A 57,671-nucleotide genomic window follows, 5' to 3' on the forward strand; every position below is an offset into this window, starting at 1 on the left:
TGTTGAGGATTTGGCTGAGGTGGTGGAGGGTTTGGGGGAGTTGGTCGCGCCAAGTTTCCTCGTGACTTGGCTCTGCCAAGTCATGACTATGGGGAGGCTCTGCCTCCTGGTTATGGGCGGCGGAGCCGCCTGTTGTCCATCCCACGGCGGAGCCATGGGACGAGGGGGTTTTTTTGCGGTGTTGTTGGTATTGTTCCTTGTAGTTTTTGAGCCATTCGGTGAAGTTGGTTTGGGTTTTGGTGGCGGGGGTGTGGGGGGGATCGGTGGGGGTGGTGAAGGTTTGGGGGTCTTGGTGGGGGCGCAGGAGGAAGGTGGTGATTTGGGCGGGGCTAAGATGCCAGTAGAGGATGGCGGTGTGGGGGTTGGGGCAAAGGTGTTGGATGCGGGTTTGGAGGGTTTCGCGGCTGAGGGGTTGGGGGTCGGCGTTGGGGTTTTGGAGCCAGGTGAGGGCGAGGCTTTTCCATTTTTCGGCTTCGATCAGGGCTTCCCAGGGGTTGTTTTGGCTGACGAGGCGATCGACGTTTAAGCGGTAAAAGTCTTGGAATTCAGCCCGGAGGAGGCGGCGAGATTGGGGATCGGCGTTTTGGAGGGCGCGTTCTAGGCGTTGGATGGCGTTGATGGTGAGTTTATCGGCAGATTCGGATTGTTCGAGGGCGCGATCGGCTTGAATCCAATCCCGGAGGATTTTGAGGGTTTCGGGGGTGTAGAGGGGGTTGGCTTCGATGAAATTGTAGGCGGTGCTGTAGCTCTGGGTAGCATCCCAGTAGCGCATATATTCGCTGTGGTTTTTAGCTTGTTGGTAGTGGGCGCGGCCTGTGAACCGGTGTAAGGTTGCACAGCCCAAGGGTTCACTGTCGGGATCGATGTGTTTGAGACCTTCGGTGTAGTTGTCGAGGGCGGCTTGATAGCCGGAGTAATCAAAGAGAGCTAGACCCCGATTTGCCCAAGCTCGCCAGTCTTCAGGTTGAAGGGTGATGGCTCTGGTGTAGTCCCGAATAGCCTCTTCGTATCGCTTCAGTTCACGGTAGGCAGAGCCGCGATTGATGTAGGCATAGGTACAGTTGAGGTCAAGTTCAATGGCTCTGGTGCAGTCTGCGATCCCCTCCTCATACCGTTTCAGTTCACGGTAGGTATTGCCGCGACCGCCGTAGGCATAAGTGTAGCGGGGATCGATGTCGATAGCTTGGTTGTAGTCTTTGATCGCCTCCTCATACCGCTTCAGTTCATTGTAGGTATTGCCGCGACCGTAGTAGGCATAGGTGAAGCGGGGGTCGATGTCGATAGCTTGGTTGTAGTCTTCGATCGCCTCTTCGTATCGCTTCAGTTCATGGTAGGTATTGCCGCGACCGCCGTAGGCATAAGTGAAGCGGGGGTCGATGTCGATAGCTTTGGTGTAGTCTGTGATCGCCTCCTCATACCGCTTCAGGTTTTGGTAGGCAATGCCGCGCTCTTTGTAGGCGTATGCTAAACCACGATCCCGATCAATAGCATCATTACAACATTCAAGGGATTTTTGAGGATTGTTTTCATATTTATAAACTGTACCTAACCAAGCATAAGCATAGGAATATTGAGAATCTGCCTCAATTGCTTGAATCCAGTAATTTTTTGCACCCAATAAATCCAACGCTAAAAATGCTTCCCCCCCCTCTTCAAATAATTTCTTTGCCCTAGCAGAAATATTGACAGGCTTCTGTGCATCTGCAAAATATCCCTGCACTCTTCGCTCAAAATCTGGATCTCTCAGATGTTCTTGAAGCCCTTTTTTCGCCCCCGAATCATCAGACGGATAATCATCAGACGGATCAAGAGGCAGTGTCCCACTTTTTCCCTTATTCTCTACCCTCACCAGCAACTCCTCAACCGGCGGCAATTTCTCACTCCCCACCACATCCCTCGCCAACTCACTCAACTCCCCCAACTCCGCCGCCGCCAAACCCCGCCACCGATCCAAACTCAACACCTCCCGCCCATTCCCCTCCCGCACCCAAGCCACCAACCCCTCCTCCGTCACCCCAAAACGCGGCAAATCCCGCCACACCGTAAAATCCCGCTGCTCCAAGATCACCCAATTCGACACCGACCCCAACGCCCCCACAAAATCCGGCCCCCGCTGCTTCTTCCCAAACGGCCAAACCATAGCCCCTTCCCCAAAAACCTCCCCCCATCCTACCCCAAAACCCAAGGGCGCAAACATTGCGCCCCTACGATGTACTTGTAGGGGCGCAACGCTTGCGCCCTCCCTTGCACCCCCTACCACCTCTCCCCTTCAACAAACCCAATGGATACAATAGAGACACCCACTCACAGCCAGCCGATGCAAGTCCTGATCAACCCCCCTAACCTCATCGAAACCGGGATCACCGTCGAAACCCAAGACAATCTCCGGTTTTTCAAATTCACCGAACCCTTACAAAACCGCCTCGAAGAACTCCTCGACAAAAACGCCACCGCAACATTAACCGAAGACGAACAAACCGAACTAGATGCCATTGGCGAACTCGATCGCTTATTCACCTATCTCAACTCCCTGCTCATCGCCAACCATGACCCTCAATGATCTTGTTCGCCAACGAGTAAGAAAACGGGCAAACTATTACTGTGAATATTGTCACTCACCCGAACAAATCAGCGCATCTCGTTTCACCATCGATCACATTCAGCCGCGATCGCTCGGTGGTTCTGATCAGCTAGATAACCTAGCATTAGCTTGCCGTCGTTGTAACCAGAGACGCTATAACTTTACCGTCGGTAGCGATCAAAAAACCAACTTGATCACCCCAATTTTTAACCCACGTACACAACAATGGTCAGACCATTTTATCTGGTCAAAAGATACGCTCCGAATTATCGGAACAACACCCACAGGACGCGCAACCTGCCAACGACTCGATCTCAATGATGAACGTTATCAGGGCGATCGCAATATTCGCGAAACCAGACAAATTTGGCAGCAAGCGGGCTGGCATCCCCCACAGCATGATCCAATCCAAAACGATTAAGACGTGAATTCTTCTTCCCAAACGGCCAAACCATCGCCCCTTCCCCAAAAAACCTCCCCCCATCCTCACCCAAAACCCCAAGGGCGCAAGCGTTGCGCCCCCCACCCGATCGCCCCCCAACAATCCAACCACCCCAGAGCAATTTATTGGCTCAACGCCTTGAGCATTTGCCCTAAATTCCCCAAGAGACCTTTCTTTTTCGGCGTTGGGACGACATCGGGGTTACTTTCGGCACTGCCCATTAAGATCCGTTCCAATCGATCCCCCGCTGGCCGTTCCGGCTCCTCGGCAATGAGGGTATAACCCACCACCGGAGCCGGGGCATCCGTCCACACCTGCCACAATTCCGGATAGGTGCGATAGACCACGCCCCCTTCAAAGGGTTTGAGATAGTAGGCAGTTTCTAAGGTGCTGAGGAAACGCTCCCGTAACTGTCGCGCTGTTGAGCCGATCCCTACCGTTGCCACACTTTCCAACTGGGGAATGAGCAGGATCACGGGGCGATCGCCCGCTAAATTACACAACTTTTCCACCGCTTCCACTTCCACAGAGGAGGGACAAACGACCAGGAATAACTGATCACTCTCACTCACCTTCGTTTCTACCGGCGTAAACCGACTGCCCAAATCATTGACCAAAAAAGGTACATCCCCCCAATCCCGCCGCGCCAGAGCCGCCGCCCCCGTATCGGCAAAGAGGACTTTTAACCCTGAACTGTAATCAAGGAAGAGTTCGGTAAATTGGCGGGCAATGTTTTGGGCTTCGAGGGCAATTTCAGGAAAAACCAATTCCACTTGGATACGGTGGCAACCCCCCTCAAGGGCGGTGAGCGTGGCGGTTTTGGCTTGTTGGATGGCGGCTTCGAGGGAATCGGGGATCGTCATAAAAAATTTGATCAAATTTGGCTTGCAATGGCTCCCATTATCTCTGAATTTTGGGCGGATTTATCGATATTTGAGGAGTGAGAAGTGAGGAGTGAGTTGAATTTCTCTATCCTCTCTGCTCTCTCCTCTTTCCTCAAACCGCCAAGCGTTGCCATTGCAGTGGTTGCCCCTCACCCCCAGACCAGCGCAAAAAGCTAGCCCGTTGCCCGACGGTTAAACCGGGTTGACCGATGGCCCGGCGCGGGGCCTCGGTGGCAAGGGCGATCGCCTCCCCCACTCCAGACAATCCCCAATCCACCAAATTTTCTACCCCCTTCAATAGGGGCAATGTGGTTCCGGCTAAGGTTTGGGCATCAAGGCGGGCTGTGCCTTGGGCGATCGTGATTTGCCGCTCATCCCAGGGATAAACCCCATCCGGTAGCCCCAAGGGGGCCAGGGCATCACTGACTAAAAATAATCCCCCCCCATTCATCCGTAGTAATAACTGCAACATCATCGGGCTAATATGCTCCCCATCGGCAATGAAGCCAGAATAGACCCCCGGCCGGGTAAGGGCGGCCCCCAATAACCCCGGATCGCGGTGATGGAGGGGGGGCATGGCGTTGAAGGCATGGGTGATCATCGTTGCCCCTTGGTCAAAGGCGGCTTGGGCTTGGGGGGCGGTCGCGAGGGAATGGCCAAGGCTGACGGTGATGCCTTGGTTGACGAGGTAGGCGATAGGTGCGCTATCGCGGATCGCCTCTCCCCCCGGCTCCAATTCCGGCGCAAGGGTGACAATCTTCACCACAGGCGCAAAATCCCCCAACACCCGCTGCACCCGCTCAAGGGTTAAGGGTTGTAGATGGGCTTCGGGATGCGCCCCCCGTTTGGCGGGATTGAGGAACGGCCCCTCTAGATGTACGCCTAAAATTTGGGCATGGCCGGCGGGAGGGTTGAGCAGGCCAGAATCGGCAATCACAGCCATGGCTTGGTGAATCTTATCCATGGCCGTGGTGACAATCGTCGGGCAAAAGCCATCGACCCCCTGCTCCCACAGATAGCGAGCAATGGCTTGTAGTTGGGGCTGATCCTCCGGTGTTAAATCAGGAAACGCCAAGCCTAAGCCGCCGTTAATCTGCAAATCCATGCCACCGAGGGAGAGCCAATCCCCCCCTAAATCGAGAGTTGGCCCCGTTGGAGGGTCTGGGGTTTGGGGGGAGCAGGCGGTAATGATGCCGTTGTGAATTTGGAGGGTGTAGAGTTGCCCATCTTCAACGAGACGGGCTTGAGTAATGAGGCGATCGCCAACCATAGAGATTTGATCATTTAGAGATTATTGTACAATTTAAGACATCTCGAAAAATAGAGGTGCTTATGGGGAATAGTGCAGCAGATCAAGGCTGATTTTCGCCATGAGGCAACTCATCGAGGTATCCTGTAAAATTCAAAAATGAGTGACATTATTTTTGAGTGGGATGAGCGTAAAGCCCACCAGAACGAGCAAAAACACCGCATATCGCTTGAAGAGGCTCAAACTGCCTTTGATGATGAAAACGCCCGCCTGTCTCATGATCCTGATCATTCCCAGGATGAAGATCGGTATATCCTGCTGGGCATGAGTGCTGTCCTGCGGATTTTGGTCGTGTGTCATGTGTATCGACAAAATGATGAGGTGATGCGTATCATTTCAGCTCGGCGGGCTACTAAACAAGAACAAAAACAATATCACAGGTTTTTGCGATGAGAGAAGAATACGATTTTTCACAATCTGTGCCTAATCCCTATAGTACAAAACTCAACAAGCAGGTAACGGTTCATCTAGAAGAAGATGTTGTGGACTATTTCCAAGCACTGTCTGAAGAAACTGACATTCCTTACCAGACCTTGATCAACCTCTACTTGAAAGACTGTGTAAGGTCAAAACGAAAATTGTCCCTGGAGTGGATCAATTAATCGGAATTGCATGAAGGAAAAAAGTCCATAGAACCTAGTGGAGGCAGAGCCTCCAGAATTGCAGGACTGGGTAGAGCCAAGTATGATCTCTCGTCATCCTGAAGCGGGTAACGCTGGGTGCATAAAGGCTCCGGCTTGGCGGAGGGCATCGAGGAACGCATAGACTGCCGGGGGATGGAGAGCACTTTTTAACAGGGCTGCGCCAATGGTGCGGTAGAGGGGACAGGGTAATTGACCCACCTTGATGCCAGGGGGGATGGGTTCGGCGGCGAGGCGGGGCAAAATTGTCACCCCTAGGCCCTGCTTCACCATACTGATCATGGTGGAGTCTTCGCGGATTTCGTAGGCGATGGGAAGATGCGTTGTGACGGCATGGAGACAGTCATGGATGCGATGGGAACAGGCTCCAACGGAGGAAACAATCAGGGGATATCCTGCCAATTGTTCCCAGGTGAGTTGGGTGGGGCCGCTGTAGCTGGGGGGTAAAAGAACGAGGTAATCATCTCGTAAAATTTCCCAGGTTTGGAATTCTTCGCCTTTGGGGAGTTCCGCGACGCTGATATCCACCTGGCCTGTGAGCAGCGCCCTTTCGACATCGTAGAATTCATCATATTCGGTGATTTTGATTTTGATGGTGGGGTAGAGGTCATGAAGACGGGCGATCGCATTGGGCAATAAATGGGTGGCCATACTGCGAAAAGCCGCAATCCGTACTGTTCCCCCTTCTAGTCCCCGCTCTCGGTTTGCCTCCTGGGCCATCACTTCCAAGTGATTGAGGATGGCCCGGGCTTGGGGCAGAATCCGCTCCCCCACGGCGGTGAGTTGCGCCCCTTGACGGCTGCGTTGGATCAGTTGCACACCGAGTTCATTTTCGAGGGCGGCGATCGCATGGCTCACCGTCGATTGGGATAAATCCAACGCCAAGGCCGCCGCGCTAAAGGTTCCCTCATCGGCCACTGTTGCTAAAGCCAACAGTTGGGAAATTTTAATGCGGTAGGGGTTAAAGCGACCCAACAGCCCAGGCGTATTTTTCATAAACTTTCCACAGATAAAGAACCCACCCCGCCCTGATCATTACACAAGGCTAGGGGTGGGTTGGGCAGGCACAATCTAAGAATACTGTTCGGTTGAATCCAGATTAAACAGTAAATGGAGGGATTGCACCGCTTTGCGCCGCGCTTCAATATCCTGCTGCGCCCGCAATTGCACCATGGGTTCATGCAAAATTTTATTGACAATCCCACGGGTGAGGGCCTCAATCACCTCCTGGTGTTTATCGGCAAATTCCACCCCCAAACGGGAAAGGGCTTTTTCGAGTTCTTGCTCACGAATACTTTCGATTTTTTGCCGCAGGGAGTTGATCGTGGGGACGGTTTCCAGCGATCGCCGCCATACTTCATAGGCTTCCACCTCTTCCTCTAACAACACCTCCGCTTCTTGGGCCATCTGGCGGCGTTGGGCGGTATTTTGGGCCACCACGGCCTTGAGGTCATCGACATTAAACACCCGCACCTGGGGCATTTCCTTGACATCGTGGTGAACGTTGAGGGGAACGGAGATATCCACCAACATCAGGGGATGATCCGGGGTTAATGCCGTGGTGAGTTTGGCCCGATCCACAATCGGCTCCATGGCCCCGGTACTGGTGAACGTCAGATCAGAGGCGGCGATCGCCTCTAGCATTTCCTCCAAGGGGCGCAAAATTAACGATACTTCCGGGAATTGTTTGGCCAACTCCTGCGATCGCTTCTGGGAACGGTTCACCACCGTAATCTCCCGCACCCCCTTCGAGGCCAAATGCTTCACCAATAACTGGGACATTTTCCCCGCCCCAATAATCGCAATCCGGCATTGGGCCAGATCCGGCTGTTGCATTTGGGCCAGTTCCACCGCAGCGGAGGAAATGGAAACTGCCCCCGTGCCGATGTTGGTTTCCGTGCGGACTCGTTTCCCGGCAGTGATGGCCTGTTTAAAGAGGCGATCGAGCAGGCGGCCCACCCCTTGGAATTTTTGGGCCTGTTTATGGGTGGTTTTCACCTGAGCGAGAATCTGCCCTTCCCCTAACACGAGGCTATCTAAACCCGCCGCCACCCGCATCAGATGGCGCAGGGCATCCTGGTGAAGGAGCGTGAACAGATGGCGGCGCAACTGGTGGAGGGGGAGGCCGCTTTTTTCCGAGAGAAATTGGGTCACTTCCACCACCCCCGGCTCGCTCTCCGTGGCAACGAAGTAGATTTCCAGGCGGTTACAGGTGCTGAGAATAGCCACCTCTTCAATGTGGGGATAGGTTTTGAGGTGGGCGATCGCCCCTTCAAGGTCGGACTCTGGAATACTGAGTTTTTCGCGCACCGTTACAGGCGCGGTCTTATGGCTCAAGCCAACCACGGCGATGTTCATAAAATTATTGTATTAAGGGGTTTGTTACATTAACTGCCTATTTTTGGGCATTTCCTTGGGGGATTTTGCCCCTTAGTAATAAGATTTAACAAAAATTTCCGATTCCTGTTGGGGAATTATGACGATGGCAGAACAGAAGAACTATCTGGGTTTTAGATTTAAAAGTATGGGTTAGGCGATGCTCCAAGGGAGCAGTTGCGCCAACACCCCCAATTCCCATCCATTGGCCGTTGACCTAGAAAATGGAACGGTTAGAATAGAAAAATTCTCCCCTCAGATTTAATTTGCGTCTTACTGATCAGAGGTTACATCTGGCGTAACCCGTCGCGTTTCTACGCCCACAGCACATCCCCCCTGGAAATCCACCATACATCCTCCCAGCAGTTTAGGGGATGCAAGGGTGTGGGTTTTAACGTGGGGCTACATATTCAACGATTCACAGCTAACAATTGATCATGAGTGGGAAGGGAAGTCGATATCAGCGGGGTAGCTGGCTCGGGCTAGCAGTCCTGGCCTTGGCGATCGCCTTGCTTTGGGGCATGGCCAGCGGAACAGCGATGGAAATTCGCAACACGGCAACGGCTCAGGGGGATAACCTCCCGGCGGTGGTGATCTCTAATCCGACGAGTTTCACCGCAGCCCCCGCGCAATTGGAGTTAATCAAAACCGCTGACCGGGCCGCCGCCGAGCCGGGGGATACTGCCGTTTATCGACTCATATTGCGCAATACAGGTTCCTCAACGGCGCAAAATATTGCGATTACCGATCAATTGCCCCTCGGGGTAAACTTCCTAGCCGCTTCGGTACAGGGCATCCTTACCCAAGGGGGCCAGAGCAATGCGATCGCCCTTGAAGTGACGAGTGAGCAGCGGTTGATCACGTTTCGCTATGGGCAACTTCCCCCCAGAGCAACGCTCACCATTGTTTACGCAGCCCTGATTACCCCCGATGCGGTGCGGGGCAATGGCCGTAATATCGCCCAAGAAAGCCGGAGCAATATGGCCAGCTATGTGATGGCGATCCGGCCGGGGATTTTGGCGGATTGTGGTACGTTGATCGGTCGGGTGTTTGAAGATCGCAATTTTGATGGGGAACAGCAACGGGGCGAGCCGGGGATACCAGGGGCGATCGTTTTTCTGAATAACGGTAATCGGATCACCACAGACCCAGAGGGTTTGTTTTCCATGGCCAATGTGTTGGCCGGCCAACATCTGGGGACATTGGATCTCAGCAGTGTTCCCGGCTATACCCTGGCCCCGAATCATTACGTTTTAGAGCGCAATAGTCTGGCTCGTTGGGTACGTTTGGAGCCGGGTGGTTTGGCCCGCATGAATTTTGCTGTGATGCCCCTCACTGAACCCGCTGCAACCCCCGAACTATGAACGATAACCTTCCTCCTCTAGAACCTGTAGGGGCGAAAAGTTTAAACCTTTCGTCCTCCTCCCCTGCTCTACCTTGGCTGTGTTTAACCCAGACGCTCCCGATTTTGTTGTTAGGAGGGGCGTTGCCGCTCGTGGCGATCCCTGCATGGGCAGAAGAGGGGGCTGATCCGGCCGCAAGTCCAGAAGTGGCCCCACCGCCCCCCGTGGCAGCCGTTGCACCGCCTCCGGTTCAAGCTCCACCCCCTGCTCCGCCCCCGGTGAAAGCGGAACCGAAAGCAATTCCCACCCCCCCCATTCAATCTGTAGGGGCGAAAAATGTTTCGCCGCCACCGCCGCCGGTTAAAGCAACACCCAAGGCCATACCAACTCCGCCCCCGGCTCCTGTGGCGAAAACGCCGCCGCCTCCCCCTCCAGTTAAACCGGAACCCAAGACGATCCAGGCCCCGCCCCCCCCACCTGTGGTCAAAACGCCGCCACCTCCCCCGATGCCAGCGGTTCAACCTGTTGCGCCTCCTCCGGCGGCTTTGCCGCCTGTGGTGGAACAATCCCCCGGCCTGCCCTTAGAGGAGTTAGTGGGGCGTGAGGAAATCAGCCCTGAGGCAGGGGTGATCCCCATCGTTCCCGTTAATCCGCCAAAACTTTTACCGCCCGCCGCTGAACCTCAACAAGAGCAGATCCCTGCTAACGAATCCATCACGCCTACCATTGAGGCTGATTTAGAATCAGCAGAGCTTCCCCCAGAAATTGCCCCTAGCTTAGGATCTGAGGCGATTGGCGATATTGCACCGATCGCCCCTACCATTGAGGCCGAACGACAAACCCTTGAGGACACTGCACCCATTGCCGCAGAAATCCCGACCTATGGGGAAGAGGTGCAAGGTTTAGCGGTGGATGAATGGAGCGATGTGCTGATCTCAGATCGCCCCTCTACCCTCACCCCTGAACAAAAAAAGGAACTGAAACAACTTCAGGCCGAAGTGGGGGACTTTTTCAGTGATTCTGAACCGCCACCGCCCCAGGAATTACAACCCCTGTTTGATCTCAACGCATCGCCCTTAGATGGGGAGCAGGAAAGTAGGGGCGCAACGCTTGCGCCCTCCACAACGCCTGCGCCCGCTTCCCCTGAGGAAATCGAGATCCCAGTGATTCCCCCCGCTGATTCCCCCGAAACTCCTGTATTGCTAGAAAATACCCCCACAGACTTACAGGAAAAACTGCAACTGGAAATTTTCCCCGTGGATAGTCCCCTCGTCGCCGCCGATGGCCGCTCGACGCTGGCCCTAGAGGGAAGGATTCGCAATGCCCAAGGGGAACTAATCAGTGAACCGCGCACCGTCACCCTCACCAGTAGTGCGGGGGAATTTGTCGGGGATGATGGCGAGCCGGATCACCCCGGTTTTCAAGTGGAGGCGATCGCCGGTCGTTTTCAGGCTTGGTTACGGTCTAGCTTAGAGGCCCAACGGGTACAGATTCGCGCTGCCCTCAATACCCTAACCGAACCCGCCCCGGGCCGCGCCCCCGTTCCCGTTGCTGAACCCGTAGAAGCCTTCACCACCGTTCAATTCACCACGGATTTACGCCCCTCCATTGTGTCGGGCTTAGTCAGTTTTCGCGTCGGCCCCCAGGGGACAAACTTTTGGGGGAGTCGGCGGGATTTTCTCGCGCCGGAGAGCATTGGCCGGGTGACGACGGATTTAGAGGGGTCGGTGTTTGCCATGGGAGCCAGTAAAGATTGGTTGTTAACCTTGGCCTACGATAGCGATCGCCCCCTCAATGAAACCTGCGACGGCATTTCGCGCCTGTTTCGCAGTCCTCAACATTGCGAACAAAGTTACCCTGTCTATGGGGATAGTTCCACCGTCGATTACCTCACCCCTTCTACAGATCATTTCTATGTGCGAATGGAACGCACCCTCCCCGTTCCTGGTGCAGAGCCGGATTATTTAATGTGGGGGGATTACCACACCACAGAATTCGCCCGCCCTTCCCAAACTTTCACGGCCAATGTGCGTCAACTCCACGGTTTTAAGGGCAATTACAATCTGGGCAATTTGCAAATCTCAGCCCTCTATAGTGCCGATATTGAAGGATTTCAACGGGATGCGATCGCCCCCGATGGTACGAGCGGCTATTACTTCCTCTCCCGGCGGCGGATCATCCCCGGTAGCGAAAACGTCTTTTTAGAACAGGCTTCCCTAGAAGAGCCGGGATTAGTGACGGAGCGCCAAGCCATGCAACGGGGCCCCGATTATGAAATTGATTATGATCGCGGCACATTATTATTTCGTCGTCCCGTGGAGCGATTGCAAAACGATCTATTCAATGCCGCACTTTTACAGCAAATTCTTGTCACCTACCAATACGAAGGAGAAACCACCCCCGACACGAATATTTTTGCCGGTCGCACTCAATATAACCTCTCACGGGATTTCCAAAACCCCAGTTGGTTAGGGTTCACCTATTGGCAGGAAAACCGAGGAGCCTATCAGTTTGAACAGTATGGGGGCGATGTGCAACTCCCCTTTAAAAACGGTCTCTTTACCGCTGAATACGCCCGCAGCGAAACCAATCGTCCTGAATTCCCCGGCACAGGAACCGCGCTGCGATTCAAGCTCACCAAACAACTCACCCGCGCCCTCCGCTTCAATGCTGACTACACCAGCGTCAGCCCCGGCTTTAGCAACGATGCCACCACCTCCTTTCAACCGGGCCAAACCCGCTACGGCATAGATTTCACCGCTCAACTGGATGCAATCACCGGAGCAAGGGCAAGCTATACCTACGAAGCCAATACCGGCCTTGCGCCCTTGGCCAGCACCGACCCCCTCGATCTCTTCGATACCAACCTGATCCCCTCCTGGCAACGCCTCAGTTTTGCGCCCCTTAATAATGAAACCCGCACATTGCGCATCGGCTTGAATCGCAAAATCGGCACAGTGCAAACCCAGTGGGAATTGGTAAACCGGGTACGGGCAGATCATGCTAATCCGGAATTAAGTAGTGATGCTTCCCAATTGATTAGCAACATCATTGCCCCCCTAAGTTCCCGCCTCACCTTCCGCGCCCAAAATGAACTCAATTTAGGCCATGGCAACCTCAACCCCATCTATCCCACCCGCACCACCTTAGGGCTAAATTGGGCGGCGATGCCTGGCGTAGATCTCCGCTTGGCCCGTCAATTTAGTAATGGCGGTCTATTTGGTGATAATGCCGTCACCCGTTTTGATACGGTGGTGACTCGCCAACTGTGGGGCAATACGGATATTACCGGCCGTTACTCGATTTTGGGGGGGATTAACGGCTGGATGGGTCAGGGGGCGGTGGGGTTAAATCATCGCTGGGTGATTGCGCCGGGATTGCGGGCCAATGTGGGTTATGAACGGGTCTTAAATGATCTATTTGGCTCAACGGCGGCGGGAGAACGGTTTGCTCAGGGCATTGCCACGGGGCAAACGGCGGCCTCTTTGGGCTTTTTTGGCGGGGAATCCTACCATGGGGCGTTAGAGTTTACACCTAATGAGGATTGGCAGGCTTCGGCGCGGTTTGAGCGGCGGGTGAGTCGGGCGGGAACCAATATGGTGCTAGGGGCAGCGGCAACGGGAAAAATTACCCCCGCGTTAACGACGTTATTGCGGTTTCAACAGGCCAGTTCTGCCAATGGTTTATTGGAAGGATTACCGGATACGGTGAATTTAAAATTGGGGTTAGCCTATCGTGATCCAGAAAGCGATCGCTTCAATGCCCTGCTCAGTTATGAATATCGCCGCAATCCCGGCAGTATCCCCGAAACCCTCTTATTTGGCACGGGAACCCAAAGCCGAGATCATACCCTCGCAGTGGAAATGATCTATGCCCCCGATTGGCGTTGGGAGTTTTACACGAAATACGCTTTGCGCTCTAGTCAGACGGATTTGGCACAAAATTTCAGCAATCGCAGCGCTCTCCATTTTGGGCAAATGCGGGCAACGTACCGTTTTGATTATCGCTACGATGTGACGGTGGAAGGGCGGGTGATTGGTCAACCGGCGGCGGGATTTACGGAATTGGGCAGTGCGTTGGAGTTGGGTTATCATCTCACGCCGGATCTGCGGTTTGCCTTGGGCTACAGTTTTGGCGGGGTGCGCGATCGCGATTTTGGTAGTTATCGGGGCGATGGGGGGATCTATTTTGGCATCAGTATGAAGGTGAATGAGTTGCTACGGAGTTTTGGCCGTCAGGAGCCTGTTATTAATACCGAGGTTGATAGTGGAAGCAATCCGTGATAGCCTACCCATTCATTGATCATTCCTAAAGAATCCAAAAACAAAAAAATAGTCATGCAAGAGCAACATCCAAGTTTATTTGGTTTAAATAATTGTAATCGAGATTTTTTAATGAAAGAATCTTGGGGAAAGAATCAATTTAATTCTTCGTTTCCCGTAGCTTTGTGCTGCTATTTACATCACAAAGGCTTTTTGGCAAATTATCTTAAAATAAAAAATGGTGTGCTTGCTCATGAAGGATTATCAATAGTCTTCAACTCTCCGGAGCTTTTTGAATGATGAAGTGTGTCGATCTTTTTTCCGGTTGTGGAGGATTATCTTTGGGCTTTGAGAAAGCAGGATTTGATGTTGTTCAAGCCTTTGATAATTGGGAGCCTGCTATTGATGTATACAAAAAGAATTTTAGCCATCCTATTTTTAAATTAGATTTAACTGATGAAGATACGGCAACTCAAATCATTAAAGGACTGCAACCAGACCTAATTATGGGTGGCCCACCTTGTCAGGATTTTTCCAGTGCAGGAAAACGAGATCTATCACTGGGTAGAGCAAATTTAACCTATCATTTCACAAATATAGTTTGCGGTGTCAGGCCGACTTGGTTTGTAATGGAAAATGTTGAGCAAATCAAAAAAAGTCATATTTTGCGAGAAATTGTGATCAAATTACAAAATGAAGGATACGGTTTATCCGCAGTTATATTAGATGCGTCATATTGCGGAGTACCTCAATCAAGAATTAGATTTTTTCTAATTGGCTATTTAAATGATGGGCATAATCAATTAAATTCATTATTTAAACAGCGTTTATCGCATAAACCAATGACAATTAAAAATTATTTAGGGGATAGTTTGGGTATTGAGTTTTATTATCGGCATCCTAGAAATTATAATCGACGTGGCGTTTTTTCAATTAATGAACCTAGCCCTACCGTTAGGGGTGTTAATCGCCCGGTTCCTTCTGGCTATAAATTAAATTCATGTGATCCTCAAGGTTTAGATCTAACAACGATTAGACCATTAACTACAATTGAGCGAAGTTATATCCAAACGTTTCCAAAGTCTTTCTATTTTGAAGGAACCAAAACTAATCTTGAGCAAATGATTGGTAATGCAGTACCTGTAAATTTAGCAAAATTTGTTGCCGATACTATCAATATTTATATCAATGAAGGTGTTCAGAGAGAGCTTACACTTTTTGAGTTAGATAATGATTTTGAAATACCCAAAAAAGTGCTCCATCGAACCTAGCTCATCTCGCAAAAAAAGAAAAGGGGGAGGGGCGAAAGATTTTTCGCCCCTAGGGGTTTAGAGGGTGGGTGCAGGATCGGATACTTCTGCTACTTCTGCGCTGATCTCTGGCTCAATGACAGGGTATGGAACGGGAACCCCATCGGAGACGAGGGGCAGGCGTTTATCGTAGAGGTTGAAGGATTCTAGGCAATCGTTAATGCCGGCGATCGCCTCATTATAGATCTCAATTTTTTCCTCCACTGCCCCTAAATCCTGCTCATTTTGGGCGATTTTTAACTTGGCCTCCTCCTCTAGGGTGCGTTGGAGATGAGCGCGGGCTTGATCATACTGTTGGAGAATATTGAGGCTGTATGTTTCCGCAAAGGGCAAGACCTGGGTTTTGAGCATTTGGTTCATGGCTTGGCGGAAATTGCGCTGCACCGTTGCCTCAACTTTGGGTTGGAAATCCAATTGCAGTAATTGCCGGATCGCCGGTTCAGCGTTGACAATACTTTCTGCCCCGTAGGTTTCGGAGGTTTGGTGCAGGGTTTGGCGGAATTGATAGATGGAGAATGTGCCTTCATCGTAGAAGCGGGGACTTTCACGCACATAGCGATCGCACTCCCGTTTTGCCTCATTGGTCATCAAAAGCAGCAATTTCTCCTCTAAACTTTTTAGCTGTTGTTCTAAACCGCCATCATTGCCCAACAGCCGATAAAGTTCCCGGTAAGCCTCGGTTTTTTTGACGGACTCCAAAAGACGTTGACAGGAATTTTTGAGGACAATTTCGGAGAACTTGACCAGCACATCTTCCAATTCATTGGCTAGCGTATACAATGCCTCCACCAAGACCGCCAAAAATGGAGCCGTAGCATTGCGGCGATGGCTTGCTGTTGCTTTTTTATAGGCATTCAACACGGAAAAATAACGCAGCAATTCCTCCAAACGCTGTAGCATTTTGTTTTTCAGATCGTCAAAATCTTTCTCAAAATGAGCATCCTCATTGGCAATGATGCGATTCACCTGATTGGCAAAATACTGCTCAAAGCTGTAACCGATATCCTTCAGCTTTTGATTGAGGCGATCCACTTCCCGTGCTTTCATTGCGTCAATTTCACGGGGTTCGCTGCTGAGACGCTGCCGCTGGTTTTGATAGTGCTTTTGTAAATCAATACAGATCGGTTGCAGATCATCAGCTAAGGCCGCAAACAGTTGGGGGCGTTTCTCCGTGGTCAGGTAGCGGGTAATTCCTTGACGGAACGTTTCAATGCCGCTATCTTCGATTAGTTTTTCCAGTAAAGGATGGCCCCATTCCGTCAAAAGCCGTACATAATTTTCATTGGGGCTGTCATAACCATTGACGGAAACGAGGAAATTGCTGCGGGCCAACTTGCCAGAATTAGAGCAGTAGTTATTGAAACTGCTGACAAATTGCGGCGTTTGTTCCTCACCACCCAAGCTTTTCACCCTTTGGGCAAAAATCGAATCTAAACCGAACCGATCTACGCTGCTGGTTTGCTTAACTTGACTGCCATAAAATCCCAACAGGCCACTGGTTTTATAAATCCGGCTCGTGTCGCGGAAATCACTTTGAATTAATGCCTCCAACCGTTGGCGCAATTCGTCATTATACCAAGTTTCATCGATGCGATTGAAAACATAAAAAACGCGGTCGCGAATACTGGGATTATCGCGCATTTTGTCCAACAGTTCCGTTTCTTCACTGGTCATATCCCCCGCTGAAGCCGGTTTTAATACCGTCACCACCGCTGAAGTATCAGAATGCTCAATTTTTTTATAGGTGAGTTGGGCATCCTTTTTAACCGGCGCATCAATGCCGGGCATATCCACCAACACATTGCCATCCTGTAATAGGGGATGATGGCAATAGTATTCCAACCGTTTCAACACCGCGCTATTGCTCCCCCGCCGCGCATAACTGGCGGCTTCGGTGAGGTTGGAGAAATTGAATTGCTCCATGGAATAGGTGGCACTTTGCACCGAATGGATGCGATCGCGGTTGTGTTCGTAGCCTTCCAAAAGGAGGGCGAGGGCCTTCGCCTGTTTCGCCCGGTCGGATTTGGTTTCCCCCCCTTCTCGCTCAATAATTTTCTGACAGCCCCCCTTGAGGAGGTCGCGGGCTGCGCCATCGTTAATGTTAATCGTGGCAATTTGGAGGCGATCGCACAACACTTGTAACTGTTCACGAATTTCCACCTCACTGAGGAACGTCAGCACCACCCGCTCGGCGTTGGGTTCCGCATAATGGATATAACATTCCGTGCCGGTGGCGTGGCCCTCCGCACTGTAGAGCAATTCCCGCTCCAGGAGGGCATTGATCAGCATCGACTTCCCGGCACTGAAGGCCCCGGCAAAGACAATTTCAAACTTGGGGGCGATCGCTTTTTGCAAAGCAGTCTCGACGGCGGTGGTGTCGCGGCGCAGATCGGGATCCTGTTGCAAAAGTTCAAGAATACTACTCACTTGGGCATTGAGGTCAGCGCAAGCGGGATGTTGTTGGAGAGTCATCACTACCTAGATGGTTGATTATATTCGGTTCTACAACGGTGTAGAAACGGTTTTCTCACACTCTGGGGGACGGGAATCGCCACCGCAAGCGATCGGCTCACACCCCAGGGGTGATCTTGACCATTAACCCCCCTTGATCAGGGGATTAATTTTTCCTAACTCTGAAGATCCGTTGCAACGTTATCATGGGAAACATGATGGGGAAGTTCTCGTGCCAAACTAGAAGATGGGACGGCAGGCGATCGCCCCAAGCCCCTCTCACGGTGAAGTGTTAATGTCCCAGATTGAAATTAGATCGAGGCTGGCCAACACCCAACCAGTCCACAGCAGCCCCGCTATTCACCACCCCCGCCGCAGGGTGATTAGCGAAAGTGCTCTTGGTCTGGTGTCCACCCGCAGTTTTCCCGCCATTGTCGGCACAGCGGATATGATGCTCAAGTCTGCGGGGGTGATCCTTGTGGGCTATGAAAATATTGGCAGTGGTTACTGTACGGCGATTATTCGCGGCAAAACCGCTGATGTGCGCCTCGCTGTGGAGGAGGGGGCGCGAACCGCTGAACAGTTTGGCCAGTTGGTTTCTAAAATGGTGCTGCCTCGCCCCCTGCCCAACCTAGAGGCGATTTTCCCCATCGGCTCGAAATATTTTGAACTGGAGCAGGAGCAACGGGGCCACAGTCGCCTCAGCAATCAATCTTTGGGATTGTTGGAAACGCGGGGTTTTCCGGCGTTGGTGGGGGCCTGCGATGCAATGCTGAAGGCGGCGGATGTGCATTTGGCGGGCTATGAGAAAATTGGTGATGGCCTTTGTACGGCGATTATTCGCGGCACGGTGGCGAATGTGGCGGTGGCCGTTGATGTGGGGATGCATGAAGCGGAGCGCATTGGCGAGTTTAGTGCGGTGATGGTAATTCCCCGACCTTTAGAGGATTTGGAACATACGCTACCCGTGGCGGATCATTGGATCGAGAAACCCGATCCCCTGCCAGTGCTGTTGCCCAAGGAAAAACAACAACGGGAAAAATCCCGCTTGGCTTTGCCGGAGTTGGAAAAAATTCCTTTACGGCGTTTGGAGCAACCGGAAATGGTGGCGGAAGAACGAGGAAAACCCGTTGCGAAAGAACAGCGTGAAGCGATCGCCCCTGACGACGAGACCGAATAGATCTGAATTGCTGATCCTGGGGGGAATCCTCGCCCTGGGCCTGCTGTTGCGATTTTGGCAATTGGACAGTAAGCCCCTATGGGTGGATGAGGTGATCACGAGTATTTTTAGCCTCGGTTTGGGGTTTGAGGATATCCCCACGGCTGAATTGTTGCCGGTGGAGGCGATCGCCTCCCTTTTCCAATACAACCCCACGACTTGCCCAGCCATTGCCGCCCGTTTAGCCAGTCAATCCACCCATCCCCCCCTCTTTTTCTGCTTGCTTCATACTTGGCTGGGTTGGGTCGGTGTGGAAAATTTGGCTTGGGCGACGCGGAGTTTTGCGGCCCTGTGGGGTGGGGGGGCGATTGTGGCGGTCTATGGGCTGAATCGTTGGGCGTTTTCAGTGCGGGCGGGCCTGACGGGTGCGGCATTGATGGCCCTTTCTCCCTTTGCGGTTTACCTCTCCCAAGAAGCCCGCCACTACACATTACCCCTCGTCTTTTTAACCCTAGCCCTAGCGGCTCAAGTTAGGGTTCAACAACAATTGAGCGCGAAAAAATCGCCCCTGATGGCTTGGGCATTTTGGGGGGGGATGAGTGCATTAGCCCTATTTAGCCATTATTTTTGCCTCCTGGCCCTTGTGGCCCAACTGCTCACCTTCGCCCTGTTTTGGGGCCGATTTCGCCCTCCCTTCAACAGGTCAACCCTAGCCCAAGGTTTCGCCCTCTATCTTCTGCCCTATCTCTTCCTGATCCCTTGGTGGCCCGCCTTTTGGGGCCATTTCCATAGCCCCACCACCGGCTGGCTCTCTCCCCCCACGGGCTTCGCCCCCTTGGGGCAAACGGTGGCCAGTTGGATTGTGATGCTGTTTGTGCCGCCAGTGGAGGGGCAAGGGGTGATTGTGCAGGGGGCGATCGCCCTCCTGAGCCTCGCCATTCTCGCCGTGCTGATCCACCAAACCCGCCAAGGGTGGCAGGCCTTAGGCCCTTCCATGGAGCGGTTCACCCTCGCCACAGTGGTGATAGTGGTGGTCGTGGAATATTTCGCGCTGATCTACGGGTTGGGCAAAGATATCAGCATTGCCCCCCGTTATCATTTCGTCTATTTTCCAGCGGTCTGTGCTTTGCTGGGGGCAACTTGGGGGACGCAATCCCGGCGGTTTCAGGGGTTTGCCGCTGCGGTGTTAACCCTCAGTAGCCTCTGTGTGGTTTATAATCTCGCCTTCCAAAAACCCTACCTTCCGGATCAGGTGGCGGCTCAATTTGATCAAGACCCCGAGCCGGTGATGGTGATGATGGCCTATCGCAATACTTTAGAAATCGCTGTGGGGTTAAGCTATGGCTTGGCTCTAGGGGAACGTCGCCCCCCGGAACAAAAAGCCGATTTTGCCCTCTTGAGCTATGAGCAAGGTTATGAACAGGTTTGGGAAACCTTAGCGACATTCCCGATTGAGCCGGTGAGCCTGTGGGCGATCGCCCCCGGTTATCTCGACGATGCTTTTCCGGAAACCGTGGCCCTCACCCTGGATCAACGTTGTCAGATTGACCCGGATCAGTTTTATCGTCTGGGGTTTCCCTATCAGCGCTATCAATGTCACGACAATTCCTGAAAAACAAAAACACCACTAATAAATCCGGTGTAATCTGGTATAGATGTGAATGCTGTTGAACAACTGGATGGGTTTGGGCCGTTGCCCAAGCTTTGCCGCCGTTCCCCGACTTGATAGTCTTGTAAATTCTCTTATGAATAGCCTGCTCTCCGGACTTGATGATGTTGCACGCCAGATAACCGGTATGGATCGTAAAAAGAAACCTAAAATGCTTGTTGTCGATGACGAGCCTGATAATCTTGATCTGCTCTACCGCACGTTTCGGCGGGATTTTCGCGTCTTTAAAGCCGAGAGTGGTATGAATGCCCTCGAAGTTTTATCCGAAGAAGGAGAAGTCGCGGTGATTATCTCCGATCAACGGATGCCGGAAATGAAGGGGACGGAATTTCTCAGTAAGACCGTGCCGGATTTCCCCGATACGGTGCGGATTATTCTCACCGGGTTTACGGATGTGGAGGATTTGGTGGATGCGATCAACTCCGGCCAGGTCTATAAATACATCACTAAACCCTGGGATCCCAACGAACTCAAGGCAGTGGTGGATCACGCCGCTGAAACCTACGATTTGCTCAAACAGCGCACCGAGCAACTGGAGCGAGCGGAGGAGCAGGCGAAACTGCTGGCCATGATTGCGGATGTGGCTCAGGAAAGCCTGGATCAGCCCCAAAGCTTAACGGCCTTGGCGGCGGCCTTGGGGGAAAGCTTTTCCGCTGATGGTTGTATTCTCCGCCAGGTTGAAGGGGGCCAATTGGGGGCAGAGGGCCGCCATGATCAGCCCATTGCCATTGAGAGCGATCCCCTCTTCCAAACCGCCCTCTCAACGGGGAATACGCAAGTGTGGGTGAATTCCGCCACCACTCCCCCGCCGGAAGGGTCAGAGTACGAAGCGGCAGGCTTGCAAGTTCATCTCGTTTTGCCTCTGCATTATCGGGAAAATTTGATCGCGCTGTTGTCGTTGCAGTGGGGGCGATCGCCTAAACCCAATGAGGAGGAAATCCACCTCATTCACCTTGCCGCGCAGCAAGTTGTACTGGCTTTGGCCGCCTTGGGATAAGTATGGTAAAAACTCCCCAAGCGGACGCGGTGCAGGCGTTGTTTAACCGCATTGCCCCCGTCTATGACGACCTCAACCACCAGTTAAGCTGGGGGTTACACCGGGTTTGGAAAAAAATGGCGGTCAAGTGGGCGGCTCCCCAAAGGGGCGATCGCGCCTTGGATCTCTGCTGTGGCAGTGGCGATCTCGCCTTCCTTTTAGCGGAAGCGGTGGGGCCGCAAGGGGAAGTGATCGGCGTAGATTTTTCCGTGGCTCAATTAGCCGTAGCCGCAAATAGGGGGGGCGATCTCTATCCCCAAATCACCTGGCAAGAAGGGGATGCTCTCGCTATTCCCGCCCCCGATGCCTATTTTGACTGCGCCACCCTCGCCTACGGCCTGCGCAACGTCACCGACATTCCCCGCTGCTTAGGGGAACTGCACCGCGTCCTCAAACCCGGCGGCCGCGTCGCCATCCTCGACTTCCACCGCCCCCAAAACCCCTGGATCCAGCAATTCCAAACCTGGTATTTGGATCAAGTGGTTCTACCCACGGCCACACAATTCGACCTCAAAGCAGACTACGCCTACATTGCCCCCAGCGTCGAACGGTTCCCCACCGGAGCCGAACAGATCCACCTAGCGCAAGGGGCCGGCTTTTGCCAAGCTGTGCATTACCCCATCTTTGGTGGGATGATGGGGGTATTAGTTGCCCAAGCCGCCGCGTAACCACCTGTGGATCCTGCAAATCTCTGGCTGATCCTCATCCCCCCCATTGCTGGGGGTGTGATTGGCTATTTCACCAATGATCTGGCTATTCAGATGCTGTTCCGTCCCTACAAACCTTTATTTGTCGGGAAATGGCGCGTCCCCTTCACGCCGGGTTTAATCCCCGCCAATCAGGAGCGGTTAGCGCAACGGGTGGCCGATACGATCATGGGTTCGCTCCTTACCCCTGGGGAATTGCAACGGCTCACCCAGCGATTACTCCAAAAGGAAAGAGTACAGGAGGCCTTACTCTGGTTTTTACGCTTGGCCCTGAAACAGGTACAGGCGGAGCAGGAGCAAAAGACGGCGATGATCCTGGCTAATATTCTCCGGGATCTGTTTAGTGGTTCGCTGCCTCGGCTGTTGCGGGCCTTGGCGCGGCAAGAGGATTTTTTAGCGGAGCAAATTAACTATATTTTTGATCAGGTGGTGTTGGAGTTCCAACTGACGGATCCTCAGGCGCGGCAGTTGGCGGATTGGGTGTTACAGGTGATGGTTCCCCCAGATGTGTTACGCCAGGCATTAATTGAGTTTCTCACCGATCGCAATATTCAAATCATTGATGAGGGGCTACGGGAAAAAACCAGTGGTACAACCTGGGTGGTGGCCAATTTATTTGGGGTGCGCAATTCCCTAGTGCGGTTGCGGACGTTTTGTTTGGATGAGAAGGAAATTACCAATGCACGGCTGAAGGAGTTGGTGTTGTCGTTGGAGGTGCGCGATCGCCTCCGGTTTTGGTTACAGGAATTATCCCTGCAAAATCTCCCCTTAAGCACGGTGCGCCAATTGCGCAAAACCACCCGCGACACGATCCGGATCTACATCCAAGAGCGGGGGGGGGATTTGTTGGAGCAGTTGAGTGCTTCGGTGGATTGGGATAGTTTGGCGAAAATTTTGCTGAAGCGGTTGCGGGATTCGGAGGTGTTGAAAACTTCGTTGGAAACGGTGAGTTGGGAACTGGCTTTATTATTGGAGCGGTATTTAGAGGAGGAGTTAGAATTGCTAGTGGCGAAGATTCTCCCCATTCTCTCCCTCGATCAGGTGATTGTGGAGCGGGTGATGGCGACAACTCCGGCGGAGTTGGAAAGTACGGTGCAGGGGATTGTTAAAAGTGAATTACAGGCGATCGTTAATCTGGGGGGAATTTTGGGGTTAGTGATTGGGGGGTTACAGTCGGTTTGGTTGTTATTACGCTAGGGCTTGGTTGCGGAATCTTCTCAAGATCTAGCTGGGATGGATCAGGGACGGGATTTGAGCCAGATTTCGAGGTCGGAGATGGTTTCGAGATCGAAGATCGCTTCGCTCAATGTGGCGATATCTTCAGCATTGAGGTCAAAAATTTGGGTTTGAAGCGGTTCAGGGATTGTCCCCAGTTTGCGGGTGAGTAGACGAAGAATTAAGGCTTGCTGGCCCTCCTGTCGCCCCGCTTCGCGTCCTTCTTCGCGTCCCTCCTCACGCCCTTCTTCTCGTCCCTCTTGGCGGGCTGTGTCGATGACATTATTCAAGTCTCGATAATACTTCAAACTGTTTTCATAACTATCCTGTTCTGGGCGGGAAAGGTTGGCCAGTTCTGCGACTTCAAAGAGTTGGTTAAAGATGGGGTCTTGTTGGAGGAGTTGGGGGCGATCGCTCATTTCTGCAAGATGCCGCAACACAAAGAGCCACTGATCGAGGGGAGTTTCCAGTTCTTCGAGGGTTTTGGTGAATTTGGGGAGTTCGATGTAGATAAATTGCAGTTTTTCGTAGAGTACGCGGCAATGTTGATCTTTGAGTTTGACGATGTGAATTAAGTCAGGCTCTTGTTGATGTTCTGCAAAGATAAAGTCAAGAATACCCACGGTATAGATGGCAGCTAATTGATAATTCCATTCACCTTTTTGGGCTTGGTCTTGAATGGGAAAGCTGGCGTAGTAAATGCTGCGATCTTTGAAGAAGTTTTGTTTGGCTTTTTGAATTTCAACGATGAACCGCTGGCCGTTGGTGGCTTGGCAATAGATATCGAAGATGGCTTTACGGTCGAGGGGGGTGTTGCCGAGGTTTTCGGTGTTTTTGTAGGTGAGGTCTTGGATTTGGTGGTGGGGGGGAAGGAGGGTATTAAGGAAGGCAATGGCGAGGGCTTTGTTGGCTTCGGTGCCGAAGATGCGTTTGAAGCCGAAGTCGGTGAGGGGGTTGATGTAGCGGTCTTGGAGGTAACTCATGGGGGGTTAACCGATGCTGGTTTTGAAGGTAGCGGGGTTGGGGGGTGAGCTAGACCAGGAGCGATCGCTTCCTGTCAACGAGCCATCTAACTTGATCCCAACTTAACCCAAGCCCACATCAACGACGAGTAAGCAGGTTATTCTTCTGTGGAAATAATCGCTGCTACGGGAATCGTCAGATCGGGAAAAGCGAGGGGTGAAATTGTGCCGGTGGTGAGGGTGATTTTAGAACCGTATTCCTCGCCCTTGGGTTGACGGTGAATGATTAATTCCCCAGTTTGTAAATTCACCAGCCAATATTCGGGAATTCCCGCTTCAGCGTAGAGATGATATTTCAGGGTTGAATCTTTCTCTAGGCTACTGTTGGCGTATTCAATCACCCAGAAAATATTTTCAGGATAGGGGTGATGCTTAAGATATTCACGACCGAGGGGGGCCACAATCGCAATATCGGGTTCCGGTTCAGAATCATTGGGGAGGGTGATGGGTTTGGCGGGACTGACGAGGGCGCGATCGCCTAAAATCCGAGCCAAATAAGCTCCGGCTGTACGGCTGAAATAAGCATGGGGTTCACCTTCTGGGGGCATAGGAACAATTTCTCCGGCAAGTAACTCCACAGGACGATCAACAAATAGCCCCGCTTTAATCATCTGATGATAATCGTCCAAACTCCATTTCAGCGTTGAGAGTGCCATGCTTCCTCCCCAAGGATTCGATTGATTCTAAATGATTGATCGGCTGTCGGTATTTTGACCTGTGATTAGACGAGATGATCTGTTTCAGATCAAAGCAGATCTCGGACATCGGCAACGGCTCCCTGAATGGCAGCAGCGGCCACCATGGCGGGACTCATGAGCAGCGTGCGGCCTTGGGGGGAACCTTGGCGGCCTTTGAAATTGCGGTTAGAAGAAGAGGCGCTGATTTGATCTCCTTGGAGCTTGTCCGGGTTCATTGCCAAACACATCGAACAGCCCGCTTCCCGCCATTCAAACCCGGCAGCTTGGAAAATCGTATCTAACCCTTCCGCTTCCGCCTGTTGTTTGACCCGCTCCGAACCGGGAACCACAAACGCCTTCACATTGGGGGCTACCTTGCGCCCTTGGGCAACCTTGGCGGCTTCCCGCAGGTCACTGATCCGGCCATTGGTACAACTGCCGATAAAGCAAACATCAACCGCCGTTCCCTTAATCGCTTGACCCGGTTGCAGTTGCATATAGCGATAGGCTTCTTCAGTGAGGGGGCGATCGCCCTCCCCAACCATCTCCAAACTGGGAATCATCTCATCCACACCAAGGCCCTGGCCCGGGGTAATTCCCCAGGTAATCGTCGGGGCAATGTCCGCCGCATCAAACTTCACCACATCGTCATATTCCGCATGGGCATCGGAACGCAGACTTTCCCACCAAGCCACCGCCTGCTCCCAAGCCTCGCCCTTGGGGGCAAAATCTCGCCCGTTCAGGTAGTCGTAGGTGGTTTGGTCGGGGTTGACATAGCCGCACCGCGCCCCCCCTTCGATGGACATATTACAAACGGTCATCCGCTCTTCCATGGACATCGCCTCTAGGGTCGTTCCGGCAAATTCGTAGGCATAACCCACGCCGCCGTTTACGCCCAATTTGCGGATAATATGCAAGACCACATCTTTGGCATAGACACCAGGGGCCAGCGTTCCATTCACTTCAACGCGACGCACCTTTAATTTTGCAAGGGCCAGGGTTTGGGAGGCGAGGACATCGCGGACTTGGGAAGTGCCAATGCCAAAGGCGATCGCCCCAAAGGCCCCATGGGTGGAGGTGTGGGAATCCCCACAGGCCACCGTCATGCCCGGTTGGGTGAGGCCCTGTTCTGGGGCGATGACATGGACGATGCCTTGATTGCCAGAACCAACGTTATAAAACCGGATGCCATGTTCCTGACAACTTTGCTCTAGGGCTTGGATCATTTCTTCCGCTAAGACATCCACAAAGGGGCGGGATTGGTCTTCCGTGGGGACAATGTGATCGACGGTGGCGACGGTGCGCTCTGGGAAGAGAACGCTGAGGTGGCGATCGCGCATCATCCCAAAGGCTTGGGGACTGGTGACTTCATGGATCAGGTGGAGGCCAATAAAAAGCTGGGTTTGTCCCGATGGCAATGTCCCGACGGTGTGCAGATCCCAAACTTTATCGAACAGCGTACCCTTACTCATAAAACCAACCCGTAAAATCAATAAAACAGGGTTTAAACCCCAGAGATCATCAAATTATATCGTTATTCTGAAAGATCATGCTAGAATACGCCACTGTACGCGGACGTGGCGGAATTGGTAGACGCGCTAGATTTAGGTTCTAGTGTCCTTGGCGTGAGAGTTCGAGTCTCTCCGTCCGCATTCAATCCCTAGGGATGACCGCCCTTGCCCAGCGGAATCCCGATCTGGAATTCCTGAGGGGTAGGAATGGCAACGCCCCCCTTAATTGTCCACGGGGACGAATTCGTACCCGAAACTGGTGCGGGTTCCTGCTTGGATTTTGACGAGTTGGACGGCTTGGTTGCGATCGCCTGAGGGTAAAAATCGCACTTCTCCCGCCGAGCCGGGGGCGACAAAATCACTTTGCCCTAGGGCCGCTTTAACTCCGGCTCGATTGGGGCTGCGGCCAATGGCGGCAACGAGAGCTTGGGTAGCATCGTAGGCCATGGCGGTACGCCAATTCACTTCACCGCCCCAAAGCTGTTGGGCTTCTTTCGGAAAGGCAGCCCCCGGATTGCCAAGGATATGCCAGGGAATCGCCACCACCATGCCCGCCACATTGCCGCCTCCCTTTTGCAACACCTCAGCGGAGTAGGCATCATCTCCAGCTAACAGGGGTAGACGATTTTGATTGGCTGCGGCAATGGCGATCATCTGATCGATCACCGCTGAACTGGGGGCAAGCATCAACACCTCAGCACCAGCGGCGATCGCCTGTTGTAGGGCATTTTGGGCATTAAACCCACTGCTGGCCAGGTCAAATTCCCCCACCACATTGCCCCCCTGGCCGAAGAGATCGGTGGTAAAGACGTTCTTAATCGACTGACTATAGGCGCTTTGGCTGTTGTAAAACACCGCTGCCCTTTGCTTTTGGAGGCGGTTGAGTTGATATTGCGCCAAAGCACTGCCAGCAAAGCGATCGCTCGGCACAGTGCGGAAAATATAATCGCCAGCGGTGGAGAGTTCCACTGAGGTACTGGTGGGGGAAATCATCGTCAGCCCCCCCGCTTCGTACACCGTCGCCGCCGCCAGGGAGCTATCACTACTGTAATGGCCCACCACACCTAAAATTTCCGGATGATTGCTGACCAGAGTTTGAGCCACCTGGGCCACCACTTCGGGATCATCATCGTCATTAATGAGCAACACCTTGAGGGGAACGCCGTTAATGCCGCCGCTTTCATTGACGCTTTTTTGAGCTTGGGCCACACCCCGGAGTATTTCTTTCGCGATATTCATGGCGGGGCCGGCGGGAATGGCAACGGCGATCGCATAACTATTGCTCTGTTGTTCGGCCTTGAGGTTTTGCAGATAGATCAGAGCTTCAGGATCATTGGGGGATTGACTTAACGCGGCTTCGAGGAGGGTAATGGCGCGGGGCAAATCTCCCGATTTAACCGCTTCCACGGCAGCCTGTTTATTGGGATTGATGTCATCGGTGAGGATCTCTGCTCCATCACTGAAGCGACTGGCTTGGTTATTGCTGCTCAAGGGGGCAACGAGGCCACCCGTGGTAGAGGGATTATTAGCACGATTAAGGAACCACCAGCCGCCCCCGCCAATAATTGTGCCGGTTACGATAACGGAAATTAAGAGTGCTGCGGTTTCTTTTGCCTGTGCCATAGCGATCGCCACTGAGGGTTTTTTCTAGCCTAGCGAAGAATTTCCCCCAATCCCCCGAATCCTGGAAATCCGTTGAGATTTGTTACTGTCGGGGCGTTGGCGTAAGCCTGCCGGAGGCACAAAAATTTTTCGCCCCCTCCTTGGCACACCCTCTCCTAGATTGCTGCCAATTCTGCCGTCAACCGCGCCCAAGCCGCCGCCGGATCCGGGGCATGGGTAATCGGCCGGCCAATCACTAAATAATCTGCCCCCGCTTGGAAGGCTGCTGTCGGAGTCATCACCCGTTGCTGATCTTGAGATTGCGCCCAGGCGGGGCGAATGCCGGGACAAACCAGGGTTAAATCTGGGCCGCAGAGTTGCCGCAGGGGGGCCGCTTCTTGGGGGGAACAGACAATGCCGGGAATGCCAGATTCCTGAGCCAGCAGCGCCAACTTCAGTACATATTCCGGTAATTCGAGGGGGATGTGGAGATCAAAGGCCAGATCGCGACTGCTCAGACTGGTGAGCAACGTGACGGCAAGGAGTTGGAGGCGATCGCCCGCCACTTGGGCTAGGGATTGCTCTAGGGCAACACGACCCGCTGGCGCATGGACGGTGAGAAAATCCACCCCATAGCTTTGGGCCGAACGCACCGCCCCGGCCATGGTGTTGGGGATGTCATGGAGTTTGAGATCGAGAAAGATTTTTTTCTGACGTTGGTTCAATTCCTGCAAGATCGCCGGGCCAGCGGCAATAAATAACTCTAGCCCCACTTTCCAAAAGGCAACTTCCGGCAACTGATCCAGCAAAGTTAAGGCCGATACTGGACTGGGGACATCTAAGGGGACAATAATGCGATCGCTCAAAACCATAATTTATTTTTCTCGGTAGTTAATGATGGTAGGGGCGAAAAATTTTTCGCCCCCCCCTAGGCCCGAAGGCGAATAAACTTCTTCTTACCCACCTGCAACACCTTACCGTTTAAATCCTCAGCGGAAGAAAACTCTAAATCTACAGCGGTGAGGCGATCGCCATCTAAACGCACACCGCCCCCCTGAATTTGGCGACGGCCCTCGCCACTACTGGCACAAAGCCCCGCAGCATTAAGCAGATAAAAAGCCTTAACGGGAAAAGTAATGCCCGCCAGGGAAAATTCCGGCACGGCATCCTCTCCCGCCTGTTGCCCCTGCACCAGAGCTTGGGCCGCCCCCTGGGCCGCCAACGCCGCCGCTGGGCCATAATATTGCCCGACAATATCAAGGGCTAACTGCTTTTGCGCCTCACGGGGATTAGGGGGCAACCGTTGCAAATCCAGGCCGGTTAACAGTTCAAAATACTGAGACAGTAAAGCATCGGGGGTTTTTTCCAGCTTGGAATACATCGTCAGGGCATCTTCCGTTAGCCCCACATAGTTATTGAGGGACTTGGACATTTTATTGACCCCATCAAATCCCAGCAACAACGGCAACAACAGGCAAAATTGCGGCCGTTGCCCAAAATGCCGCTGCAAATCCCGCCCCACCAGCAAGTTAAATTTCTGATCCGTTCCCCCCAATTCCACATCCGCCTCCACCGCAACGGAATCATAGCCCTGCATCAGGGGATACATAAATTCATGGAGATAGATCGGGTTTTCCTGTTTGTAGCGTTCACTAAAGCCCTCTTTGGCCAGCATTTGCCCGACGGTCATCGTCGCCAGCAACTTCAAAATCTGATGTAAATCTAAATCCTTGAGCCATTCAGAGTTGTAGCGAATTTCTAAGCGGCCGGGGGTCTCAAAATCGAGAATGGGGCGGAGTTGATCCAGATAGGTTTGGGCATTGGTTTTCACCTCTGCGGGGGTGAGTTGGCGGCGTACCTCTGATTTACCCGTAGGGTCGCCAATTTGGGCGGTAAAGTCACCGATGATCACCACAGCGGTATGGCCGGCATCCTGAAAGGCCCGCAACTTGCGGAAAGGAATACTGTGGCCAAGATGGAGATCTGAGCCGGTGGGATCAATGCCCAGCTTGATGCGGAGGGGGCGATCGCTCCTCTGAAGCCGGGTGATTAAATGATCCTCCGGTTGAGGATTTTGCCATTGATCAGGAAAAATTTCCTGAGTGCCTCGTTGCAGCCAAGCAAAATCAGCGGAGCCACCAGCATCAAAATCACGGTTTACCAAAGGCATTGCATTGTTGATTGAAGGGTTAAAGCCCCCCAGGAATCAGGAAGCCTGGGAAGGGTCAAGTCAAAGGGATGAAGCCTGTGCAAAATTTTTCGATACACTTTAAACCAATCCCCAGGATCTAACGATAAGATACAGGGAGTAAACACGCAAAGCTTGTCACTGGGGTGACTTTATGTTACGTCTAGTCGGATATGCGGAGTGTTTTTGAGGGTCAAGGGTAGAGATAACTGGTTTTGTTGAGAGGGGTTATCAGTCCTTAATCCCTTCCCCAATCGGGGGATTGGCTCTCAAATCTCCCCTATCGATCAAGAAAATGTTACGCCCATCATCGATGAGCAACAGCGTGGATTAACGACATAACTTGTCAATATTGTGAGTGAGGACGTGAAGTAACTGTGGCGACTAGCACTGTTCGGAAAAAACAGGATTCCCAGCATTCCCCAAAAAACTCTGGAAATTTTATCTTAGGGGTAGCCAAAGTAGCAGGCGGGACGGTGTTGGGAGTCACCATGTTGGCCAGTTCTGTGATTGCTGGCGGTCTTGTGGGTTTAGCCCTCAGCTTCCGCAATCTTCCTGATGTCCGAGTTTTAAAAAACTACGTCCCCACAGAAACCACCTACATCTACGATATCAAGGGCAAAATCCTGGACAGTATGCATGGTGAGCATAATCGCGATGTAATTAAGCTCGATGAAGCCTCCCCCCACCTCAAGCGGGCTGTTCTGGCCATTGAAGATAGTCACTTTTACCACCACGATGGCATCAACCCCAACAGTATTGGTCGCGCCTTAGTGGTGAACTGGCGTAGCGGCGGTGTCGTGGAAGGGGGGTCTACGATCACGATGCAGTTGGTGAAAAACCTGTTTTTGGCGCGCGATCGCACCATCTCCCGGAAATTGGCCGAAGCGGTCTTGGCGATGCGCATTGAGCAGATCTTCACGAAAGATCAAATCCTGGAGATGTACCTCAACAACATTTATTGGGGTCACAACAGTTATGGCGCTGAAACCGCTGCCCAAAGCTATTTTAAAAAATCCGCCGCTGATCTCAACCTTGCCGAAGCAGCGGTGATGGCAGGCTTGATCCAAGCCCCTGAGGATTACAGCCCCTTTATCAACTACCAAGAAACCAAGCGTCGGCAAAAGTTAGTCTTAGACCGGATGGAAAAGCTGGGGTGGATCACCGCCGCTGAATCAAAAGCAGCGCGAGAGGCCCCGTTGATGGTGGGTCAACCCACCGCCTGGAAAACCAGTGAACTGCCCTACATTACCGAGGCAGTGATTGCAGAACTGCAACGCCGTTTTGGCGAAGACGCGGTGATGAAAGGGGGAATGCGGGTGCAAACCACGGTGGATTACAATTTCCAGCGCATGGCCGAAGATACCGTAGCCCAAGCTCATCAACGCCTCCGCAATCGTGGCTTATACGCTGATCAGGTGGCTTTGGTGGCGGTGGATCCCCGCACCCACTTTGTCAAGGCTTTGGTGGGGGGGGTGAACTACAAAGAAAGCCAGTTTAACCGCGCGATCCAATCCCTCCGGCAACCGGGTTCTGCCTTTAAACCCTTTGTGTTTTATGCTGCCTTTGCCAGTGGCAAATATACCCCCGGTTCCGGCATTGAAGATGCACCGGTACGTTACCGCGATGGCTCCGCCTTTTATGAGCCGAAAAACTATGGCGGGACATTTTCGGGCAGCGTTTCGATACGGGATGCCTTGGTGCGATCGCTCAATATTCCGGCGGTGAAATTGGGCCAAGAAGTTGGCCTCGATAAAGTCATTGAAATTTGCCGCACCCTAGGGATTAAAAGCCCATTGGATCCCGTGGTTTCACTGCCCTTAGGTTCCATTGGTATGACCCCGATGGAAATGGCCGGGGCCTATGCCACCTTTGCCAGTAATGGCTGGCATTCAGAGCCAACGATTATTGTCCGTGTCACCGATAGCAGCGGCAACATCATCCTCGATAACACGCCTCAACCCCGTCTCGTCCTCGATCCTTGGGCCACGGCCTCTTTGAACGCATCCCTCACTGGGGTATTGGAGGGGGGAGGAACGGCTCCGGGGGCGAATTTGGGCCGTCCCGCTGCGGGGAAAACCGGAACCACCAGCTCTGAGCGAGATGTGTGGTTTGTGGGCTATGTGCCTCAGCTATCGACGGCGGTATGGATTGGGAACGATAACTATCGTCCGTTGGGGAAAGGGGTTACAGGGGGGGGCTATGCTGCGCCGATTTGGCGTGAATTCATGATGGAGGCCCTCAAAAATGAGCCGGTGCTCCAGTTCCCCGCCGCCTCAAAATTCCCCCGTCCTAAAAATTAAACACCGCATTCAACAAAACCTTCCCAACCATGGCGCGGAAAACACCTCGGATTTTCATCCCCCCCGAAGTACGGCAATTTGTATTTAATCGGGATGCCCATACCTGTCAAGGGTGTGGCAGTCAGCAAGAACTCCAGGTGGATCACATCGTTCCCCTGGCAAAGGGGGGGAGTAATGATCTGAGTAATCTCCAAACTTTGTGCCGTGTTTGTAATCAGCGGAAAAAGCACTACATTGATCCGCGTTTTAAACGCCATTTTCAGTAGATCGGCGGGCAGACTTTAGTCCACAATAGGCACAATTACTGACTAAAGTCCGCAATCCGCACGATGACCATATTGAATAATGCAGGTCAAGTCTATATTGAGGCGGAGTTAATTTCCTTGGCGAGCCAGAGGGGCCAGAGGAGGGATTGCTGAATCCGGTCTGCGCGGGGGGCGATCTGATGGCGACGGCAATTCTCGGCTTTGATGGCCAGGTAGCAGACAGAGCCAGAAAAAAGGTAGGTTGCGGAGGCGGTGGTGAGCAAAAAAATCAACATAACAGATCTCCCAAAATCAAGGAATGTTCACAATTTCATGGCAAAGCAAGAAGCACCTTGAATAACAACAACCAAGGATTCTTGAGCGGAAATTGGGATGGTTTAGCGAGGTCAGAACGGGTAAAGTTCGACGAATACGACTGTGATGGAAGGATAGTAGAGGCTCACCAAGCCATCGTCTTGAAGAGCGACGGCTTGGATTGGTGATGACCCAACACTCAGAAAAATCACGGGTTAAGGATTAATCTTGAGTAACGATGATTTAGCAAAATGTTGGCACCGTTGTCCTGATGACTTTTATTGTAATGATCTCAATGGTGATTCTGCATGAGGGGTTACACCCAAAATTTCCATCAGGTCTGGTGCTTAAAATACGGGGGTTAACCGTATAAAGGCGGAGTAGAATTGTGCAAATGAGCGGTATTTAAAAATTGAAGCTGTTGATGAAGCATGGTGATTTTCGGTAAAGTCGCCCCGCCATTGTGGGCAAAACGGAGGGGATTGCCGACGATCGCCTCCAGTTCTAGGGGTTGCCCCCGGTCATAATCCAGCTTCATGCTGGTGAGATAGGGGGTCATGGCTTCCGTATGGGCGATCATGTGGGCAATCACGGCCGGGGTAATTTCACAACCGCAGGCGGCGGCTCCTTGGGCCACTTCCCCCATCAGGTCTTCCACTAAGGCACGGGTGGCGGGGTTGGCCATCAATTGATCGGTTTGGGCATTGAGCACCACCGATAGGCCGTTGTAGGGAATATTCCACACCAATTTTTCCCAGCGACTTTGCATCAGGTGGGGTTTGGGGTGAATTTCGATGCCAGCGGCGGTAAAGTCGGCGGCGATCGCCTCCACCATCGGCGTGATTCCTTGGGGGGCATAATCGGGGCCATACTGAGCGAGGGCGATGGCCTCATAGTCTAAATGGCGAATATGCCCCGGCCCCACTTTATTCGCACAGACAAAACAGAGGCCGCCGAGAATGGTCGTTTGGGGAAACTGTGCCGTTAATTGTGGCTCTACTCCTAGGCCATTTTGCAGGAGAACAAGGATTGTCTTTTCCCCGAGTAACGGCGGGAGAATGTGGGTAAGCTGATCATTCTGGGTAGCCTTGAGGGCCACCACCACCACATCACAGGGCGGCATTTGGCGCGGCTCCTGATAAACCTGCACCTGGGGTAGGACAAAATCGCCAAACACTGAATCGATCCGTAGCCCTTGGGTTTGAATCACCCCATAGTCACTCCGCGCCAAAAAATGGACATCATGGCCTGCCTTTTGTAAGCGCCCGCCATAGTAGCCCCCAATGGCTCCTGTACCAATGATTCCGTACCGTCTCACCTAGCCCCTCCAGATCCAACCTAAATCTGTGGGAGCCGGGAGCATCTCCCCCCGTAAATCGAGAATTGTCACCAGAAGGAGGTAGCCCAAAGCCAACAACACCGAGATTGCGCCGGTAATAATCGCTAAAATTTTGCCCTTATCCATTAATCTTGCTCTGGGGTAGATTTTTTGATTCTAATCTGAATGATGATCAAAACGCTACAACTTCCGAAAGTCAACACTCATCGGTCGTAAACTTTGGTTGCAAACAGTTCCATTTTCTAATTGAGGTGGTAGATTAGAAATTGAAGCAGGTGATGCTTCCCTGGCAGATAAAACAGTCAAGGTCACGTTAGTTTAGTAAGAGGTAAAACGCTGTTTCTTCTCCTGTCTGTCTCGTTCGATCTACAGAAGGGCAATCCGACATTACAATCAATCTTCCCTAAATAGCACATCGAGAGTCATACAACGTTTAAATAGTTTTGAATTTTAACGTTCGTAGCTCTAGGCAAGCTCAACTTAGGAAGTGGAAGTAAGATTGTAGACTGGGTTGTCCTTCTTGCTATGTTTGGAGGAACGGGGAATGGGAATAGGTTTTGAGAATTTGTGGTGATTTTGTCGGGTTGAAAAATTTTTCGCCTCTACGGGCTGGTATTTTCTTCTGGGTGGCGATCGCGCTTTGCTCGGCAGGGATTGCCCCAGGCCAACATCCCCGCTGGTAAATCATGCCATACCGTACTGCGGCCCCCCACGACGGTATTCGAGCCAATCATCACCCCCGCCGCCACAAAGCAATCCGTGGCTAACCACACCCCATTCCCAATCACAATCGGGGCGGTTTTGAGGGTGAAAGCGCGATCGCCCCAGTTATGGCTGCCGGTACAGAGATAGCAATCTTGAGAAATTACCGTATGGGAACCGATGGTGATGTGATCCAAGCTATACAACACCACATCATCCCCAATCCAACTGTAATCGCCAATGCTCACCTTCCAAGGGTAGGTAATCCGAGCCGTGGGGCGCAATACGACGCGCTGGCCAACTTTGGCCCCAAACCAACGCAGAACCTGACAGCGCACCCCACTCCAATTGTGGAGCGTTAAGGGAAACACCACCGCCTGCACCAACCACCAGAGCAAAATCACCACACCCGAACGACCCCGATCAAAATCCGATTGATCATAAAGGCTGAGATCAATCCAAGGGGGCGCATTAACATCAGGTCTATTCATGGGAGGATTTCGCCCCCACAGGGGGTAATGCTTGGGGAGTCACATTCAACTGGCCGCCAAACTGGCGTAACTCATAGAGCTTAATGCCAATATGGTATTCATACTGACTTAAAAGTCGGCCATAAATGTAGCCGGCCCGGCCATCTAAAAACCCAAAGCGCAGGATATAAAATAACAAAAAGCGCAAAAAGGGGCGAAAGGGCAACCGCACCCAAATCTTTTTTAAAAATCGTTTGCGCTGAACGGCATCGCCAAATAAATTGGCCCCAATGGTATTGTTTTCCCCTTGACCCGTGAGTAGGTTGTAGTAAACCCGTGCTTCCCAATTGGAATAGCGATTGTGGCGGGCTAGCCAATGGTAAATATCGCGAAAATCAATATGCAGCATATCTTCTTTGAGATAGCCGACTTGCCCCTCTAAAATCACATGCTCATGGACTTCATTATCCCCCGTGTTGGGAATATCTTCGGTGCTGAGATTTTCATAGCGGCCTTGTTTGTGGCGAAAGAGCCGGAGGTTCCAATCGGGGTATTTGCCGCCGTGGCGAATCCATTTGCCGAGGAAGTAGACGCGGCGATTGAGATAATAACCGGCATAGTCGGGGTTTTGAATGCGGTGGGCAATTTCATCCCACAGTTCCGGGGTAATGCGTTCATCACAATCGACAATTAACACCCAATCATTCCGGAACGACAGGTTTTCTAAAGACCAATTTTTCTTTTTGGGCCAGCGGCCATTAAAGTGAAATTGCACCACTTTTGCGCCTTGGGCTTCAGCAATGGCAATGGAGCGATCGCTGCTTTGGGAATCCACCACAAAGACCTCATCCGCCTGGGCGACACTGGCTAAACAGGCAGGCAGATTTAACTCTTCATTTTTAGCCGGAATGAGCACAGAAACGGGAATTTTTGGAAAAGTGGCATTCATAGGCCTGCTCGGCAGAAGATTAGGATTTAAACGACGGGGGAAATACCATGCCCCGTAAGGATGTGGTGAGATAGCCAATTTGGCCGTAGGCATAGACTAAATTATCGAACCTCAAGGCCGGATCAGCAAAATACTTGACTGCTTTATATAAGCCTCGAATGATCCGTTCCCCCCCTCGTTGAAACTGTCGGATTCCGCCGGTTCCCGCCAATTGCTCCCGGTAGGATTCACTCACCCCTTGCCACCAACCTCGTTTAATAAACCACCGTCGCTCTAAACGTTCGAGGGTGACGTGGTGGGCGACGAGGGCAGTGGGTAAATAGCGAACGTGCCATTTCTGTTTTAACGCCAATTCCGTCATCCGCAGTTCTTCATTGGAGAGCAAATTTTTCCCCACCCGACCGAGGTTGAGATCGAAGCCACCTATCTCCTGCCAAAACTGTCGCCGTAGAGCATAGTTGAGGCCCCTAGGGGTGAGGTTGGGTTGGGTGATGTTGCAGGGTTCAGGGCCGAGATCATAGGCTCCTAAATTTCCCGCTAACCCGGCGGAGAGCCAGGGGGGAGCGGTGCGGTTTTCGGGCCAGATGAGCGTGACTTTGCCCCCGGCGATCGCCAACTGAGCATCCTCGTCAAACCCCGCCATTAAGGCCGTCAGCCAACCGGGGGAGGCGATGGCATCGTCATCGAGATAGGCGATGATCTCCCCGCTCGTTTCCCTTGCGCCGCGATTCCGCGCCACCGATAGCCCTAGCTCTCCCTCATAGACATAGCGGAGCCGGGGATGGGGGAGGCGGGCCTCAACGACAGCGCGGGTGCGATCGCTCGACCCATTATCGACCACCAACACCTCATAGTCGGGATAATCCTGCGCTAACAGGCTATCAATGGCTTTGCCAAGGTAGTCAGCGCGGTTGTGGGTGCAGATGATTGCTGCAATGGACATGGGGGAGTAGGAAGTGGGACGTGGGAAGTGAGGGGTTTAACCCCTTTTACCATGATTGACGGCAGAGGAAAGATTTTTCTCCCAGGAACAATAAAGCTTTTTAGTTTAGCGTTTAAGCCTTCAGGCGACTATGAACGAGAACGAGAGTTTCCGCGATTTGGCTGAGACGTTGCTCTAAATTGTGCTTTTTTTTCAGGAGTTGGCGGAGTTTTTGATAGCGAGCAATGGCCATACTCACACTGGCGACCTGTTGGGGGGGGCAAGCCTTCGACCAAATGCGGCCTTCGCGATCGCGGCCGCAGAGGCGATAACCGGGGCGGGGAAATTCATAGCTGACGTTATTGCCATAGTTGGCTTCAATTTGGGCCCGGGCGCTGGGGGGCAAGGTTTTACTGGGGTCTGGATCTTGGCATTCCAACCAACCATCCACCATCGGCCCTTCAAGGTAGAGGTTTTGGATCTGCATGAGAATTTGTTTTAGCTCCCGTTGCCAGCCGACGATCACCGCTTCAATTTCCCGCAGCAGGTTGGTGGCCAGGGCGGGATTGACCTGGCGGTGGTTTTGGCTGAGGGGGCCAGCGGGAACGTGGGTAATTTGAGAAGCTTGGGGATTGGCGGGGGGTGGGGGTGGGGTTTGGGGAGTCCGGGGCCGGAGGTCAAAGGATGGGGAACTGGGGGTGGAGCGTGGGGGGGGATTGGTTTTGGCCCAATGGGGCGGCGGCGCATTATTGGGGGCAGACCGCGAACGCATTGAAGGGAGGCCCGTAGTTGGGGGTGGGGGCGCAATGGGCCGGGGCGGGGCGGTTGGGTTGGAGCGTACCCCTAGGGGCGGGAGTCCCCGACTGTCATCCGTAGGGGGAGGTGGGGGGGGGCGTTTCCCGACGAGGTGTTGTAGGGCGGTTTCAATCCGTTGGAGTTGGGGTTTCATGCGTTCCTTTCCCACCGAGTCAGCGTTAGGGCGATCGCGCAGCTTAAACTAGGGCTACAGATCTGCCATCACAATTGTAGGGTTTTCCCCATTATTCTTCATTTTTTAAATTCCTGATGTCTGGTTGCATTTTAATTACGGGGCCCGCCAGTTCCGGTAAGAGCGAATGGGCTGAGGCCACCGCTGCCGCTATGGGTCAACCCGTCACCTATGTGGCGACGGCGATCGCCCTCCCCGATGACCCCGAATGGCAGGCCAAAATTGCCCGTCACCAAAAACGCCGTCCCGAAGCTTGGCAAACGGCGATCATTCCTGAAGCGTTACCGGCCTTTGTGGCCAGTCAACAGGGGGAGGAGCGGTGTTTTTTGATTGATTCCCTGGGAACTTGGGTGGCTAATGGTTTGGAACTCGCGGATCAGGCTTGGGAACAGGAGGCGATCGCCCTGATCACCGCCATCACCCCCCATCAGGGAACGTTAATTTTTGTCGCGGAGGAGGTGGGGTGGGGTGTCGTGCCGGCCTATCCCTTGGGGCGCAAGTTCCGCGATCGCCTCGGGCAATTGGTGCGGCAACTCAGTCCCCATTGTGACGCGGTGTATCTCGTAACGGGGGGTTATGCGCTGAATTTGACCCAATGGGGGATTCCCCTCAACCCAGCCACTACAAAAAAACCGATCCAGCATTGAACTGAATCGATCCCTTCTCAATCCTAGTCGGGGCGAAAAAGTTTTCGCCCCCACGCCCATCAACGTTAAAACCGGATTCTCGATCAGTTGACAGAAGCAGCGCTTAAACTTCCGCCGGTTCCGCTTCGACGACTTCAACGGGGGCAACCGTAGCCATTTCTGCCGCCGCAAGGGTTTCGCCATTGAGGGAAATGGAGTTCACTAACAGCCGGGTAATTTCTTGACGATGACCGCGTTTTTTGCGGGTTTTCTTTTTGGGGCGCATTTTGTAAACGATCACCTTTTTGCCGCGATAGTGGCGCAGAATCGTCGCTTCGATGGTCGCCCCCGTCACCAAGGGCTGACCCACATGGATTTCCCCCTCATGGTTAATCAGCAGGACTTGCTCAAGGGTGAGGTCTTCGCCTTCGTCGTTGTGGAGGAGTTCGATATCGTAGTACCGGCCGGGTTCAACCCGCAGTTGTTTGCCGCCGGTGGCGATAATGGCATAGGTCATGGGAAATTATCCTGAATAAGGGGCCGTACAGGTCGCGTGCGATCGCGTTTCGGGGGGTAAACCTGATCCGAGCATTGTGTTAAACACGCAGTTTCCCATTGTACAGAGAGGTTTGCTTGGCTGTAAAGGGGGGCATGGCTAAAAGAGGGTTCATACTTCCGAGCGGGCTGAAGTCCGCAACGACAAACTAGGGCGGGACAAAGGATGATAGGGACATAACCCTAGAGCGGTCTAGGCTATGATAGCAAAGGCAGTTTCCCCAGGGGCTATGAGCAATTCAGAGAATGACGGTGTGAACTGGGTCGATTTAGATTCAGACCCCCCGACGCAGCGGCCCGACCCACCGATTCAGACCTCCTTACCGCCCCAGACTCCGCTAGTCATGGTGGAAACAGCGTTTTTAGCCAGTGCAGCGAGTTTAATTTGGTTAATTAACTATTACTTTCCCCTCGGCCCCTTGCTGCGGCTGTTTTTTCCCATCCCCATTGCCTTGATTTATTTGCGACGGGGCCAGCGGGCGGCTTGGATGGGGGCGTTGGTGTCGGGGTTGTTATTGTCGATTTTAATGGGGCCGACGCGGAGCATTTTGTATGTAATTCCCTACGGATTGATGGGGGTACAGTTGGGCTTTGTGTGGCGGCGGGGGGGGAGTTGGTATCTGTCAATGTTTTTGGGAACGGTTTTAGGCACAGTGGGGTTTTTATTCCGCTTTTGGTTGCTGTCGATTCTGATTGGGGAAAATTTGTGGTTGTATGTAATCAACCAAGTCACCACCTGGGCCAACTGGATTGTGATGCGGTTGGGGCTGTTGACACAGCCAGAGCGGTTTTGGATTGAAATGGGGGCGATCGCCCTCCTGGTGTTGAACAGTGCGATTTACCTATTCACCGTCCATCTCGTCGCCTTATTAATGGGCGATCGCCTCAAAACCCCCATCCCCCGGCCACCGCAATGGGTGCAGGTTTTGTTTGAATACGATTATTGAAGAAAGAGGAGAGAGACAAGAGGAAAGCTCACTTCCCACTTCCTACTTCACTCCCCCACCACTAGGCTATTATGGCTACAATCATCGCGGGCAAGGACTAATTTATGGGCAAGAGTCACACATGGCAAACATTCCTCACCATTGGTTCTGGGATGGTTTTAGGGGTTGCTGTGGTGGGAGGGAGTTTGATCTGGGCGCAACAACAGGGTTGGCTTCCGGGGATCTCTTTACCTCAATGGTCTTTTTCCCTGGGGTTTCGTAGCCACAAGCGGCCGCTGGATGACCAATCCACCGTTTTACCCTTGGCGGTACAGCCCCCGGAACAGCGACGGGAGGAATTGGAGGCGATCGCCTCCCAATCCCAAGCCAGTTTTGACCGTCACCGCGCCCGCTATCTCCTCGCCATGGATCTGTTGGCGGATTTAGAAGGGGGGCCGGCGCTGCGGTGGTTAGAGGGATTAGAGCAGGAGTATCCCGCCCTCGCACCGATGATTTTACTGAAACAGGCCCGGGGCTACGAACTCACCAACAGCCCCGACCGGATGGCGGAAACCCTGAAAACCTTGATGCAAAACTATCCAGAATCCGCCGTGATTGGCGAGGCACTGGTGCAATTGGGAGCCACAAATCCCCAATATTGGCAAGATGCATTAGTGGCCCAACCCCACCATCCAGCGGTGCATGAGATGGTGCATGAACGGATCCGAGCCGAAGGGCAGCAACTCCCCTGGATTTTATTTCTGGTGCGCTATGACAGCCCCAACCCTGTTACCACAGCCTTGATGGATCAGATCGTGATTGAGGCAGCGGAACAGCTTACCCCAGCAGATTGGGAGGCAGTGGGCGATCGCTATTGGGAAGAAGGCAGTTATAGCAAAGCCGCCAGCGCCTACCGCCGCAGTCCCCCCTCCGCCCAAACCCTCTACCGCATTGCCCGAGGGCAAGACCTCAGCGGTCAAAGCAATGAAGCACGGCTCAGTTATCAAAACCTGGCCAATCGTTTCCCCAACGATACCCAAACCGGGCAGGGGTTGCTCCATCTTGCTCGCCTCTCTTCCCCCCAAGATGCCATCCCCCACCTCAACCAAATCATTGAAAAATTTCCCGACCATGCCCCCGAAGCCCTAGACCGCAAAGCCGATCACCTCGAAACCCTAAGGCGGGGAAATGCCGCCAGCCAAACCCGCCAGGATCTCCTGGATCAATATCCCAACGCCGAAATTACGCTCAATTACCGCTGGGCCCAGGCCCAAAAGCAAGCGGAAGCCGGTAATTATGCCAGTGCTTGGAAATGGGCCTACCCCATCGCCATCAACAATCCCAACAGTACCCTCGCCCCCAAAGCGGCGTTTTGGGTGGGGAAATGGGCAAGCCGTTTAGGGCGAGAGGAGGATGCTCGCACTGCCTATGAGTTTGTCTTGAAGCAAAACCCTGAATCTTACTATGCTTGGCGGGCAGCGGCGATCCTCGGTTGGAATGTCGGGACATTTACGACGGTGCGGCAATTCGCGCCAACGGCGACATTACCAACAGTGCGCCCCCAGCCTCCCGCCGGATCAGAACTGTTTCAAGAACTTTATCAATTGGGTCAGGATCAGGATGCGGGTCAAATTTGGCAGGTGGAGCGTCGGCAGGGGGAAGAACTGACGGTGGAGCAACAGTTTACCGATGGCCTGTTGAAGGTGACGGCGGGGGATTATATTCGCGGCATTACCGATATTTGGAGTCTGCGGGAACGGGATCAACCCTTAGAGCGAGAAGCCTGGGCGGCATTGCGACAACAGCCCGCCTATTGGCAAACGCTGTTCCCCTTTCCCTATAGTCCCTTGGTGTTTAAATGGTCTCAGGAACGACAACTGAATTCGTTGCTGGTGATTGCCTTAATTCGTCAGGAATCACGGTTTCAACCGGCGATCCGGTCTTCGGCGGGGGCGTTGGGATTAATGCAGGTGATGCCAGAAACAGCCCAATGGATTGCCCAACAGACGGAGATTGGCGATTATCAGTTGGACAATCCCGAGGACAATATTGAGCTAGGAACGTGGTTTTTAGACTATACCCACCGAGAATTTGATGGGAATTCGATGTTGGCGATCGCCAGTTACAATGCAGGGCCGGGCAATGTCAGCCAATGGAAACGCCGCTTCCCTACTGGTGATCCCGATGAGTTTGTGGAAAAAATTCCCTTTCCCGAAACGAAGGGGTATGTAGAAGCGGTATTTGGCAATTATTGGAATTATTTACGGATTTATAACCCGGAGATTCGGGAGCAGATGGCGGAGTTGGCTGCACCCTGAGAGTAGGGGCCAGCGTCAGCATTTAAACCCCCTTGTTAAGGGGGGCGGCGCAGCCGGGGGGATCCTGGCGACTGGGGCGGAGCGGGATCCCCCCCTGCCCCCCTTAAAAAAGGGGGGGTTCAAGAAACTAGATTGAAAGTAGGGGCGAAAAATTTTTGTGCCTCCGGCAGGCTGACGCCAACGCCCCCACGCCGATGAATGCGATTGGGTTTTCGATGGGGCTTTAATACCCGTTTAACGTGACGGGGGTCGGGAGGGCGGGGCGGTTGCGCCCGAGGTGTTGTTCTTGGAGGGCGGTGACGGCACGGAGGTATTGGGGATCGCGGTTTGTGCCTTGGAGGGAGGGGTTACTGCGCAGAAGGCGCTGTTGATCGCGGCTCAGTTCCACCTCGATGTTGGGGGCGATGCCGTTGCGGTTGATCGTGATGCCGCTGGGGGGGTAGTAGCGGGAAATGGTGACAGCCAGGCCGGAATTATCGGAGAGGTTATGCACCGATTGCACCGTGCCTTTGCCGTAGGTGCGGTTGCCGACGATCACCGCTCGGCCGTTATCCTTCAAAGCCCCCGCGAGGATTTCGCTGGCACTGGCGGAATAGCCATCCACCAAAACGACGAGGGGAAGCTCCGTGAGGGCGGTGCGGTTGGCGTTGTAGGCGCGATCGCCCCCCTGACGGTCAACGGTGCGGACGATCATCCCCGTTTCCATCCACATCCGGGCAATATCCACACTGGCAAACAGCAGGCCGCCGGGATTACCCCGCAGATCCAAGACAAAGCCTTGAATATTTTGGGCTTCGAGGTTAGTAATTGCCTTTTTCATCTGCTCGGCGGCATGGGAGCTAAATTCATCTAAACGGAGATAGCCCACCCGCAGATCCCCCTCCTGCTGCACGTTGTAATGGAGGACAGGGACTTCAATATTGGCTCGGCGCAGGGTGACTTCAAAAATGCCGCTATCGGGGCGCACCAATTGGAGGCGGACGGTGGTGCCAGAATCCCCTCGCAGGAGATCCGAGGCTTCTTCCACGGTCATGAGCGAGGTGGGGCGGCTGTCAATGCGAAGGATGCGATCGCCCGCCTGAATTCCAGCTTGGGCAGCGGGGGAATTTTCCAAAGGCTGCACTACTTTCAATGAACTGGTTTGCTCATCGATGGCCAGTTGCACACCGACACCAGACAGTTCCCCAGAGGTTTGGGTGGTGAGTTCAGCATATTCGCGGGGATCGAGAAAACGGGTGTAGGGGTCGTTGAGTTGCTTGAGGGCATCGCGGATCGCGGTGTAGGCTTCGTTGCGGCTCGTATATTGGCGGCCCAAAAGCTCCTGACGGGTGGCCTGCCAACTGTTCATATCAAAATCGGTGCCAATGAATTCCTCATTGACGATCTGCCAAACTTCATCAACGATCGCTTTCGGACTATCCTCTAACGCCGCCTTAACAGCGGGGGTCATCCCGGGGGCCAGCATCGAAGCGGTGGCGAGGGTGGCGATGGCGCTGTTGAGCAGGAGGGAAGGCAACAAGGCAAAGGGGCGGGCAGATCGGTTCATGGTCGCAACTTTAACGAGAAGGGGGGGGTAAGCAAAGCCATCACAGCGGGAGGTGCTCGTCCCTAGCATAGAAGGGTAAAGCAAAAAGCCGTTGCAAATCTGGCCAGTTTGAAGATTGTCTCGGGATTCAGATTTGGTAACAAGCACCGAGGAAGATCGGTGGGGAATGCTGGGCAGGTTACGAAGGCAGGCCAGACAGGCTGGATTGGTTTCAGTATTCAGCCAAAATACGGACTTTCCATAAAATCTAACAAAATTTTACGGTGAAGGGCGCTGATGGGGCGAACTTCCTGGGCGATGGGGGAGTGGCGATCGCCCCTCACCACATCCTCAGGCGTAACCCAACCCAAATCCCACCCTTCCCGCAGGGTTAACTCCTCCATCGCAACGGTAAGGATACAGGCGAAAACATGGCGCTGAACCCGCTGATCAGGATATTCGCCAAATTTAACGGGGGGTACTGTCAAGGTGTAGTTGATTTCTTCAAGGAGTTCACGATGGAGGGCTTGGCTGGGGGTTTCACCGGGTTCGAGGTGGCCACCAAAGAAGGCCCATTGACCCGGGGCGGCAATGTTGGGGATATTATCCCGCAATTGCAGCAAAAATTGCTGGTTTTGGTGGAGGATGGCGATCGCCACTTCAGGTTTAGGCACTTCCGGTTGAGCCATGGTTCAGCGATTTAAAATAAAGGGTGCGGGGTTGAGCCAAGGATGGCGCAGTTCTAGCAAAAATCAAAAAATTTTGACATTTTAGGAGAATAAAAGCATGGCGAAGATCGCGATGATTGATTACGACATGGGCAATCTCCATTCTGCCGCTAAGGGACTAAGGTCGGCGGGGGCGACAGTGGAAATTACGCGGGATCCGACGGTGATAGCAGCGGCGGATGGGATTGTCTTGCCGGGGGTGGGGGCCTTTGATCCGGCGGTGCAGGCGTTGCGGGCCTGTGGATTGGAGGGGCCAATTCGGGGGGCGATCGCATCCGGCAAGCCCTTTTTAGGGATTTGTTTAGGGCTACATCTGTTGTTTGAGGGTTCTGAGGAAGGCCAGGAGTCAGGTTTGGGCATTCTGCCGGGTTGGGTGCGGCGGTTTCATTCGGAGCCGGGGTTAACGATTCCCCACATGGGTTGGAATCAGTTGGCGTTTGTCCAGCCGGAGCATTGGGCTTGGCAGGGGCTAGGAGATTCTCCCTATGTGTATTTTGTTCATTCCTATTTTGTCGATCCGGTAGATGCAGGGGTGAGGGCAGCGATGGTGGGCCATGGTTCCCAGATGGTGACGGCGGCGATCGCCTCCAACAACATCACCGCTGTCCAGTTTCACCCGGAGAAATCTTCCCAGGCGGGGTTGCAGTTGTTGGCGAATTTCGTAAAACAGGTGGGCTAGGGGGCGATCGCTAGCGGTTCAGATGATCCCCCTCAATCCCCCTTAAAAAGGGGGAAGTAGAGTTCTGACATCGGCTTCTAATGTATCGCGGCAGGCGAGGACGGCTTTCCAGAGGTAGGGATGCTCCATGGGTTCGCTGGCCAGGGCTTCGAGGTGTTGGTAGACAGCGGCGGCGGTGGTGGGGTCGGGAAATTGGCTGGAGGCGGCGCGAATTTTAGGGTGGTCGGTGGGGATGACATTTTCCTGATCATTGAAGAGGCTTTCGTGGAGTTTTTCGCCGGGTCGTAGGCCAGTGATTGCGATCGGAATATCCACACCGGGCCGGAACCCGGCTAGGCGGATCATCTGCTCCGCTAAATCATAAATCCGCACCGGTTCCCCCATATCCAACACGAGGATCTGCCCCGATTTGCCCACGGCTAAACTCTGGATCACGAGTTGGGAGGCTTCCGGCGTGGTCATGAAATAGCGGGTCATGGCGGCATCGGTGACAGTGACGGGGCCGCCTCGATCGATTTGCCCTTGAAAAATCGGCACGACGCTGCCGCGACTACCGAGGACATTGCCAAAGCGAACCACAAGGAAGCGGGTGGTGCGGGCATGGGCATAGGAACGCACCAACAGTTCTGCTAACCGTTTACTCATCCCCATGAAATTGCTTGATTCCACCGCTTTATCGGTGGAAATCATCACAAAGGTTTCTACGCCGATTTCCGTAGCGAGACGGGCTAAATCTGCGGAAGCAAGGGTGTTGTTGGCGATCGCCTCGTTGGGGTGTTGCTCCATGAGGGGAACGTGCTTATGGGCAGCAGCGTGGAAAATCACCTGGGGTTGGTATTCCTGGAGCAGTTGGGCGATGCGGGGGGTGTGGCGAATATCGGCGATCAGGGGGTGAATGGGGAGATCGGGGTGGGTGCGGCGCAGTTCCTGCTCGATGGTGAAAATGCTGTTTTCGCCACGACCGAGGAGGAGCAGTTGTTGGGGCTGAAGGCGGGCCAGTTGGCGGCAAATTTCGGAGCCGATGGTTCCCCCAGCCCCGGTGATCAGGATGCGGCGGTTGTAGATCTGTTCGCTGGCGGAGGGGAATTGGCTGTTAAATTCTTCGGCAAAGTCGAGGTTAATTTCGGGGCGGCCAAGGATGTCTTGAATTTGGACGGCGCGGGCTTGGGGGGTGAGGGAGCGATCACGCAGCAGTTCCCCCTGGCCGGGCAAAATCTTCAGTTTGAGGGGGGTTCCCTCCACTTGGGCAAGGATGCGGCGGATCTGGTCGGGGCGGGCCGAAGGGATCGTGATCAGGGCTTCGGTGATCTCGTGACGTTCTGCGAGGGGGAGGAGTTGGCTGGTGGGGCCGAGGATTTTGATCCCTTCGACGGTGCGGCCAATTTTGGTGCGATCGTCATCAACAAACCCGATAATTTCAATGCCGAGGCTGGGATTATGCTGGGCTTCTCGAACCACTAAGGCCCCAGCCTGGCCGGCCCCAATCAGGAGGAGGCGTTGGCGGGGTTGGCGGGAGCGCCGTTGCCAGAGGGGTTGTTGGGTGGTGCGGCGGCGGGTGTAGCGCAGTAACACCATCCCCATAATACAGAAACACCAATCGATAACCGCGACACCGAGGGGAATGCCCGTGTCTGCCCAACCGAGACGGGGTAGGATTAGGCGGGTGGTGGCGAGAACGCCGAGGGAGTAGAGGGTGACGGCATTAACGAGGGTAATTAAGTCTTTCAGACCGAAGAGTCGCCACACCTGTTGATAGAGGCCGAATCCCGCTTGGATCAGGAGGCGGCCAGGGATGGCAATGAGGGGAAGGAGCAGAGCAAGTTCTGTATGGGGGGGTTTAATCTCCCCCTCGAAGCGAATCCAGAAGGCGAGGAAGCAGACGAGCCAGGCCAGGATGCCATCAAGGCCCAGTTGGGCAAGGCGGTAGCTGGAGGGTAGGAAGGGGGGTTTAGCCATGGTGATGCAACGGGAATGCTCCGGGGCAAGACGGGGGATTTACTCGGAAGGTTTCTGGGGTTGGGTGGCGGCGGCGAGTTCGGCTCGCCAATGGGGGATTTGTTCGCGGATGATGGCGGCGAGGGTGGCAACCATGAAGCCGGCGATCATCGAAAGGATGGCGATTTGGAGGGGCGATCTTCCCCCCCCGATGCTTTCGGTGATTTCGCTTGGGTCAAGGATGAGAATCGGAAAGATTTCTTGGCTGAGGGTGAGGAGGGCTTCCCCCTCGAGATTGTTAAGGTCTGCGTAGTCCTGTTCCTGGGCGATCAGTTGGGTGACGAGGCGGGCGCGTTCGGTTTCGAGGGCGGCTTGGCGCAGGGGATTGGTTTCGGTGGCAATTTCGGTTTCGAGGCGGGTGAGGACGGTGCGAAATTGCTCAATTTGGCGATCGAGGTTGGCGAGGGTGGTGGGGAGGGCAGCGGCAGTGCGCTCGGCAAGGAGGGTGTTGATGGTGGTGATTACCGCTTCGTCGGCGTTGAGGAGGCGATCGCGATCGGGGGCGGTGAGGGTGATATCGAGGCGTTGGTTCGTGGTGTCGTGGGTGGCTTGGGCCTGGAAATCCGTTGGTGGATTCTCGTTCAGGAAAGCAACAGCATCAACATAAATCTGGTTGATCGAAATGCTCTGGAGGGGCGAATTAGCAATCAAGTTGGTGCTGCTGGGGTGTTGTAACCAACTGGGGAGTCGTAGGGGGGTGGGGGTAATGGTTAGCGTCAAGGTTTGGCTATAGCCAGGGGCTGTGGTTTGACGGCTGACATTGAGGAGGAGGCCGCCTACGGTGAAAATTATCGTTGTGGCCAGGATGAAGCGGCCATTGCGGAGCAGGAAGCGAAAAATATCAACGAGGGAGATTTCGTCGTCTTCGTAGGGAGTGGGGTCAACGGAAGTCATGGGCAATTTAGAGGCTGCGTCGTAATCTTCAGGGTCAGCATACCGGATCAGGGGGGATTTGGCTGGGTTTAGTCGGTGATATCGGGGCGAAAAATTTTTCGCCCCTTTTCGCTCCTACTGTCCGTGATTGGGGATTTTTTTCGGGGATCTTGGGTTTTCCGTGAGTTATGGTGTATGGTGCAAAGGTGAAAAATGAATCAACTTGCTGAATGTGAAGTGGGCTTTGATGGTCTTTAGATCTCGGCCTCTTCCCCGCAGCCTTCTTTTCCCTGGGGCAATCTACCCCAATACTGGAATGAATTTGGAGGTCGAAGTGCAGGATAGATCTGTCCGAAATCGGAAACGGTCGAAGCGACGGGGTATTTTTTGTCCCCACCACGGCTGTTATTTGGATAGTGTTAGCCAAAAGTATCCCCTCTATACGGAGTCGGCGGGAACGTTACAGTCGCGGGGGGTGAATCGGCTATCGGCGTTGTTGTTGGTGGCAACGCAGACAGCCGTACCGTTAACGGGGGAGTGGTTAGAAGGGTTTTGGTGTCATCTCTGTCAGGAGACACGCTGGTATTATGTGCGGCAGTGTGATCGCGCCTACGAAGTCCAATTAGCTCCCTGTGAATTGTGGATGCAGGCGACGGGGGTGATTAATCCAGCGGGCAATCCGTCAGTGGGAGAGTTTACGCGACGGCAGGCCAGGGCGCGATCGGGTGTGCGTGATTTTGGGATGATGGCTTAATAAAAATGTAAAATTAAACAGGCAAAATTTTGATCAAGTTTTTAAAAAAATTACTAGGCTTATTCACAACTAGAGAGCAATGGCAACTGGCAGGGCTTTTTCTGCTCATTTTGACTGGCGCTGGATTTGAAGCACTGAGTGTTGGTTTAGTTCTGCCTTTTATTACCCTTCTAGAAAATCCACAAAGGGTTGAAGAAGCTGGACTATTGATGTGGGTTTATCAAGTATTTGAAGAACCAGAATTACGACAGTTTTTAACTTGGGCTGGTTTAGGACTTGTCGCGATTTATCTAATAAAGAATGCATATTTAACAACTTTAACTTATTTGCAATTTCGTTTTATTCATAATAAACAAATTAAACTCTGTTCTCAGCTTTTTCATAACTATTTGTACAGCCCGTATACATTTCATTTGCAGCGAAATACTGCTGACTTAACTCGTAATCTTACGACTGAAACTTCTCAGTTTTTTAGTGGTGTTTTAACATCGGGACTATTTGCAGCTACAGAGATAACAATTTTATCTTGTATTTGTTTATTTTTATTAACGGTGGAACCAATAACTTCTCTTGCAGCATTAGGAGGAGTTGGTTTGGCGACAGTCATTTTTTATCGAGGGGTACGGCTAAAGTTAAGCGTATTAGGAAAAGCTCGCCAATACCACCAAGGACAAGTAATCCAAACAATCAATCAAGGATTAGGTGGGGTCAAAGAGTCAAAAGTTTTGGGGAGAGAAGATCTGTTTATTGATGATTATCAGAAGCATAATGTTCTTGCTACTCAGTCCTTACAGTTTTATCAAGTTGTCAACCAATTACCTCGATTTTTTATTGAATCAATTGCTATTGTTGGATTAATGGTAATTGTTGTCTCTGTTTTAGCCCAAGGTAAAAGTTTAGATGCAATAATACCAACATTATCTTTATTTACAGCAGCGGCATTTCGGTTAATGCCCTCGATTAACCGAATTTTGGGTTCAGTAACGTCAATGCGATTTAGTGCTTACAGCGTTTATTTGCTTGATCATGACTTAAAAGAGCTAGGAAGCTCAATAGAAAACCATCGATTAATAGATTCCAAAAGGTTAGTTGTAACTACTCCCGTGTTAGAGGCAGGAATTGAGCTAGATGATGTATTTTACTGTTATCCTGGAGCTAGTAATCACGCCCTCAAAGGGATATCTTTGAGTATTCCTAAAGGGTCATCCGTTGGCTTTGTGGGATCTTCAGGGGCTGGAAAAACCACGATTGTTGATGTAATTCTCGGACTATTGCCGCCCACTCAGGGAAAGATTTTAGTGGATGGTCAAAATATTTATGATGATTTATCAAATTGGCATCGCTTCATTGGCTATATTCCTCAAAACATTTATTTGTGTGATGATACGTTACGCAATAATATTGCGTTTGGGATTTCCAGAGATCGGATCAATGAGGAAGCGATAAAATCTGCGGTTAACTTAGCTCAGTTGAATGAGTTAGTAGCCAGTTTACCCGCAGGTTTAGATACTTTAGTTGGAGAACGAGGTGTGAGACTGTCAGGAGGACAACGGCAGCGAGTGGGCATTGCTAGAGCATTATATCACAATCCATGTGTATTGGTAATGGATGAGGCGACAGCTGCTTTAGATAATCAGACTGAGGCTAGGGTGATGGATGCGGTAGAAAAGTTGAGTGGGGAGAAAACATTGATTATGATTGCTCACAGGTTAAGTACCGTAAAAAAATGTGATCGCCTCTATTTTATGAGTCAGGGACAGATTATAGATTCAGGAACTTATGACGAATTATGTAAACGCAATCAAGAATTTCAGATTATGGCTCAAGTAGTCAGTTCAGAAAAAAATTAACGTTTCAATCTATTATCACTTTGGATAATAAAAAATATTCAGTGCTGAGGAAAATAAATTGACTTCTAAGCCAAAAATTTTAGTTACTGGTGCAGATGGTTTTATTGGCTCTCACGTAACAGAAGAATTTGTGAGGCAGGGTTATTTTGTAAAGGCTTTTGTTTTATATAACTCTTTCAACTCCTGGGGATGGCTAGACCATTCTCCAAAGGAAATTTTAGAAAGTTTGGAAGTGTTTTCTGGCGATATTCGCGATCCTTATGGGCTTAAAGAAGCTATGAAAGGCTGCGATATCGTATTACACCTAGCGGCATTAATTGCTATTCCTTATTCTTATCATTCGCCCGCAACTTATGTGGATACGAATATAACAGGAACGCTAAATGTAGTTCAGGCAGCCAGGGAATTAGATATTGAAAAAGTTGTGCATACTTCCACCAGTGAAGTTTATGGCACGGCTAAGTTTGTTCCTATTACAGAGGAACATCCATTACAAGGTCAGTCTCCCTACTCAGCGAGTAAGATCGGAGCTGACCAAATTGCAATGTCTTTTTACCAGTCTTTTAATACTCCGGTATCGATTATTCGCCCGTTTAACACCTATGGGCCACGACAGTCAGCGCGGGCAGTTATTCCTACGGTGATTACTCAGATTGCTAATGGAGCAAGGAAAATCAAGTTGGGAGCATTGCATCCCACAAGAGATTTTAATTATGTCAAAGATACCGTTCGAGGATTTATTGCCATAGCGGAGTCTAAAAAATCCATCGGCGAAGTAATTAATATTGGCAGTAATTTTGAAATTTCTATCGGTGACACGGTGCAACTTATTGCAGAGGCAATGGGTGTAGAGATTGAGATCGAGACAGATGAGGTTCGCTTACGTCCTGAGAAAAGTGAAGTGAATCGTTTATGGGCAGACAATACTAAGGCTAAGGAGGTTGTGGGGTGGGAGCCTTTGTATGGTGGACGTGCAGGATTTAAGCGAGGTTTGGCAGAAACGGCAGAATGGTTTAGTAATCCAGCGAACCTAGCAGGATATAAGAGCGATCGCTACAATATTTAAAGGTATCTGAAGATTGGACAAAATAGAACAGGATTTTTTACAAGCGTTGAAAACTGTCTTAGGACAGCCAAATCCCTTTGTTCCACTTCACGAACCTGAGTTTATGGGTAATGAGTGGGAGCGGGTCAAAGATTGTCTTGATTCCACTTTTGTTTCATCCGTCGGCAAATACGTTGATCGCTTTGAAGTCATGCTGGCGGAATATACAGGGGCGAAGTATGCCGTAGCTGTAGTGAATGGCACGGCGGCCTTACATATTGCTTTATTGTTGGCAGGGGTTAGAACGGGAGATGAGGTCTTAATTCCGGCTTTATCTTTTGTGGCGACAGCAAATGCGGTGTCCCACTGTGGAGCAATCCCCCATTTTATCGAGAGTCAATTTGAAACCTTGGGGATAGATCCTCATGCTTTGAATGACTATCTCAAGCATTGTAGTTTGTCTAGTTCAGAGGGATTAACGAATCGATTGACAGGACGGCGGATTGCTGCGGTTATACCTATGCACACTTATGGTCATCCAGTAGATATGAGTTCTCTGCTTGAGGTGGCAAATCGTTATCATTTGCCTGTGGTGGAAGATGCGGCAGAATCTTTGGGCAGTTGTTATCGGGGTCAACATACGGGAACGTTTGGGCAGTTGGGAACACTAAGTTTTAATGGCAATAAGGTGATAACGACTGGTGGAGGCGGCGCGATTTTAACCAATGATGCAAAATTGGCTCAACAGGCTAAACATTTGACTACAACGGCTAAACAGCCTCATCGTTGGGAGTTTTTCCATGATGCCGTTGCCTGGAATTATCGCTTGCCGAATTTGAATGCTGCTTTAGGATGTGCTCAGATGGAGCAGTTACCTAGTCTTTTGAATCGCAAACGATTATTAGCGCAGAAATATCAGGAGGTATTTCAAGATGTCGAGGGAGTTGGTTTTGTTGTTGAGCCTGCCAATAGTCAGAGTAATTATTGGTTAAATACTCTGCGGTTAGAAGAGCCTAGTTTATTAGTCCGCGATCGCCTCTTAACCGTTGCTAATGATGCAGGGTATCAATGCCGTCCTACTTGGACATTGCTCCATAAGCTGCCGATGTATGCTGATTGTCCTCATGCTCCTTTGCCAGTTGCGGAACAGTTGGAAGTCAGTTTAATTAATGTGCCGAGTAGTGCAAAACTTGCGGGGGCGGCAAGATGATGGCACAGCGCAAAATCTGTATTGTTACGGGGACTCGGGCTGAGTATGGTTTGTTGTACTGGCTGATGAAAGAAGTTGCTGATGATGATGACCTAGCGCTACAGATTATCGCTACGGGGATGCATCTTTCTCCTGAGTTTGGTTTGACCTATCAGCAAATTGAGGCAGATGGTTTCAGTATTGATGCCAAGGTAGAGATGCTGTTATCGTCTGACACGCCTGTGGGAATTGCGAAATCTATGGGTTTGGGAGTTATCGGCTTTGCTGATGCTTTGGATCGCCTGAAGCCTGATATTTTGGTGGTGTTGGGCGATCGCTTTGAAATTCTCGCCGCAGCTCAAGCGGCAATGGTTGCTAGAATTCCTATCGCTCATATTCATGGGGGAGAGACTACGGAAGGGGCATTCGATGAGCAAATTCGTCATGCCATCACCAAATTTGCCCAATGGCATTTTGTTGCCGCAGAGCCTTATCGTCAGCGTGTGATTCAATTGGGAGAATCCCCCGATCGCGTCTTTAACGTTGGTTCTCCAGGTCTAGACCATCTTCAATATATGGACTGGCTTGATCGCTCTACTTTAGAACGATCTCTAGGGATTAAACTGCGATCGCCCCTCTTCCTAGTGACTTATCATCCGGTTACGCTAGATCAACAGTCTCCGTCAATCGCCATGCAGGAGCTATTAGAGGCTCTGGATGGTTTTCCAGAGGCAACGGTCATCCTGACCTATCCTAATGCTGATACCGGAGGGCGCGTTTTGATTAAGCAGATCGATCAATGGGTGAAGCACAATCAACATCGATCGAAAGCATTTGTTTCCCTTGGTCAACAACGGTATCTAAGTCTGATGGGTGAAGCGGATGTAATAATTGGCAATTCCTCTAGTGGATTGACAGAAGCGCCAGCCCTGAAAAAAGCAACCGTGAATGTTGGCGATCGCCAAAAGGGTCGTCTCAAAGCCCAGTCAGTGATTGATACGCCAGAACGCAGCCAGGATATTGTGGCGGGTATTCATCAAGCCCTATCTGACAAGTTTCAATCGATGCTACCCTCAGTTAAATCCTTGTATGGAACAGGAAATGTGAGTCAGCAAATCAAGGAAGAACTAAAAGCTGTGCCACTGCAAACTCGAAAAGCCTTTTTCGATATTGAGCATGATTTCTAAAATGTCCACATTTATCATTGCCGAAGCAGGGGTTAATCATAACGGCAACATCGATCTAGCCCAGCAACTAATTGATATTGCGGCTGATGCGGGGGCAGATGCCGTTAAATTCCAAACTTTCCAAGCCGATCGGGTCGTGAGTCGCTATGCACCCAAGGCTGAGTATCAAACTCAAACGACAGGGAAAACAGAAAGTCAGTTGGAGATGGTTCGCAAACTGGAATTAAGCGCGTCGGATCACGAGGTTTTAATTCGTCATGCTCAGTCCAGAGGGATTCGATTTCTCTCAACCCCTTTTGATGTCCCTAGCCTATATCTCTTGACGCGAGATTTGGGTTTAAACACGATTAAAATCCCCTCTGGGGAAATTACTAATGCTCCTTTTTTACTGGAGATTGCCCGTTCTGCGGAAAGGATCATCCTCTCAACGGGAATGAGTACATTAGGGGAAGTGGAGGCGGCGTTAGGGGTTTTGGCCTTTGGGTTGACGACGGATCAGACGATTCCCCAGCGGGGAGATTTTGAGCGTGCTTTTGCTTCTGAGCAAGGACAGCAGGAGTTGCGCGATCGCGTCACCCTCCTCCACTGCACGACGGAATATCCAGCCCCCTTTGCGGAGGTGAATTTACGGGCGATGGATACTCTGGCAGCGGCTTTTGGGTTGCCGGTGGGTTATTCTGACCACACACCGGGGATTCATATTTCCTTGGCGGCGGTGGCGCGGGGTGCTAAGGTTATCGAGAAGCATTTTACGAGTGATCGGTCTCTCCCTGGCCCGGATCATCGGGCATCTTTGGAGCCACAGGAGCTACATCGGCTAGTGCAGCAAATTCGCGAGATTGAGCAAGCATTGGGAGATGGGGTTAAGCGGCCTACGGCTTCTGAGTGGAAGAATCGGGAGGTTGCTCGTAAGAGTTTGGTGGCTGCTCGGGCGATCGAGGCTGGTGAAGTATTTACGGAACAAAACTTGACTTGTAAAAGACCTGCAATAGGAAATTCTCCTTTTAGCTACTGGAAACTCATAGGGGAAACCTCCGCACAGAGTTACACCATTGATGAAGTGATCGATGTTTGAAAAAATTTATATCTTAGGTGCAGGAGGGCATGGGAAAGTTGTGTTAGAAACGCTCTTAATGAGTGGCATCCAACCAACAGGCATCCTAGATAACAAATTGTATAAATTAGGCAAAATAAGGGATATACCTATTTTAGGAGGAGATGATTACCTAAATTCCATATCTAGCAATTGCACATATCTCATCAATGGATTGGGGGCTAATCCACAAACTACTAAACGAAGAAATTTATTTGAGACAATGAAAGCGCGAGGGTTTACATTTAAATCATTGAGCCATCCATCATCAGTAATTAGTTGTACTGTAGAATTCGGCGAAGGGTGTCAAGTTATGGCTGGGGCAATTTTACAGCCGGATGTTATTCTAGGTGACAATGTTGTAATCAATACTCGATCTAGCATCGACCATGATTGCGTTATTGAATCCCATGTATTTATTAGTCCAGGGGTAGTTCTATGCGGTAACGTGAAAGTCTCTTCATGTGCTTTTATTGGTGCGGGTGCTGTGATTATGCCGGGTATTCGCATTGGAAATGGTTCAGTCATTGGTGCGGGTTCCGTTGTTACGGAAGCGATACCAGATGAATGGGTTGTTCTTGGAAATCCTGCGAAAAGATTACGATAGATTTTTGACCGCTCATCAGTTTTTAAGATAGGTAAATTCACATGAAGTCATTGAAGTGGTGTACGAACTGTTTGTCCATGTCAACTCGTCCCAGAATTAATTTTGATGAAAGGGGATGGTGTAATGCCTGTGTATGGATGGAGCAAAAGAAAACCCTAGATTGGGAATCAAGACACCGCGAGTTAAATCAACTTCTCGACAAACATCGTCACCAAGACAATGGTTTTGATTGCCTAGTACCTGTCAGCGGGGGAAAAGATGGCTCTTATGTTGCTTATAACTTGAAGCATCGTTATGGAATGAATCCTCTGGCTGTAACAATTACTCCGCCGCTTCCGCTAGAGCTAGGAGAACGTAATCTTCGTTCCTTTGTGGAAAGTGGTTACAATCATATATCAATTAATCCAGACCATGAGGCGATGCGAGTCCTAAACAAAATCGGTCTTATTGAAATGGGTTTTCCATATTATGGATGGCTCATAGCAATTCAATCCGCAGTAATTCGTATAGCCATTAATTTTGGCATTCATCTGATTTTTTACGGAGAAGATGGAGAAGTGGAATATGGGGGATCAACGGAGACGGCTAAAAAACCTGTTTATGATGTTAGCTACATGAAGAAAATCTACCTTGAAGGTGGGTATGAGAAAGTTCTTGAAAAATCTAAATTACCTCTTGAGAGCTTGTATTTTTTCGGATTTCCATCTGATGCAGAACTAGACCAGAGTGCAATCAGTATTACTCACTGGTCTTATTTTGAAAATTGGGATCCTTACCGCAATTACTTGACTGCCAAAGAGCACTGCGGCCTTAAAGAATCTGAAAGCTCAAATTCAGGAACTTTTACTAATTTTTCTCAAAATGATCAAGCATTATATGCTTTGCACACCTATATCATGTATCTCAAGTTTGGCTTTGGGCGTGCCAATCAAGATGCTTCGATTGAAATCCGAAGAGGTGCCATGGATAGAAGCCAAGCAATCAACCTAGTTCGACTCTATGATGGTCAGTACCCAGAAGAGTTTCTTGAAACTTATCTAGACTATTATCAAATGAGTCAGGAAGAATTTAGTATAGCCCTTGATCGTTGGGCTAATCTTGAC

General features: G+C 51.9%; 51 protein-coding genes and 1 tRNA gene (1 of these 52 running past the window's edge). 28 read left to right on the forward strand and 24 right to left on the reverse strand.

Translation table 11 applies throughout. The annotated features are described in order from the left end of the window. A partial coding sequence (locus VB712_RS18160) for a tetratricopeptide repeat protein (protein WP_323257329.1) occupies positions 1–2,140 on the reverse strand: 2,140 nt, incomplete at its 3' end. 141 nt (positions 2,141–2,281) lie between these two features. Between VB712_RS18160 and VB712_RS18165 the strand changes: the two genes are divergently transcribed. Both VB712_RS18165 and VB712_RS18170 read left to right on the forward strand, forming a co-directional pair. Continuing rightward, positions 2,282–2,560, forward strand: a complete 279-nt coding sequence (locus VB712_RS18165; RefSeq protein ID WP_323257331.1) for a hypothetical protein — start codon at positions 2,282–2,284, stop codon at positions 2,558–2,560. After that, positions 2,547–3,002 (forward strand): HNH endonuclease, encoded by a 456-nt coding sequence (locus VB712_RS18170; RefSeq protein ID WP_323257333.1) that lies wholly within the window; start codon positions 2,547–2,549, stop codon positions 3,000–3,002. The genes VB712_RS18165 and VB712_RS18170 overlap by 14 nt, the downstream gene beginning before the upstream one ends. Before the next feature lie 143 nt (positions 3,003–3,145). Here VB712_RS18170 and VB712_RS18175 read toward each other — a convergent pair whose 3' ends face one another. Then, the gene (locus tag VB712_RS18175) at positions 3,146–3,886 is read right to left on the reverse strand and encodes a DUF1995 family protein (RefSeq protein ID WP_323257335.1); all 741 of its coding nucleotides are present in this window, start codon (positions 3,884–3,886) and stop codon (positions 3,146–3,148) included. A 133-nt stretch (positions 3,887–4,019) separates the two neighbouring features. After that, positions 4,020–5,177: an N-acetylglucosamine-6-phosphate deacetylase gene (nagA, locus tag VB712_RS18180; protein WP_323257337.1), complete on the reverse strand. Its 1,158-nt coding sequence runs from the start codon at positions 5,175–5,177 to the stop codon at positions 4,020–4,022. A 138-nt stretch (positions 5,178–5,315) separates the two neighbouring features. Here nagA and VB712_RS18185 point away from each other — a divergent pair, with 138 nt between their 5' ends. Then, positions 5,316–5,609 carry a BrnT family toxin gene (locus VB712_RS18185; RefSeq protein ID WP_323257338.1) on the forward strand — a complete coding sequence of 98 codons (294 nt, stop codon included), beginning with the start codon at positions 5,316–5,318 and terminating at the stop codon, positions 5,607–5,609. Then, the gene (locus tag VB712_RS20570) at positions 5,606–5,818 is read left to right on the forward strand and encodes a BrnA antitoxin family protein (RefSeq protein ID WP_416236393.1); all 213 of its coding nucleotides are present in this window, start codon (positions 5,606–5,608) and stop codon (positions 5,816–5,818) included. Before VB712_RS18185 ends, VB712_RS20570 begins: the two co-directional genes overlap by 4 nt. A 93-nt stretch (positions 5,819–5,911) precedes the next feature. Here the strand turns inward: VB712_RS20570 and VB712_RS18190 are convergent, their stop codons facing one another. Next, complete coding sequence (locus tag VB712_RS18190; protein ID WP_323257340.1) at positions 5,912–6,853, reverse strand: LysR family transcriptional regulator; 942 nt, start codon at positions 6,851–6,853, stop codon at positions 5,912–5,914. Between the two features lie 75 nt (positions 6,854–6,928). Then, positions 6,929–8,215, reverse strand: coding sequence for a glutamyl-tRNA reductase (locus tag VB712_RS18195; RefSeq protein WP_323257342.1), 1,287 nt, complete (start codon positions 8,213–8,215; stop codon positions 6,929–6,931). 455 nt (positions 8,216–8,670) lie between these two features. On the opposite strand from VB712_RS18195, the gene VB712_RS18200 reads away from it, so the two are divergent. The 4 genes from VB712_RS18200 to VB712_RS18215 are packed head-to-tail and all read left to right on the forward strand — an operon-like array spanning position 8,671 to position 15,109. Then, a complete protein-coding gene (locus VB712_RS18200; protein ID WP_323257344.1) occupies positions 8,671–9,597 on the forward strand; it encodes a hypothetical protein in 927 nt (308 codons plus the stop codon). Beyond that, a complete protein-coding gene (locus tag VB712_RS18205; protein WP_323257347.1) occupies positions 9,594–13,859 on the forward strand; it encodes a hypothetical protein in 4,266 nt (1,421 codons plus the stop codon). Before VB712_RS18200 ends, VB712_RS18205 begins: the two co-directional genes overlap by 4 nt. A gap of 54 nt (positions 13,860–13,913) precedes the next feature. Beyond that, a complete protein-coding gene (locus VB712_RS18210; protein WP_323257349.1) occupies positions 13,914–14,138 on the forward strand; it encodes a HindVP family restriction endonuclease in 225 nt (74 codons plus the stop codon). Further along, positions 14,138–15,109 carry a DNA cytosine methyltransferase gene (locus VB712_RS18215; protein ID WP_323257352.1) on the forward strand — a complete coding sequence of 324 codons (972 nt, stop codon included), beginning with the start codon at positions 14,138–14,140 and terminating at the stop codon, positions 15,107–15,109. The genes VB712_RS18210 and VB712_RS18215 overlap by 1 nt, the downstream gene beginning before the upstream one ends. A 57-nt stretch (positions 15,110–15,166) precedes the next feature. Here VB712_RS18215 and VB712_RS18220 read toward each other — a convergent pair whose 3' ends face one another. Further along, positions 15,167–17,620, reverse strand: a complete 2,454-nt coding sequence (locus tag VB712_RS18220) for a dynamin-like GTPase family protein (protein WP_323257354.1) — start codon at positions 17,618–17,620, stop codon at positions 15,167–15,169. Positions 17,621–17,894: 274 nt separating this feature from the next. Here VB712_RS18220 and VB712_RS20575 point away from each other — a divergent pair, with 274 nt between their 5' ends. The 5 genes from VB712_RS20575 to VB712_RS18250 all read left to right on the forward strand — a co-directional run bounded on the left by VB712_RS20575 (position 17,895) and on the right by VB712_RS18250 (position 23,367). After that, positions 17,895–18,779, forward strand: coding sequence for a BMC domain-containing protein (locus VB712_RS20575; protein WP_416236394.1), 885 nt, complete (start codon positions 17,895–17,897; stop codon positions 18,777–18,779). After that, positions 18,730–20,370, forward strand: coding sequence for a glycosyltransferase family 39 protein (locus VB712_RS18235; RefSeq protein ID WP_323257356.1), 1,641 nt, complete (start codon positions 18,730–18,732; stop codon positions 20,368–20,370). Before VB712_RS20575 ends, VB712_RS18235 begins: the two co-directional genes overlap by 50 nt. Positions 20,371–20,503: 133 nt before the next feature. Beyond that, positions 20,504–21,424 (forward strand): response regulator, encoded by a 921-nt coding sequence (locus VB712_RS18240; RefSeq protein WP_416236395.1) that lies wholly within the window; start codon positions 20,504–20,506, stop codon positions 21,422–21,424. 2 nt (positions 21,425–21,426) lie between these two features. Beyond that, positions 21,427–22,131, forward strand: coding sequence for a bifunctional demethylmenaquinone methyltransferase/2-methoxy-6-polyprenyl-1,4-benzoquinol methylase UbiE (ubiE, locus tag VB712_RS18245; protein ID WP_323257360.1), 705 nt, complete (start codon positions 21,427–21,429; stop codon positions 22,129–22,131). A 6-nt stretch (positions 22,132–22,137) separates the two neighbouring features. Then, the gene (locus tag VB712_RS18250; RefSeq protein ID WP_323257362.1) at positions 22,138–23,367 is read left to right on the forward strand and encodes a DUF445 domain-containing protein; all 1,230 of its coding nucleotides are present in this window, start codon (positions 22,138–22,140) and stop codon (positions 23,365–23,367) included. Between the two features lie 41 nt (positions 23,368–23,408). On the opposite strand, the gene VB712_RS18255 is transcribed toward VB712_RS18250, so the two are convergent. From VB712_RS18255 to leuC, 3 genes are all read right to left on the reverse strand, one after another. After that, a complete protein-coding gene (locus VB712_RS18255; protein WP_323257364.1) occupies positions 23,409–24,368 on the reverse strand; it encodes an Rpn family recombination-promoting nuclease/putative transposase in 960 nt (319 codons plus the stop codon). 137 nt (positions 24,369–24,505) lie between these two features. Beyond that, positions 24,506–25,063, reverse strand: coding sequence for a Uma2 family endonuclease (locus VB712_RS18260; RefSeq protein ID WP_323257366.1), 558 nt, complete (start codon positions 25,061–25,063; stop codon positions 24,506–24,508). Positions 25,064–25,152: 89 nt separating this feature from the next. Next, complete coding sequence (gene leuC, locus VB712_RS18265; RefSeq protein ID WP_323257368.1) at positions 25,153–26,556, reverse strand: 3-isopropylmalate dehydratase large subunit; 1,404 nt, start codon at positions 26,554–26,556, stop codon at positions 25,153–25,155. Positions 26,557–26,655: 99 nt separating this feature from the next. Between leuC and VB712_RS18270 the strand changes: the two genes are divergently transcribed. Further along, a tRNA-Leu gene (locus tag VB712_RS18270) sits at positions 26,656–26,736 on the forward strand. Positions 26,737–26,817: 81 nt separating this feature from the next. Here the strand turns inward: VB712_RS18270 and VB712_RS18275 are convergent. From VB712_RS18275 to tyrS, 3 genes are all read right to left on the reverse strand, one after another. Next, positions 26,818–28,218: an ABC transporter substrate-binding protein gene (locus VB712_RS18275; RefSeq protein WP_323257369.1), complete on the reverse strand. Its 1,401-nt coding sequence runs from the start codon at positions 28,216–28,218 to the stop codon at positions 26,818–26,820. Between the two features lie 155 nt (positions 28,219–28,373). Then, positions 28,374–29,069 carry an orotidine-5'-phosphate decarboxylase gene (pyrF, locus tag VB712_RS18280; RefSeq protein WP_323257372.1) on the reverse strand — a complete coding sequence of 232 codons (696 nt, stop codon included), beginning with the start codon at positions 29,067–29,069 and terminating at the stop codon, positions 28,374–28,376. Between the two features lie 56 nt (positions 29,070–29,125). Then, the gene (tyrS, locus tag VB712_RS18285; RefSeq protein WP_323257374.1) at positions 29,126–30,367 is read right to left on the reverse strand and encodes a tyrosine--tRNA ligase; all 1,242 of its coding nucleotides are present in this window, start codon (positions 30,365–30,367) and stop codon (positions 29,126–29,128) included. Between the two features lie 395 nt (positions 30,368–30,762). On the opposite strand from tyrS, the gene VB712_RS18290 reads away from it, so the two are divergent. Both VB712_RS18290 and VB712_RS18295 read left to right on the forward strand, forming a co-directional pair. Further along, entirely contained in the window at positions 30,763–32,688 is a 1,926-nt protein-coding gene (locus tag VB712_RS18290; protein ID WP_323257376.1) for a penicillin-binding protein 1A, read from the forward strand. Positions 32,689–32,717: 29 nt separating this feature from the next. Next, positions 32,718–32,954 carry an HNH endonuclease gene (locus tag VB712_RS18295; RefSeq protein WP_323257378.1) on the forward strand — a complete coding sequence of 79 codons (237 nt, stop codon included), beginning with the start codon at positions 32,718–32,720 and terminating at the stop codon, positions 32,952–32,954. Between the two features lie 92 nt (positions 32,955–33,046). Here VB712_RS18295 and VB712_RS18300 read toward each other — a convergent pair whose 3' ends face one another. The 7 genes from VB712_RS18300 to VB712_RS18330 form a co-directional block, all read right to left on the reverse strand. Further along, positions 33,047–33,229 (reverse strand): hypothetical protein, encoded by a 183-nt coding sequence (locus VB712_RS18300; protein WP_323257379.1) that lies wholly within the window; start codon positions 33,227–33,229, stop codon positions 33,047–33,049. Between the two features lie 380 nt (positions 33,230–33,609). Continuing rightward, entirely contained in the window at positions 33,610–34,566 is a 957-nt protein-coding gene (locus VB712_RS18305) for a putative 2-dehydropantoate 2-reductase (protein ID WP_323257381.1), read from the reverse strand. Continuing rightward, positions 34,567–34,713: a hypothetical protein gene (locus VB712_RS18310; protein ID WP_323257383.1), complete on the reverse strand. Its 147-nt coding sequence runs from the start codon at positions 34,711–34,713 to the stop codon at positions 34,567–34,569. It abuts the gene before it with no gap. 476 nt (positions 34,714–35,189) lie between these two features. Further along, on the reverse strand, positions 35,190–35,780 hold the full coding sequence (gene hpsU / locus VB712_RS18315; RefSeq protein WP_323257385.1) for a hormogonium polysaccharide biosynthesis acetyltransferase HpsU: 591 nt from the start codon (positions 35,778–35,780) through the stop codon (positions 35,190–35,192). Continuing rightward, positions 35,773–36,708 (reverse strand): glycosyltransferase family 2 protein, encoded by a 936-nt coding sequence (locus tag VB712_RS18320; protein ID WP_323257387.1) that lies wholly within the window; start codon positions 36,706–36,708, stop codon positions 35,773–35,775. Before VB712_RS18320 ends, hpsU begins: the two co-directional genes overlap by 8 nt. A gap of 19 nt (positions 36,709–36,727) precedes the next feature. Continuing rightward, positions 36,728–37,651, reverse strand: coding sequence for a glycosyltransferase family 2 protein (locus VB712_RS18325; RefSeq protein WP_323257389.1), 924 nt, complete (start codon positions 37,649–37,651; stop codon positions 36,728–36,730). Between the two features lie 112 nt (positions 37,652–37,763). Then, positions 37,764–38,579: a hypothetical protein gene (locus VB712_RS18330; protein ID WP_323257391.1), complete on the reverse strand. Its 816-nt coding sequence runs from the start codon at positions 38,577–38,579 to the stop codon at positions 37,764–37,766. A gap of 116 nt (positions 38,580–38,695) precedes the next feature. Here VB712_RS18330 and cobU point away from each other — a divergent pair, with 116 nt between their 5' ends. Beyond that, positions 38,696–39,265, forward strand: a complete 570-nt coding sequence (gene cobU, locus VB712_RS18335; protein ID WP_323257393.1) for a bifunctional adenosylcobinamide kinase/adenosylcobinamide-phosphate guanylyltransferase — start codon at positions 38,696–38,698, stop codon at positions 39,263–39,265. A 103-nt stretch (positions 39,266–39,368) separates the two neighbouring features. Here cobU and rplU read toward each other — a convergent pair whose 3' ends face one another. Further along, on the reverse strand, positions 39,369–39,761 hold the full coding sequence (gene rplU / locus VB712_RS18340) for a 50S ribosomal protein L21 (protein ID WP_323257395.1): 393 nt from the start codon (positions 39,759–39,761) through the stop codon (positions 39,369–39,371). A 268-nt stretch (positions 39,762–40,029) separates the two neighbouring features. On the opposite strand from rplU, the gene VB712_RS18345 reads away from it, so the two are divergent. Both VB712_RS18345 and VB712_RS18350 read left to right on the forward strand, forming a co-directional pair. After that, positions 40,030–40,746, forward strand: coding sequence for a DUF2232 domain-containing protein (locus VB712_RS18345; protein ID WP_323257397.1), 717 nt, complete (start codon positions 40,030–40,032; stop codon positions 40,744–40,746). A gap of 104 nt (positions 40,747–40,850) precedes the next feature. Next, positions 40,851–43,043 (forward strand): transglycosylase SLT domain-containing protein, encoded by a 2,193-nt coding sequence (locus VB712_RS18350; RefSeq protein WP_323257399.1) that lies wholly within the window; start codon positions 40,851–40,853, stop codon positions 43,041–43,043. A gap of 223 nt (positions 43,044–43,266) precedes the next feature. On the opposite strand, the gene ctpB is transcribed toward VB712_RS18350, so the two are convergent. After that, positions 43,267–44,589, reverse strand: a complete 1,323-nt coding sequence (ctpB, locus tag VB712_RS18355) for a carboxyl-terminal processing protease CtpB (RefSeq protein ID WP_323257401.1) — start codon at positions 44,587–44,589, stop codon at positions 43,267–43,269. Positions 44,590–44,807: 218 nt separating this feature from the next. Beyond that, positions 44,808–45,257: an NUDIX hydrolase gene (locus VB712_RS18360; RefSeq protein ID WP_323257403.1), complete on the reverse strand. Its 450-nt coding sequence runs from the start codon at positions 45,255–45,257 to the stop codon at positions 44,808–44,810. Positions 45,258–45,354: 97 nt separating this feature from the next. Between VB712_RS18360 and hisH the strand changes: the two genes are divergently transcribed. Beyond that, entirely contained in the window at positions 45,355–45,975 is a 621-nt protein-coding gene (gene hisH, locus VB712_RS18365) for an imidazole glycerol phosphate synthase subunit HisH (RefSeq protein ID WP_323257405.1), read from the forward strand. A 42-nt stretch (positions 45,976–46,017) separates the two neighbouring features. On the opposite strand, the gene VB712_RS18370 is transcribed toward hisH, so the two are convergent. Together VB712_RS18370 and VB712_RS18375 are read right to left on the reverse strand one after the other, a co-directional pair. Further along, positions 46,018–47,931 (reverse strand): nucleoside-diphosphate sugar epimerase/dehydratase, encoded by a 1,914-nt coding sequence (locus tag VB712_RS18370; RefSeq protein ID WP_323257407.1) that lies wholly within the window; start codon positions 47,929–47,931, stop codon positions 46,018–46,020. Between the two features lie 39 nt (positions 47,932–47,970). Further along, positions 47,971–48,864: a hypothetical protein gene (locus tag VB712_RS18375; protein WP_323257408.1), complete on the reverse strand. Its 894-nt coding sequence runs from the start codon at positions 48,862–48,864 to the stop codon at positions 47,971–47,973. A gap of 295 nt (positions 48,865–49,159) precedes the next feature. On the opposite strand from VB712_RS18375, the gene VB712_RS18380 reads away from it, so the two are divergent. The 8 genes in view from VB712_RS18380 to VB712_RS18415 are tightly spaced (at most 58 nt apart) and all read left to right on the forward strand, a layout consistent with a single transcriptional unit that may run on beyond the window. Next, the gene (locus VB712_RS18380) at positions 49,160–49,597 is read left to right on the forward strand and encodes a hypothetical protein (RefSeq protein ID WP_323257410.1); all 438 of its coding nucleotides are present in this window, start codon (positions 49,160–49,162) and stop codon (positions 49,595–49,597) included. Between the two features lie 29 nt (positions 49,598–49,626). Beyond that, on the forward strand, positions 49,627–51,447 hold the full coding sequence (locus tag VB712_RS18385; RefSeq protein ID WP_323257412.1) for an ABC transporter ATP-binding protein: 1,821 nt from the start codon (positions 49,627–49,629) through the stop codon (positions 51,445–51,447). Positions 51,448–51,505: 58 nt separating this feature from the next. Then, positions 51,506–52,513, forward strand: a complete 1,008-nt coding sequence (locus VB712_RS18390; protein WP_323257414.1) for an NAD-dependent 4,6-dehydratase LegB — start codon at positions 51,506–51,508, stop codon at positions 52,511–52,513. Between the two features lie 13 nt (positions 52,514–52,526). Beyond that, positions 52,527–53,702: a LegC family aminotransferase gene (locus VB712_RS18395; RefSeq protein WP_323257416.1), complete on the forward strand. Its 1,176-nt coding sequence runs from the start codon at positions 52,527–52,529 to the stop codon at positions 53,700–53,702. Next, positions 53,702–54,868, forward strand: a complete 1,167-nt coding sequence (neuC, locus tag VB712_RS18400; protein WP_323257418.1) for a UDP-N-acetylglucosamine 2-epimerase — start codon at positions 53,702–53,704, stop codon at positions 54,866–54,868. The genes VB712_RS18395 and neuC overlap by 1 nt, the downstream gene beginning before the upstream one ends. A gap of 1 nt (position 54,869) precedes the next feature. Further along, positions 54,870–55,943, forward strand: coding sequence for an N-acetylneuraminate synthase (neuB, locus tag VB712_RS18405; protein WP_323257420.1), 1,074 nt, complete (start codon positions 54,870–54,872; stop codon positions 55,941–55,943). Continuing rightward, the gene (locus tag VB712_RS18410; RefSeq protein ID WP_323257422.1) at positions 55,936–56,568 is read left to right on the forward strand and encodes an acetyltransferase; all 633 of its coding nucleotides are present in this window, start codon (positions 55,936–55,938) and stop codon (positions 56,566–56,568) included. Before neuB ends, VB712_RS18410 begins: the two co-directional genes overlap by 8 nt. A gap of 41 nt (positions 56,569–56,609) precedes the next feature. Beyond that, on the forward strand, positions 56,610–57,671 hold the 5' portion of the coding sequence (locus VB712_RS18415; RefSeq protein ID WP_323257424.1) for an N-acetyl sugar amidotransferase. The gene runs 51 nt beyond the window's last position; only the first 1,062 of its 1,113 coding nucleotides appear in the window; the start codon lies at positions 56,610–56,612; its stop codon lies off the right edge, out of view.

The sequence above is a fragment of the Spirulina sp. CCNP1310 genome (assembly GCF_034932185.1).
Taxonomy (GTDB): domain Bacteria; phylum Cyanobacteriota; class Cyanobacteriia; order Cyanobacteriales; family Spirulinaceae; genus Spirulina.

Coding starts and splice junctions, on each gene's coding strand:
- VB712_RS18370 (WP_323257407.1), bottom strand. CDS start 47,931: ATGGCTAAACCCCCCTTCCTACCCTCCAGCTACCGCCTTGCCCAACTG.
- VB712_RS18325 (WP_323257389.1), bottom strand. CDS start 37,651: ATGTCCATTGCAGCAATCATCTGCACCCACAACCGCGCTGACTACCTT.
- VB712_RS18165 (WP_323257331.1), top strand. CDS start 2,282: ATGGATACAATAGAGACACCCACTCACAGCCAGCCGATGCAAGTCCTG.
- VB712_RS18215 (WP_323257352.1), top strand. CDS start 14,138: ATGAAGTGTGTCGATCTTTTTTCCGGTTGTGGAGGATTATCTTTGGGC.
- VB712_RS18205 (WP_323257347.1), top strand. CDS start 9,594: ATGAACGATAACCTTCCTCCTCTAGAACCTGTAGGGGCGAAAAGTTTA.
- VB712_RS18170 (WP_323257333.1), top strand. CDS start 2,547: ATGACCCTCAATGATCTTGTTCGCCAACGAGTAAGAAAACGGGCAAAC.
- cobU (WP_323257393.1), top strand. CDS start 38,696: ATGTCTGGTTGCATTTTAATTACGGGGCCCGCCAGTTCCGGTAAGAGC.
- VB712_RS18175 (WP_323257335.1), bottom strand. CDS start 3,886: ATGACGATCCCCGATTCCCTCGAAGCCGCCATCCAACAAGCCAAAACC.
- VB712_RS18190 (WP_323257340.1), bottom strand. CDS start 6,853: ATGAAAAATACGCCTGGGCTGTTGGGTCGCTTTAACCCCTACCGCATT.
- VB712_RS18240 (WP_416236395.1), top strand. CDS start 20,504: ATGAATAGCCTGCTCTCCGGACTTGATGATGTTGCACGCCAGATAACC.
- rplU (WP_323257395.1), bottom strand. CDS start 39,761: ATGACCTATGCCATTATCGCCACCGGCGGCAAACAACTGCGGGTTGAA.
- leuC (WP_323257368.1), bottom strand. CDS start 26,556: ATGAGTAAGGGTACGCTGTTCGATAAAGTTTGGGATCTGCACACCGTC.
- VB712_RS18320 (WP_323257387.1), bottom strand. CDS start 36,708: ATGAATGCCACTTTTCCAAAAATTCCCGTTTCTGTGCTCATTCCGGCT.
- VB712_RS20575 (WP_416236394.1), top strand. CDS start 17,895: ATGTCCCAGATTGAAATTAGATCGAGGCTGGCCAACACCCAACCAGTC.
- VB712_RS18295 (WP_323257378.1), top strand. CDS start 32,718: ATGGCGCGGAAAACACCTCGGATTTTCATCCCCCCCGAAGTACGGCAA.
- VB712_RS18350 (WP_323257399.1), top strand. CDS start 40,851: ATGGGCAAGAGTCACACATGGCAAACATTCCTCACCATTGGTTCTGGG.
- VB712_RS18220 (WP_323257354.1), bottom strand. CDS start 17,620: ATGACTCTCCAACAACATCCCGCTTGCGCTGACCTCAATGCCCAAGTG.
- VB712_RS18255 (WP_323257364.1), bottom strand. CDS start 24,368: ATGAGTTACCTCCAAGACCGCTACATCAACCCCCTCACCGACTTCGGC.
- VB712_RS18185 (WP_323257338.1), top strand. CDS start 5,316: ATGAGTGACATTATTTTTGAGTGGGATGAGCGTAAAGCCCACCAGAAC.
- VB712_RS18210 (WP_323257349.1), top strand. CDS start 13,914: ATGCAAGAGCAACATCCAAGTTTATTTGGTTTAAATAATTGTAATCGA.
- VB712_RS18345 (WP_323257397.1), top strand. CDS start 40,030: ATGAGCAATTCAGAGAATGACGGTGTGAACTGGGTCGATTTAGATTCA.
- VB712_RS18330 (WP_323257391.1), bottom strand. CDS start 38,579: ATGAAACCCCAACTCCAACGGATTGAAACCGCCCTACAACACCTCGTC.
- VB712_RS18195 (WP_323257342.1), bottom strand. CDS start 8,215: ATGAACATCGCCGTGGTTGGCTTGAGCCATAAGACCGCGCCTGTAACG.
- neuB (WP_323257420.1), top strand. CDS start 54,870: ATGTCCACATTTATCATTGCCGAAGCAGGGGTTAATCATAACGGCAAC.
- hpsU (WP_323257385.1), bottom strand. CDS start 35,780: ATGAATAGACCTGATGTTAATGCGCCCCCTTGGATTGATCTCAGCCTT.
- VB712_RS18260 (WP_323257366.1), bottom strand. CDS start 25,063: ATGGCACTCTCAACGCTGAAATGGAGTTTGGACGATTATCATCAGATG.
- ubiE (WP_323257360.1), top strand. CDS start 21,427: ATGGTAAAAACTCCCCAAGCGGACGCGGTGCAGGCGTTGTTTAACCGC.
- VB712_RS18410 (WP_323257422.1), top strand. CDS start 55,936: ATGTTTGAAAAAATTTATATCTTAGGTGCAGGAGGGCATGGGAAAGTT.
- hisH (WP_323257405.1), top strand. CDS start 45,355: ATGGCGAAGATCGCGATGATTGATTACGACATGGGCAATCTCCATTCT.
- nagA (WP_323257337.1), bottom strand. CDS start 5,177: ATGGTTGGCGATCGCCTCATTACTCAAGCCCGTCTCGTTGAAGATGGG.
- VB712_RS18200 (WP_323257344.1), top strand. CDS start 8,671: ATGAGTGGGAAGGGAAGTCGATATCAGCGGGGTAGCTGGCTCGGGCTA.
- tyrS (WP_323257374.1), bottom strand. CDS start 30,367: ATGCCTTTGGTAAACCGTGATTTTGATGCTGGTGGCTCCGCTGATTTT.
- VB712_RS18380 (WP_323257410.1), top strand. CDS start 49,160: ATGAATTTGGAGGTCGAAGTGCAGGATAGATCTGTCCGAAATCGGAAA.
- VB712_RS18360 (WP_323257403.1), bottom strand. CDS start 45,257: ATGGCTCAACCGGAAGTGCCTAAACCTGAAGTGGCGATCGCCATCCTC.
- VB712_RS20570 (WP_416236393.1), top strand. CDS start 5,606: ATGAGAGAAGAATACGATTTTTCACAATCTGTGCCTAATCCCTATAGT.
- neuC (WP_323257418.1), top strand. CDS start 53,702: ATGGCACAGCGCAAAATCTGTATTGTTACGGGGACTCGGGCTGAGTAT.
- VB712_RS18300 (WP_323257379.1), bottom strand. CDS start 33,229: ATGTTGATTTTTTTGCTCACCACCGCCTCCGCAACCTACCTTTTTTCT.
- ctpB (WP_323257401.1), bottom strand. CDS start 44,589: ATGAACCGATCTGCCCGCCCCTTTGCCTTGTTGCCTTCCCTCCTGCTC.
- VB712_RS18375 (WP_323257408.1), bottom strand. CDS start 48,864: ATGACTTCCGTTGACCCCACTCCCTACGAAGACGACGAAATCTCCCTC.
- VB712_RS18310 (WP_323257383.1), bottom strand. CDS start 34,713: ATGGATAAGGGCAAAATTTTAGCGATTATTACCGGCGCAATCTCGGTG.
- VB712_RS18275 (WP_323257369.1), bottom strand. CDS start 28,218: ATGGCACAGGCAAAAGAAACCGCAGCACTCTTAATTTCCGTTATCGTA.
- pyrF (WP_323257372.1), bottom strand. CDS start 29,069: ATGGTTTTGAGCGATCGCATTATTGTCCCCTTAGATGTCCCCAGTCCA.